Here is a 57,671-nt window from a genome sequence, read left to right on the forward strand (position 1 = left end):
GCCGTCTCCGGAGGTGAGCCGCACCGCGCTGGGCAACGTCGGCGTCACATCGCCGCGAGGGCAGCACTCCGAAGGGCTGACATGCGCATCACCGGGTACCGGCTCCTCACCACGGTCCAGGACTGGGGTCGACCGATCGGCGACGCCAACGGCGTGCACGCCGACGGCCGCGTCCGGGTGCCGATCGTCGTCGTCGAGACCGACGCCGGCCTCACCGGCGTCGGTCTCGGACCGCACGTGGAGGTCGAGAGCGTCTTCGCCGCCATCGAGGGCGAGGACCCGCGCTGCGTGACCGCGCTCTACGACCGGATGCTGCGCCGGACGTTCAAGGCGGGCCACGCGGGCCCGGTGTTCGGCACCATCGGCGCGCTGGACACCGCGCTGTGGGACATCAAGGCCCAGGCGGCCGGAGAACCGCTGTGGCGGCTGCTCGGCGGTCGCGACCGCCGGGTGCCCGCCTACGCCTCGGGCCTGGACATCGGGCTGGACGACGAGGAGTTCACCGCGGTCCACCTCGCCTACGCCGACCGGGGCCTGCGGGCGGCGAAGGTCAAGGGAGGCCTCGACGTCGACCGCGACCGCCACCGCCTCGCCCTGGTCCGCGACATCCTCACCGAGGCGGCCCGAGGTACCCGGCCGAGCCTGATGCTCGACGCCAACGAGACCTGGACGCGCAAGCAGGCGGTCCGCCACGTCGCGGAGATCGAGCGGACGCTCGACCTGACCTGGATCGAGGAACCGGTGCGGCGCTGGGACGTGGAGGGCCACGCGGCCACCGGTCGCGGCATCCGCGCCTCGGTCGCCACCGGCGAGAACCTCACCGGCCTCGAACAGCACCGCCCGCTCATCACGGCCGGAGCGGTCGACATCGTCCAGACGGCCGCGGTCTGGGGCGTCACCCACTTCCTCCGGGTCGCCACCCTCGCCCACGCCCACGACCTGCCCGTCAGCCCCGTCGGCAGCACCCCGGTCGGCCTGCTGCACGCCGCCACGTCGGTGCCCAACCACCTGGTCAGCGAACTCCAGGACATCGAGCCCGCGCTGGGCGTCTCGCTCGACCACCACGTCGAGGACGGGGCGTTCGTCCTCGGCGACCGTCCCGGCCTCGGCATCCGCGTCGACGAGGGGACGATCGCCGCGGCGGCCCACCTGCTCCCCCACCCGACGTCCGGCGGGGCGCACATCCGGCCCGAACGCGCGGGGCACCGCCTGCACGCGGCCGACGTCGACCGGGAAGCCGCGGGCGCCGTCCTCGGCGCGTGACCCGGCCGGTCCAGGAGGACGAAGCAGGTCCTCGTCGTCCGGTGGCCGTGCGGGCGAGGACGGTCAGCCCCTCCCCACCCCGTCGACGCACGGATCGCCCGCCGCGCCGCTGAGGAGGTCGGCGACGGTGTGGGCGCGGACCCCGGTGAGCGGGTCGGTGGTGAACCGGCCGACGATGGCCCGGACGTGGTCCTGGGCGGGTGCGGCGAGGCCGTCGTAGACGGCGGCGAACAGGTCGCGGGCGGCGTGGCGCGGCCAGTCCGGCGGGAGCAGCTCCAGGGGCAGCCGCGGGTCGAGGATGGGCAGGCGGCGGTAGGTGTCCATGACCTCGGTGCGGGCGCGGACCGCCTCCACCCCGCTGATCGAGGTCCGGACGTCGGGCAGCAGCGTGCTCCACCGCTGGATGAACGCCTCGTACTGCCGGGCGATGGCCGTGGTGTCCCAGGCGTCCAGCGGATCGCGGCCGGTGGAGGCGCCGAGGTCGACGTGCCGGGCGCGGAAGACGGTCACCGCGCCGAAGGTGAGGTCGGCCAGTTGCGCCTCGGCCTTCGCGGTGAGGTCCTGGGGCGAGACCCACAGGCCGTCGTAGAGCGGCGCGCAGCCGAGCCAGCGCAACCGGCTGCGGAGTTCCCGCCGCCGCGCGACCTCGTCCTGGGGCAGGGAGAACGCGACCAGGGTCCACGTCCGGTCCCACGCGCCGGTGTCGGTGGCGGCGGAGACGATGGCGCGCCCGCCGACGGCCAGGTTGAGGGCCGCGGCCGAGGTGAGCCGGTAGGAGCTGTTGCGCCCGTGCTTGCTGCCCTCCAGCACACCGCGGCGGGACAGGCGGCTGATGGTGGTGCGGGCTCCGGCGTGGCTGACGCCCGCCTCGGCGAGCAGGGCGACGATGGCCGCGGACGGGATCCAGGCGCGGGTGTACAGCGTGAAGTCGGCCAGCAGGGTCACGGCCAGGCCCTGCGGCGAGTTGCCCGACTGCCGCCGCGGGAGCCGAACCGGTCCGGAGTCGTCCGGGAAGATCTCGTCGATGTCGTACGGGCTCGTCACGGCGGCTCCGGCACGGGTCGCGGGCGGGTGCCACGACTGTAATCGGCTCCGAGTGGAGCACGCGCCCGTCGAAATGGTTGATTGACAGTCTTTCGGCCGGCAGGCAGGCTAAGTGTCACACGATGGTCTTCGACTCGACCAGCCGGAGTTCGTGCCTGCCGGGGCACCCCACCCGTGGACCTCCCGTTCGGCCGCACTGGGTTCCCAGGCGGACGTGCGCGGAACGAAGGACAAGCACATGAAGATCAAACTCAGTCTGCTGCTCCTCGCGGTGACCTCGCTGGCCGTCGGCGGTCTCGCCGTCACCGCACCCGCTCCCGCGTCCGCGGCGTCGTTGACCGAGGTCACCAGCTTCGGCGACAACCCCGGCGGGATGCGGATGCACGTCTACGCACCGGATTCCCGACCGGCCAACCCGGCGATCGTGGTGGCCATGCACGGCTGCGGCGGCTCCGGCCCCGGTTTCTACTCCGGCAGCGAGTTCGCCTCGCTGGCCGATCGGCACGGGTTCGTCGTCATCTACCCGAGCGCCCAGCAGGAAGCCGGGTTCGGCAAGTGCTTCGACACCTGGTCCGCCGCCTCGAAGCGCCGCGGCGGCGGCAGCGACCCGGTCTCGATCATCTCGATGGTGACCTACGTCCAGCAGCGCTACGGCGGCGACCCGAACCGGGTCTTCGCCACCGGGTCGTCCTCCGGCGGCATGATGACCAACCACATGCTCGCCGTGTACCCGGACGTCTTCAAGGCCGGGGCGGCGTTCATGGGCGTGCCCTTCGACTGCTTCGCCAACGCCGCCGACTACCCGCCCGGCAGCAGCCGGTGCACCGGTGGCGGGGGCGCGAACCGCACACCCCAGCAGTGGGGCAACTCGGTGCGGCAGGCCAACCCCGGCTACACCGGACCACGCCCGCGCGTGCAGCTGTGGCACGGCACCAACGACACCCTCGTGCCGTACTCGCTGCTCCAGGAAGCGATCGAGCAGTGGACCGACGTGTTCGGCCTGAGCCAGACGCCGACGTCCACCGACACCCCGCAGCCCGGCTGGAACCGGCGCCGCTACGCCAACACCTCCGGCACCACGCAGGTCGAGGCGTACAGCGTCCAGGGCGCCGGGCACAGCCTCCCGTCCACCGGCATGGCGGCGCAGGCCGTCGCCTTCTTCGGTCTCACCGGCTCCGGCGAGCCCACCACCACGACCACCACCACGACGACAACGACCACGACGACCACCACGCAGCCGGGCACCGGTTCGTGCAAGGTCACCAGCAAGGTCAACGCCTGGAACTCCGGCCTGACCGAGAGCATCACCATCGCCAACACCGGCGGCACCGCGATCAACGGCTGGTCGCTGGCGTTCGCCCTGCCCAGCGGGCAGTCCATCACCTCCGGCTGGAACGCGACCTTCTCGCCGACCACCGGGCAGATCACCGCGCGCAACGCCTCCTACAACGCCACGATCCCGGCGGGGGGCTCGGTCGACATCGGCTTCCAGGCGACCCACAACGGAACCACCGCCACGCCCTCCTCCTTCACGCTCAACGGCTCGGCCTGCTCCACGGCCTGATCGGGCGCGGGCCGGGTCTCACCCGAGACCCGGCCCGCGACGACTACCTGATCTGGTCGGCGGTGTAGTAGCCGGAGTCGATCAGGACCTCCTGGTAGTTGGCCTTGTCGACGGTGACCACGGGGAGGGTGAACGCGGGCACGACCTTCTGGCCGTTGTCGTAGTCGGTCGGGTTGTTGATCTCGGGCTTCTCGCCCTTGAGCACGGCGTCGGCCATCTTCGCCGCGACGTCGGCGAGCTGGCGCGTGTCCTTGTAGATGGTGGAGTACTGCTCACCGGACACGATCGACTTCACCGAGGCGACCTCGGCGTCCTGACCGGTCACGATCGGGTAGGGCCGATCACCGCTGCCGTAGCCGTTGCTCCTGAGCGCCGACAGGATGCCGATGGACAGGCCGTCGAACGGCGAGAGCACGCCCTGGACCAGCGCGCCGCCGCCGTAGCTGGAGGTGATGACGTCCTCCATGCGCCGCTGCGCCGTGGCCGGGTCCCAGCGCAGGATCGCGATCGTGGTGAAGTCCTTCTGGCCGCTCTTGACCACCAGCGTGCCGTTGTCGAGGTACGGCTGGAGCACGGACATGGCGCCGTTGAAGAAGAACGTCGCGTTGTTGTCGTCCGGCGACCCCGCGAACAGCTCGACGTTGAACGGCCCCCTGGCGTCGCCGTCCGAGCCGTCGGCCTTCTTCAGCCCCAAGCCGGTCAGCAGGGAAAGGGCTTGCTGGACACCGACCTTGAAGTTGTCGAAGGTGGCGTAGTAGTCGACGTCGGGGCTGTTGAGGATCAGCCGGTCGTAGGAGATCACCGGGATCCCCTTGTCCGCCGCCTGCTGGATCTGCGTGGTGAGCGCCTTGCCGTCGATCGAGGCCACGATGAGCACCTTGGCGCCCTTGGTGATCTGGTTCTCGATCTGGTTGGCCTGCGTCGGGATGTCGTCCTGGGCGTACTGGAGGTCGACCTGGTAGCCCTGCTCCTCCAGCGCCGCCTTGATGTTGTCGCCGTCGTGGATCCACCGCTCGGACGACTTGGTCGGCATGGTCACGCCGACCAGAGACCCGGAACCGGGCCCGGCCTCGACCGTCTGGTCGACCGTCTTGGTCGACGAGCCGCAGGCGCACAGCGCCGCGGTGAGCGCCAGAGCGCCACCCATCGCGGCGGCACGGGTGAACTCCATCGTTCCCTCCAGGGGTTCGGAACGTCCTGTCGTCGGCCTCCAGCACGTGCGCACCGCCGCGGAGCTTTCGAGGAGTCGACCGACGACGTCGCCGACTCGAACCGCGTGCGTGCCAGGGAATCGGTCGTCTTGACGTGACACCGTGGTCCGCACGGGTCGCCACCGCCGATGTTATCGCTAACATCCAGGTCGTCGGAAGGAGTCCGTCTCAACGGCGACCGAACCGGATCGCGCCTCGGGCGACGAGTCGCGCGCGGACCCCCGTGCCCGGTGGTCCGGGGTGGACGCTCCCCCGGAGACGGACCGGCGCTCGCCGGGTGTCCCGGCACCAGGTCGCCCGACAGCGGTTTGCGCCTCCCGTGAGCGGGGAATCCGGGCCTGTCCCGGTCGCGACGAGAGGTGTGGGCCGTGCCGCTGCCCGAGAACGGCGAGTTGCTCGCCGACCGGTACGAACTGGCCGAGGTGATCGGGGCGGGCGGCATGGCCGTGGTGCACCGGGCCTGGGACACCCGGCTGCGGCGACCCGTGGCCGTCAAGCTGTTCACGGCGACCGCCGACCTCGACAACGTCCGCCGGTTCGACAACGAGGTCCGCACCCTGGCGGGCCTGTCCCACCCCGGTCTGGTGTCCGTCTACGACGCAGGCGTGTGGGCGGGGACGTCGTTCGTCGTGCTGCGCCTGGTCGACGGACCCACGCTGCGCAACCGCATGGCCAACGGTCCGCTGCCCGTGGACGAGGTCAGGTCGACGGGGGCCGCCGTGGCCGACGCCCTCGCCCACGTGCACGCCCGCGGTGTGGTCCACCGCGACGTCAAGCCCTCCAACATCCTGCTCGACGACGACGGCACGCCGTACCTCGCCGACTTCGGGCTGGCCCACTCGGTCGGCAGCACGCGGCTCACCCGCACCGGCCTGATCGTCGGCACCGCCGCCTACCTGGCCCCGGAGCAGGTGCGCGGCGCCGAGGTCGACTCCGCCGCCGACGTCTACGCCCTCGGGCTGGTGCTGCTGGAGTGCCTGACCGGCCGGTGCGAGTACACCGGCAGCGACGTCGAGACCATCGTGTCCCGCCTGCACCGGTCCCCGGTGGTCCCGGAGCACCTGCCCGCCGACCTCGTGCGGCTGCTGACGCTGATGACGTCGCGGTCCCCCGACGACCGCCCCACCGCCCGGCACTGCGCGGAAGCCCTCCGCGCCGAACGGCCCACCGCCGTGTCGGCCGTCCCGCCGCTGCCGCGCGGGAGGGCGCTGATCGCGTCCGCCGCGGGTCTGCTGGGAGCCATCGGCGTCGGCTGCGCCCTCGCCTCCGGTCCGACCGCACCAGCGTCCGACTCCCCCGGTGCCGCCGTCGTCCAGCAGGTCCCGTCCACCGTGTCGACGCCTGCGGTGACGGACACCCCGGCACAACTCGTCGCGATCCCCAGCACGCCCCAGCCGACCCACGACGTGGTCGAACCCGCGCAGGCGCCCGCCCAGGCCCCCGCTCAGGCGCCCGTGCGGCAGCAGAGGCCCGAGCAGGCCGCGGGTCCGGGCCCCGGTCAGGGGAACGGACCGGGCAAGGGCGAGAAGCCCGCTCCTCCCGGCGCCGCGCACAAGGGCAAACCCTGACCGGGTCCTCGCCCGCCTACTGGTCGGACACGGCGCGAAGGGCGGGGCCGACACCCTCGCCGACGATCTTCCGCACGTCGGTGCCGGGCAGGTTCGGCCAGTAGGCCCAGTGCGTCACCACCTCGTCGGTCCCCCCGCCGGGCGGGCGGCGGAGCACCCGGTCGGAGTCGACGAAGCAGTTCAGGACGACCTCCCCCGTCTCCTCCACGGGATGGACGTCGCGGAAGTACATCGGGAGCACGATCCAGAACTCCGGACCCGTCACCGGGTCCGCGCCGGGTTCGGCGGGGTAGCGACCGGTGACGGCCGCGACGACGCCCGCGCCGTCGAAGGGCAGTCGCTCGTCCGCCGGGATCCAGTCGATCATCATCTCCACGTGAACCGCGCTCTCTCGTCGGGGGCGTTCGTCAGCGCCAACCGAACCCGATCCGACGGCCCTCCGCATCAGGGATCCCCCTCGGTTCACCCCCGTCTCGTCCGAACGGCGCGCCACGACTGCTCCCTTCGCCGCGGCGGTGACCACAAAACGTTGTTCAGCGCACCGGCGACGAACCTGAACACCCGCTCCGCCGCTTGACTCGGGAACCCCGTGTCGCGTCCACCGTCCTCGGCACGGGTTCCCCGACGACGAGGAGATCCCCGTGGCACGAAGAGCGGTCGCGCTGGTGCTGGCCTCCGCACTGGCGGGGGCGGCGGCCCCCGCGCACGCGGCTCCGGACAGGACCGCACCGGGCACGACGAGCACCGTGCGGGCGAGTGCTCCCAAGACCGTCACGCTCGTCACCGGCGACGAGGTCGTCCTCGACGGCGACCGGCTCGTCTCGGCCACCCCAGGCGCCCACCGGGACGGCATCTCGTTCCAGGTCACCCGGCACGCGGGCCGCGTGCGCGTCGTCCCCTCCGACGTGGCGGGGAAGCTGGCCGGGGGACGGGTGGACCAGCGGCTGTTCGACGTCACCGGGCTGGTCGAGGCCGGGTACGACGACGCGCGGCGCGACACGGTTCCGGTGATCGTCACCGGCGGCGGTCCGCCGTCGGGCGCGGTGGCGGCCGAGGCGCTGCCGACCGTGGACGCGGTGGCGGCCGAGGTGCCGAAGGCGACCGGGTGGCGGGAGCTGCCCGAGGGCACCGGCAAGGTGTGGCTGGACGGGGTCGCCCGCCCGCTGCTGGACCGCAGCACCGCCCAGGTCGGCGCTCCGGCGGCGTGGGCGGCGGGGCTGACGGGCGCGGGCGCGACGGTCGGGGTGGTCGACACCGGCGTGCAGGGAGATCACCCCGACCTGGTCGGGCGCGAGGTCGCCGAGCGCGACTTCACCCACGAGCAGGACGGGGTCGACCACTACGGCCACGGCACGCACGTCGCGGCCACGATCGCGAGCCACCGCGCGCCCTACCGGGGCGTCGCTCCGGACGCCCGGCTGCTCGACGCCAAGGTCTGCGACGCCGAGGGGTCGTGCCCGGAGTCGGTCATCATCGAGGGGATGCGGTGGGCCGCGGAGCAGGGCGCGGACGTGGTCAACGTCAGCCTCGGCCTGACCCCCACCGACGACGTCGACCCGGTCGAGGCGGCCGTGGACGCCCTGTCGGCGAGCCACGGCACGCTGTTCGTCGTCTCGGCGGGCAACTCGGGGCGAGGGGGCGCGGGCACCGTGATGTCCCCCGGCACCGCAGGCTCGGCGCTCACGGTCGGCGCGGTGGACCGCGACGACTCGCTCGCCGAGTTCTCCAGCCGTGGCCCGAGGGTGCCGGACGGCGCGGTCAAACCCGACATCACCGCGCCGGGTGTGGACGTCGTCGCGGCCAGGGCGAGCACCGGCTGGATACCCGGCCTGCCCGCCGACCAGGAGCACACCAGCCTGTCCGGCACGTCGATGTCCTCCCCGCACGTCGCGGGCGCCGCGGCGCTGCTGGCGCAGCGGCACCCGGACTGGAACGGCGCGCGGCTCAAGTCGGCGCTGACCGCCTCCGCGCGGCCGAACCGGGGCCTGGGCGTCTTCGAGCAGGGCTCCGGCAGGCTGGACGTCGCCGCCGCCCTGTCCACGACGATCACCAGCGAACCGGCGTCGGTCGCCCTCGGCCTCCAGGAGTGGCCTCACGACGACGACGTGCCCGTGGTGGCACCCCTGCTCTACCGCAACGACAGCGCCCAACCGGCCGCGCTGGACCTGTCGGTTCGGACGCGTGGTCCGGACGGCGCGGAACACCCGGTGTTCTCGGTGTCCCCGGCCAGGATCACCGTCCCTGCGGGCGGCACGGCCGAGGTCGCCGTGACCGGTGACGCGCGGCGGGGACCCGTGGACGGCGTGTACTCGGGGTCGGTGGTGGCCACCACGGGCGGCGCGGAGGTGCTGCGGACACCGGTCGGGATGAACCGCGAGGTGGAGAGCTACCCCGTCACCTTCGACTTCCCCGGCGCGCCCGGCGGTGGAACGTCCACGGTCGTGACGAACGTGGCCACCGGCGCGTCCACCTACCTGCGGGCCGGCTCCGCGCGGCTGCCGGGGGGCGACTACCTGGCGCAGGTGCTGCTGGGCCCGCAGGAGGGCCCGCACACCATCATCACCAGACCGGACCTGCGGGTGGCCGGACCGACGCACGTGGTCCTGGACGCGCGCTCGGCGGGGCCGCTGGAGGTGGTCGCGCCCGATCCGGCCGCGGTGGCCGGTCCGCACCGCCTGGTGGTCGCGCGCAGGCTCGGCGGGAGCAGCACGGACCTGACCGTCGTGTACCCCGGCCGCTTCCCTGGGGGAACGCGGGTCGGCCACGCCGGACCACCGCTGCCCGCAGGCGAACTGGACGTGTTCGTGACCGCGGAGCTCACCGGTCCGTCCGCGTCCTACGTCCTGGGGTGGACCGAGCAGGGCCGGGTGCCCGACGGGTTCGTGCGCAGGCCGCGCGGATCGGACCTGGCGGAGGTGCGCACCACGATCGCCCTGGAACCGCGGGGGCAGCAGCAGACCGTCATGGACGTCCTGGTGTCCCGGTCCGGGGCGCTCGGTCCCGTCCTCCTGACGGACGTGCCCCCCACCCGCACCGTGACGAGGTACGCGACACCGGGCACCGCCTGGCTCCCGTTGTTCTCCGGAGGAGGGACGTTCATGGTCGGGAAGCAGGAGCGGTACCGCGCGGGCCGGACCCACGAACGCTCCTTCGGCGCGCCCGTCGTCGGACCGGTGATGTACAACGACGGCTCCCCCAGCCTGACCCGCACCGGCGACGAGGTCGAGGTGTCGCTGTCGCCGTTCGGCGACCGCGAGGGCAACCAGGGCTACTCCCCCGTCACCTCCGCGCGGACGGCCCTGTACCGCGACGGGGTGCTGGTGGGTGAGAACGACAGCGCCGGGTTCGGGGTGTTCACCGTTCCACCGGGACCGGGTGTGCTCCGGGCACGCGCCGAGGCGACGCGGTCGACGGAGGTCTCGGACCTCAGCACGCACGTCGCGGTGGACTGGACGTTCCGCTCGACCACGACACCCGGTGAACGGCGGCTGCCGATGTCGGTGGTGCGGTTCACGCCGGTGCTGGACCGCACGGGCGGCGCACCGGCGAACCGTCCGCTGAGCGTGCCGCTCGTGGTGGACCAGCAGCCGGGCGTGGACAACCCGCCGTTGCACGACTTCCGCGTCGAGGTCTCCCACGACGACGGGGCGAGCTGGACGAGCGTCCCGGTCCTGGGGCGCACGGCGCTGGTGGGCAACCGGGCGGGCGCGGGGACGTTCGTCTCGCTGCGGGTGCGCGCGTCCGACGACCGGGGCGGCGAACTGGACCAGACCGTGATCCGGGCGTACCGGCTCGGCTGACGGCCCGCGAAGGGCGCCGGGCGGGGCGAAGGGGCTCCGCCCGGCGCCATGACGGGGACAGCGGTCGCCACGGCCACAACGGTCGCCACGGCCACAACGGTCATCACGGGCACAGCGGTCGTCGCGGCACGCCGGGGAAGTGCGCCTCCCAGTCGACGGCGGCCGGGTCGGCGCACACCTCGCGGATCACCGGGTCGACCTCCACCGCGAGCCGCCACAGCGCCCCGCCGCGCGTGGCCACCAGCAGCAGCTCACCGCTGCCGGGCTCGTGCCGCGCGTAGGCGAACTCCGCTCCCGGCACCCGCAGCGACAGCGGTTCCCGGCCGCCGTCGAGGTCCCACAGCCGCACCGAGTCGCGGTGCACGGCGGTGACGGTCCCGCCGTCGCGGGAGAACTCGACCACCGCCTGCTCCGGAACCCCGTCCGCCTCCACGAGGGTCCTGGGCCCGTCCGCGAGGTCGAGAACGGTGACGTGCCCGCTGTCGCGGTCGGACACGGCGAGCCTGCCCCCTGGCCCGGCTACCACGGCGAGCCGGGCCTCGCGGCTGAGGACCGGGGTCGTCCGCCCGTCCAGGGAACGCACCTCCACCTCGCGGCGGTCGCCGTCGCGGCGCACGACGACCACGCCGGTGCCGTCCTCCAACGGCACGGCGCTCTCCACGCCGCCACCCGGCAGGCGGACCCTGGTGGTGTCGCCGGGCCGCCAGCGCACCGCCGCGCCGTCCTCGACGGCGGCCATGAGGGTGCCCGCCCCGTCGACGCCCAGGGGCAGCGGCCAGCCCGTCATGGTGGCGGTCCGGCGCGGCGCGTCGGGGTCGCCGAGGTCCCAGACCTCGAACTCGTCGGCGCCGATCATCGTGAGCGCGGTGCGCCCGTCGGAGCTGAGCAGGTACAGGTACCCGTCGCGCGGCACCTCGATCCGGCCCGCCCGCCGCCGGTCCGCCCCCTCCCCGACCCAGAGGCGGTAGAAGGCCACCCTCGTGTACTCGGCGTCGGTCTCGTTGGTCACGGCGACCCTGTCGGGCACCCGCGTGTAGCCGTCGCCCAGGGTGGTCGCGGTCCCCGCCGCGCGGGCGAGCAGGAGCGCGTCGCGGGCGCGGGTGGTGGGTGCCACGCGGTACGCGGCCAGCGCGAGCGCGGCGGCCTCACGCGGGCGGGTCAGCTGTCCCAGCGCGGTGTCGGCGGCGCGCGACGACAACGCCTGGTTGCGCTCACGGGTGGCGGCGCGCTGGGCGGTGACCGCGTAGGTGGCGGTGACCGCGAGCAGCAGGACGAGCACGGCGAGGCAGGCGACGAGTCGCCGCAACCCGCGCACGCCCCGCCTGCGCAGCGCCTCCCGGTCGCGCTCGGCGGCCACGCCCGCGTCGACGAACTCGCGCTCGGCCGCGTTGAGCCGGGGTGCCAGGCGGCGCGCCTGGTCGAGGTGGACGCCCCGGTACAGGACGTCGGGATCGCGGTCGTGGGCCCGCCAGGCGTCGGCGGCGCCGGTCAGCACGCGGTGGGCGCGCAGGGCTTCGCGGTCCTCGTCGAGCCAGCCCGCCAGCCTGGGCCACGCCCGCAGCAGCGCCTCGTGGGTCAACTCGACGGTGTCGCGGTCGAGGGTCACCAACCGGGCCGCCGCGAGGCGGTCCAGGAGGGCGTCGTCCGCGTCGAGTTCGGCGCGGACGACGCGGCGACGGGTGTCCTCGGTGCCGTCACCGGGGGCGACCAGCCGCTGGAACACCTGCCGTGCCGCCTGCCTCTCCTGCTCGGACAACGCGTGGTAGACGTCGTCGGCGGTGCGCGCCAGGGCGTGCTCGACACCGCCCGCGTCCTCGTAGGCCGCGAGCGTCAGCACCGCGCCGCGCCGCCGCCGCCACGTCTCCACCAGCACGTGCGAGGCCAGCGGCAGCGCGCCCGGCCCGCCCGCGACGTCGGCGACCAGGCGTGCCACCAACGAGTTCTCCAGGGAGACCCCCCGCAGGGCGGCGGGTTCGACGACCGCGCGGCGGACCTGTTCGGCGCTCATCGGACCGACGAGCACCTGCGAGCGGTGCAGCGCCTCGACCAGCTCGGGGTGGCGCGCGCAGTGGCCGCAGAAGTCGGCGCGCACCCCGATGACGACGCGGGCGGCCCCGGCGCCGTGGGTCAGCGCCCGCACCAGCCACCGCCGGTCGGCCTCCCCGCAGAGCGTGAACACCTCCTCGAACTGGTCGACCACCAGCAGCGGACCGTCCCCGCTCTGCCGCAGCAGCACACGCAGGTGCTCGGGATCGGCGGCGAGTTCGGCGCGCACGTCGACCGCCGACCGACGACCCGCGAGCGCCACCGCCAGCTCGGTGATCGGGTCCGGACCGGGCGTGATCACCACGTGCTCGCCCCACCGCGCGGCCAGGCCCGCCCTCAGCAGGGACGACTTGCCCGCACCGGACGCGCCGAACAGCCCGACGAACGGTCGTTCGCGCACCAGCGCGAGCACCCTGCCCACGTCCGCCTCACGACCGAAGAAGCGTTCGGCGTCACCGACCTGGTAGGCAGCCAACCCCACGTAGGGGGCGTCCCCGTGGTCCGGCTCCTCGACCGCCAGTTCCCGCCACCGGGCCGTCCACCGCTCGACGTCTCCCCCGCACGCGCGGACGAACGCCCGCGTCACCGCCAGACTGGGAAGCCTGCGTCCGGCCACGGCCTCCGACAGCGCGGCGGGCGAGTAGTTGGCCAGACGCCCCAACTCCCGGTAGGACGGCAGCCCCGCGCCCCGCCGCAGCCGCCGCAGGTCCTCGGCGAACCGCAGGACCGGCGTGTCCTCCCCGACCAGCGGACGTTCCAGACGTGGCACCGCTCCTCCCTCCTCCACCTCGATCCTCCCGGAGGGGGATCACGCACGACGGCCGCCGTGCGGACCAGTCGAGCGCGGCACACGGCTCCACCGGCGCGCGGTGGAACGGCCCCTGGCGCACGACCCGCCGCGGCCCGCTACCGCGGCCCCAGCCGGACGGGGAGCGACGTGACGAGGGTGCCGATGTCGCGCTCGGCGAAGACGATCTCGTCCGGTCGCACGGTGAGCCGCAGTCCCGGCGCCCGGTCCAGCAGGGCGTCGAGGGCGACCGCCAGCAGGGCTCGGGCGAGACCGACGCCGGGGCAGTAGTGCCGTCCACCCCCGAACCCGATGTTCTTGCGGGCGGGCCGGTCCACCAGGAACAGGTCGGGATCGTCGTAGGCGGCCGGGTCGTGCAGTGCGGCGATCCACGCCAGCAGCACCGCCTGCCCCCTGGCGACCGTGCCCGAGGGCAGGCGGACCTCGGCGGTCGCCACCCGGAGGGCGGCCACGTTGCCCATGTGCACGTGGCGCAGCAGTTCGTCCACGGCCGCGGGCACGGCCTCCCTGTTCCCGACCAGCGCCGTCCAGTGCGCCGCGTCGTCGCTGAGCAGGGCGAGCACGGACCGGCCCAGCACACCGCTCGGCGCCTCGACCCCGGCGGACACCAGGAGCCGCACGATGCTGACCAGTTCGTCCCGGTCGAGCCGGGCGTCGGTGTCCGGCGGCGTCACGAGGTCGAGCAGCAGCGGAGCGTCGGGGCGCGGTGCGGCGACGACCTCGCGCAGGTACGCGGTGAACTCCGCCACCAGGTCGGCCCGCTGCTCGGGCGGCACCGGGGTGGCCAGGGTGTAGGCGCCCGACCAGCGCCGGACGCGATCCGCGTCGGCCTCGGGGATGCCCAGCAGCGAGCACATCGTGAGCAGCGGGAGCGTGGCGCAGTACTCCTCGACCAGGTCCGCGGTCGGCCCCATCGCGTCGAGCAGCGTGCGGGCCACCCGCTCGGCCACCGGGACGTACCTCGCGACGCGGGTGTTGTTCAGCGCCTGCGTCGCGATCCGGTGCACGCGGTCGTGCGCCTCGTCCGCCTGGTTGATCAGCAGCTCGGGGTCGTAGAGGAAGTTCGGCTCGGCGCTGTTCCTCGGCGCGTCGGGCAGGACGTGGTTGCGCGACAGCCTCGGCTCGGCCGCCGCAGCGGCGACGTCCTCGTGCCGGACCAGCAGGATCGCCTCGTCCCCGCTGGGCAGGGTGACCGTGCCGAACGGGCAGGTCTCCCGGCGCTCGGCGAACTCCGGGGCCGGGGCCAGCCGGTTGCCCGAGGGGAACGGGAAAGCGGGGGCGTTCACCGGGAACTCCTCTCTCGCACGGCGGCCAGGTGCGGCAGCGCGTGCAGGGTGGTGGTCGTGTCGACACCGAAGTCGATCAGGCAGGCGACCTCGTCGACACCGATCCCGGTGAGCCGGTCGAGGAAGGCCGCGCAGGTCGCGGGCCCGCCGAAGAGGCCAGCCCTGGTGAGGTAGCGCTCGAACGCCCGGTCGACCAGGAAGTCGACGTCGTCCTCGGAGAGGTCCCCGCCCACCACCCTGGCCGACAGGTCGAGCGAGCGCCGCAGGTACCGCCGCATCGGCTCGCGCACGACGTCGCGCACGGTGGCGTCGTCCGGGCCTGCGAACGCGTGCAGCATGAGGGTCACCCTGCCCCCGGCGCCGCGAACCGTCCGGTAGCGCTGGATCTTGGCCGCGAGGTCGTCCACCTCCTGGTTGAGCAGGTGCGTCAGCACGTTGGCCCCGAGCCCGCCCGCCAGCTCGAACGTGGCCGGGTCGCCCGCGCTGGTGATCCAGACGGGCGGGTCCGGTCGCACCGGGCGGGGGTAGGCGGCCAGGTCGACCTCGGCTCCGCGCCCGTCGACCCGGCGCACCGTCCCGCCCCGCCACAGCGTGCGCACCTCGTCGAGCAGCCGGACGAAGTCCCGCCGCCGGTGCTCGAACGCCCGCGGCGCCAGGGCGAAGTCGACCGCGTGCCAGCCCGAGGCGAACGCCAGCCCAACCCTGCCGCCGGAGAGCTGGTCCACCACGGCCCATTCCTCGGCCACGCGCAGCGGGTCGTGCAGGGGCAGCACGACGCTCCCCGCGCGAATCCCGATCCGCGTGGTCACCGCGGCGATGGCGGCACTCGTGACGGACGGGTTGGGGTACGGGCCGCCGAACGGGTGGAAGTGCCGCTCCGGTGTCCACACCGCGTCGAACCCGTTGTCGTCGGCGAACTTCGCGCCGTCGAGCAGCAGCCGGTAGGCGTCCGCCGTGGACCGTTCGCCCGCGTCGGCGGTGAAGTAGAACAGGCTCAGGTCCACGGGGGCTCCGCGGGGCTCAGGCCGATCGCGTCGCGCAGCACCTCGGTGAACTCCTCCACGGGTGCGCGGGTCCCGCGGGGGTGCAGCATCGTCACCACCGTCGTGGGACCGTCGACGACGGTCAGGTGCAGGAGGTTGCGGGCCACCCCGGCCGACGTCGTCCAGTCCACGCGCGAGTCCGCGAACGACGGGGGTTCGACCCGGCGCCGGTAGCTCATCGAGATCGCCGTGGGAGACAGCGAGGGCCGCGCACCCGCCGCGCTCAACGGCGTGCCGCGGAACGGGTAGAGCGCGCGCAGGTCCCGGCGCACCGCGCGGACCTGGTCGGTCACGGGCACGTCGTGCGGCACCGTGCACGGCAACGGGAGTTCGTTCACGAACAGTCCTACGTGGTCGGATTCGCCCGGTGTCCTGGTGGACAGGGCGATGGTGAGGTCACCGAGACCGCCCGCGACGAACCGGAACACCGAGAGCAGGAGTTCGAACCGCGTCACCCCCAGGTCCTCCGCCACCGCGTCCAGCCTCGCCGAGGCCTCGCGGGTCAGCACACCCGCCCACCCCTGCCCCGGCGCGGCGGAGAACCGCGCGGCGCGGTGCGGACGCGACCGCCAGAACTCCCGTGCGGCCGCGAGCGGCGGCCGTCGGGGCTCCGGGGCAGGCAGCGGGGCGGGCGGCGCCTTCCGGTAGAACGCGGCCAGGTCCCGCACGAGCACGTCCTTGGAGTGCCCGTCGAACACCGAGTGGTGGGCGGTGAACACGAGCAGCCGTTCAGCGGAGGCGACCGTGAACCGGCACAGCGGTCCGGTGTGGACGGTGAACCCCGCGGCCATCTCCTCCGCCACCGAGACGCGCTCGACGTGCCGCACCTCGGGCTGCTCCCGCGCGGGCACGAGCCACGGCAGTCCGTCGCGGTCCTCGATGGCGCCGCGCAGCACCGGGTGGCGGTCGAGCACCGCTCGACAGGCCGACAGGAGCGCGTCGACGTCGAGGGTGGGCCCGAACGAGACCGTGAGGCCCAGGGTGTAGGCGAGGCCCGCGACACCCGCCTGCTCCACGAACCAGACGCCCGCCTCCGCGGTGGTGGCGGGTCGCCCGATCACCTCCACCGCGCGTCCAGCGGGGAGAGGCGGTCGAGGATCAACCGGGCCTGCGCGGCCAGCACCGGCGTGGCGAAGAGGGCCGCGGCGGAGAGGTCGACGTCGAACTCCGCCGAGCAGAGCCTGGCCAGCCGCAGGGTGAGCAGCGAATCTCCACCCAGGGCGAGGAAGTCGTCGTCGGCGCGCACCTCGCGCAGGCCGAGGAGCGTGCTCCACACCAGTCCCAGGGCGCGTTCCACCGGCGATTCCAGCGGCAGCACCGCCTCCACGGCGAACAGGCCCACCAGGTCGCGCTTGACCACCTTGCCCGCGGTGTTGCGCGGCAGCAGGTCCACCCGCAGCAGCCGCGAAGGCACCTCCGCCGGGGACAGCCGCTCGGCCAGGAACACCCGCAGCCCCTCGACCACGTCCGCCGACGCGGTCACGACCGCGGCGGCGAGCACCGTGCCGGACCTCGGGTGGGGCAGTCCGAGCACCGCGGCGTCCAGCACACCGGGGTGCTCGTGCAGCGCCGCCTCGACCGCGAGCGTGGACACCCGGTGCCCGCCGACCTTCACCACGTCGGACTCGCGGTCGATCAGGTGCAGGTACCCGTCGTCGTCGATCCGCCCCAGGTCCCCGGTGCGGATCCAGCCGTCGACCGGGACGGGGGAACCGTCGTCGTGCAGCGGGGTTCGCGGCGCCACCGGGGCGCGCAACCACACCTCCTCCCCGACCACCCGCACGTCACCCGTGCCCAGCGCGGTCGGCCTGGTCGGGTCGAACGCCATCGCGACGTGGCCGGGAGCCGCCTCGGTGGAGCTGTAGTAGTTCACCAGCGCGGCGTCGGGCAGCGCACGAGCCAGTTCCAGCGCGACCGAGGGCGGCAACGCGGCCCCGGTGGACCCCACCAGCGCCAACGACGTGAGGTCGTACCGCGACCACGCCGCGGAGTTGACCAGCTCGACGGCGGTCGCGGGCACCAGGAACAGCGAGTCCGCGCGGTACCGCTCGACGGCGGCGCACAGCTCCTCCACGTCCGGGTGCCGCGCCACCAGCGCCGTCGCTTCGGCGGTCAGGGCGTTGAGCAGCATCGTCTGGCCCGCGTTCGTGCCGATCGGGAAGGCGTGGGCGAAGTACCGCGGGCGCCCCCGCAGCCGCCGCGGCGCGTAGCCGTGGGTGAGGTTGGCGTGGGTGGCCACCACGCCCTTGGGGCTCCCGTCGGTGCCGGAGGTGAACAGGACCTGGGCGGGCGCCTCGGGCGAGACGACGTCCAACCCCGCGACGGGCCCGTCGGTCGCCTCCGTCGTCGTGCCGCCCGCGAACGCCACCGCCGTCCTGCCGTGGACCAGCGTCCGCGCCTCGCAGCGGGCCAGCAGGTCGTTCCTCAGGGTGTCCGGGAGGCGCGTGGAGAGGGGGACCGCCGTCGCGCCCGCGATCAGCACGGCGCAGAACGCCACCGCGTGGTCGGTCCACTCGTCCTCGCCGAACAGCAGGCCCACCCGGTCCCCCGTGCCGACTCCCGAGGCCCGCAGCCTGCGGGCGAACCCGGTCGCCCTGGCGTGCCACGCGCCGAACGTCAGCGACGTGCCGTCGGTCTGCCGGATCGCCGGGCGTTCCGGCTCGCGGGCGCGCTCCTCCAGCACCTCGGGGACGGTCGCGCCGCTCACGTGGCCCGCGCCCGGTCGATCGCGTCGGCGATGGCGGCGACGGTGCCCCGTCCCAGCACGAGCTTCAGGTCCACCACCCCGCCGAACGCCGCGCGCGAGCGCGCCACGAGCTGGGTGGCGATCAGCGAGTGCCCGCCCAGGTCGAGGATGTGCTCGTGCACGCCGACGCCGTCCACGCCGAGTAGCCCTTCCAGGATCCGGGACACGGCCTGCTCGGTCGTGGTGCGGGCGACGTCGTCGGTCGCGGGAACGGGCAGGCGCGAGCGGTCGACCTTGCCGTTGGCCGTCAGGGGCAGCCGCGGCACGACGTGCACCTCGTCCGGCACCAGGTGGCGCGGGACCTCGCCGACCAGCGCGACCCGGATCGCGGTTCCGGTCACCGGCGGGCCGTCGTCGAGCACGACGTGCGCGACCAGCCGGGTCGTGCCCTCGTCCGTGGCGCGCCCGGACACCACCGCCTCGCGGACCGGGGGCAGCGCGGTCAGCGCGTGCTCCACGGCACCCGGTTCGACCCGGACACCCCGCACCTTGAGCTGGTCGTCACCGCGGCCGAGGAAGGTCAGCACGCCGTCGGGCGAGCGCCTGCCCAGATCCCCGGTCAGGTACAGCCTCCCCGCGCCGAACGGGTTGTCGACGAACCGCCGACCGGTCAGGTCCGGGTCACCGAGGTAGCCGCGGCCCACGTGCGGCCCTCCCAGCACGATCTCCCCCACCTCGCCGTCGACCACGGGTCGCAGGTGCTCGTCGACCACCAGCGCCGTGGTCCCGGCCACGGCACGACCGATGGGCACCTCGGGCGCGGCCGGGTCGGCGGCGGTCACGGTGTGCAGGGTCGCGCACACCGCGGTCTCGGTGGGCCCGTAGCCGTTGACGAAGGTCACCCGGTCCCGCCACCTCGCCGCCGTGGACGGCGAGCACACCTCCCCCACGCTGACGAGGGCCCGCAGGTCCGGGTAGTCCTGCTCGGGCAGCGTCCGGACCACCGCGGCGGGCAGCACGGCGTGGCTCACCCCGCGGTCGAGCAGCGTGGTCGCGAGGTCGTCCCCCGCCACGACCTCCCGCGGCGGCACGTCGAGCCGGGCGCCGTGCCCGAGCGCCATGACCAGGTCGAACACCGCGCCGTCGAACGCCGGGGAGGCGAACTGGAGCACGCGGGCGCCGGGCCCGAGGTCCGGGAAGTGCGCGCGCTGGACGTCGACCAGGTTCCGCACGCCCGCGTGCTCGACCAGGACGAGCTTCGGCTCGGCGGTCGTGCCCGAGGTCGGCATCACGTAGGCGAGGTCCTCCGGCGCGGATCGGGGCAGGTCCCCGGTGCCCGGCGTCGTGCCGAGGCGGGCGAGGTCCAGGTGGGGCGGTCCGGGCAGCCGCCTGACCGCGGTCCCCCCGAGCACCGCCGTGACGCCCGCCCGTTCGACGAGCGCCAACGACCAGGTCTCCGGGTACGAGGTGGAGAGCGGCAGGAACGCCGCTCCCGCCTTCCACACCGCCAGCACGGCTTCGACGTACTCCAGCCCCCGGTCGACCACGAGCGCGACGACGTGACCGGGCAGCACGCCTTCCGCCCGCAGCGCCGCCGCGAGGCCGTCGGTCCTGCGGTCCAACTCGCGGTAGGTCACCGTCGAGGCGGCGTCGGCCACCGCGACGTCATCCGGCGCGCGCCGAGCCAGGCCCGCCACGACGTCGCAGAGCGAACCGCGGGCGGGAAGTGCGTCCAGATCCACCGGTGCTCCTCTCCCCTCGGTTCGATCACCACACCCGGCAGGGACCTTCACCCACGGCCGTGCGAGCGAGCAAGTCCCCGTCTCAGCGGGTCGGCCACCGCCCACCCCGGATCCGCCATCGCGGCCCACCCCAGCCCCGGTGGGGGCGGTGGCGACCGGAGCACGTTCCGGTGCTGCCAGGGCGCGGGTGTCGAGACCAACACCGAGATCGCCGACTCCTCACCGGCACGACGCCTGGTCACCGGTTCGGGAGTTCCCCGGCGGGTCTACCGGCCTGGTCGCGCGAGACGGACGCGGATCGGACCCCGCCACGCCCCGTCCACGTCGAGCACCTCACCGCGCTGCGTGACCTCGACGGCGCCGCGGCGCGCGAGGTCCCTCGCGATCTCCCTGGTCCGCTCCATCAGGCCCCTCCAGTCCGCGCCACCGACCGCGCGCGCCGCGTCGGACGGGCACGTGGTGCGCGGAGCCCGGTGCTCGGCCAGGGCCAGCAAGGCGGCTTCGAGCCGCTCCCCGACGGGCGCGTCGGACAGCGCGACCTCCGCCGACGTCGATCCGATCGAGGTCAACTCGGCGCGCAACCGCCCGTCCGTCATCGTCCGAGCGTAGGTCCGTTCCGGACACCCCACAGCCGAACGCGGGAGCCGTCGGGAGCGGCACCGCGTGCACGGCTCGACGGGTCCCGGCCCCGACCCGGACCTGATCAAGGACCGTTCAACGGCGGCCGGGGACGCGGGCGGCGACCGCGGCGACGGTCGCCAGGTCCGCGCTGGAGAATCCGGTGCGGCTCAGCACCGCCAGGGACTTGTTCGTCGCCAGCGCGGACAACGCCAGTTCTGCCGCCTCCTGCTCCTCGGCCCCCGCCGCCCGCAACGCCCGCTCCAGCACCGCCCGCACGCGGTCGATCATGGCGCGGACCATCGCCTGGCCCTCCGCGTCGATGGCCGGGAACTGCGCTGCCGACATCGTGAGCAGGCAGCCGTCCGGGACCGCCGGGTCGGCGATGCGGTTCAGGGTGACCTCCAGGTAGGCGGCCACCACGGCGCTCGGGCTCGGGTGGGGGCCGGACAAGGCCTGCTCGTACAGCGGGTGGTAGGTCTGCGCGTACCGTTCGAGGCTCTTCCGGAAGAGGGCGCTCTTGTCGCCGAAGGTGCCGTAGAGCGAGCCCCGACCCAGGCCCGTGCCCTCGGTCAGGCGGTCGATCGAGGCCTCCGAATAGCCCCAGCGCCAGAAGACGTGCATCGCACGTCGCAGCGCCTCGTCCACGTCGAACTGCTTGCGACCCGCCATGGTTCGTCAGCCTACACATCTTGTACTGATCGTTCCAAGATGGGTAGGGTCGCCGCCATGACAACCTTGGGATCGCTGCCGCTGCCCGACGGGTTCACCGACGTCTTCACCAGCAGGCTCGTGGAACTGGACGGGCTGCGGCTGCACGCGGTCACCGGCGGGGACGGCCCGCCGCTGCTGCTGGTCGGCGGCTGGCCGCAGACCTGGTACGCCTGGCGGGAGGTGATGCCCGCGCTCGCCCGCGAGCACACCGTCGTCGCCGTCGACCCGCGCGGAGCCGGACTCTCGGACAAGCCCGACGACGGTTACGACGTGGGCACGCTGGCCGCCGACCTGGTCGCGCTGATGACCGCGCTCGGGCACGACCGGTTCGACGTGGTCGGCCACGACATCGGCATGTGGACCGGGTACGCCCTGGCCTCCGACCACCCCGAGCGGGTGGGCAGGCTCGCCGTCGTGGACGCGATCATCCCCGGCCTCACCCCGGCCCCGTCGGTCTTCAGTTCCGCCGCGGTCAACCAGCGGCTCTGGCACTTCGGCTTCAACCGGCTCACCGGCCTCAACGAGGAACTGGTCCGGGGGCGGGAGCGCCTCTACTTCGGCCACCAGTTCGCCACCAAGGGCGCCACGCCGACCGCGATCCCCGCGCACGCCGTCGACGTCTACGTCGACGCGATCGTCGCGGATCCCCGCGGACTGCGGGCGAGCTTCGCGTACTACCGGGCGCTGGACGAGACGATCGCGCAGAACGAGCAGCGCCGGAAGACCCGGCTGACCCTGCCGGTGCTCGCCGTCGGCGGCGCGCGGTACGGCGGCGCGCTCGTCGCCGAGACGATGCGGCTGGCCGCCGACGACGTCACCGAGGTGGTCGTCGAGGACTGCGGCCACTACGTGGCCGAGGAACAGCCCGCGCGGTTCACCGAATTCCTGGAGGACTTCCTCACCGATCCTCGGAACGGTTCTCCGATTCGACGGTGAGACCGACGTCGGCCGCGCCCCGGCGGTGCCCGCGACCACGTGTGGTGGTCCTGCGGTATTACGGCGGTGATACCGGAGGACCACCACCAGGGGCCACCGCGGGTGGATGGTAGGGCCATTCCGTCCCGATAGCGTCGAAACCATGGCCGACACCACCTCCACCTCCGCCACGGCGGATGGCGTCCGACCCGGCGGATTCCGCATCGCCTCCGCGTGGCTCGTGGCGGTCGCAGCGGTGTTCACCTCCGTCCTGCTCTACTTCGCCGTCCTGCTCGTGACCGCGCAGACGACCGAGAACGCGGTGCTGTCCTACGCCGTCGCCACGCTCGTCGCGCTCGCGTGCGCAACCGGCTTGGCGCGGTGGTCGGTTCGACTCCGAGAGGGCCGCGGACGGCTGACCGAGGGCGTCTGCCTCACGATGTCGCTCGTGCTGGCGGCCGGGCTGTCCTGGACCTGGTTCGGAGCGCCCGCAACCTACACACCGCTGCCCGACTCGTCCGCCGTTCAGCACTGGGACCTGCCGACCGGCTCCCGGATCGGCTACGTCCGCACCGCAGGGAAGGTCACGCACGCCGAACCGGTGCTGCTCGTCCACGGCGGCCCAGGAGCCCCGACCCACCCGAACGACGAGTTCGCCGGGCGCCTCGCGGCCGCCGGATTCGCCGTGTACACCTACCAGCAGGTCGGTGCGGGCCAGTCGAGCCGGCTCGATCCGAAGGACTACACGATCGACCGGCACGTCGCCGACCTCGACGCCATCCGACAGGAGTTGGCGGCTCCGAGGATGGTGCTGATCGGTTCGTCCTGGGGCGGGCAGCTCACCGCTCACTACATGGCCGCGCACCCGGACAAGGTCGCACAAGCTGTCGTGGCGAGCCCTGGAGCCATGTCCAGCGACTCCTTCGAGGACGGCAGCCTCACGCCGAACGCAGCCAACGACCAGACCGAGCAGTTCGCGAAGCACACCCGCTTCGCGGCCACGTACTTCCTGGCCCAGGTGGGCGGATTGCGCGCGGCCCGGACACTGATGTCCGCCGACACGGCGGACGGGCTCTACCAGCAATTCGTGCGAAGTCTCACCATGGGTTCCGGCTGCCCCGGTGCCGCCGGGGCCGAACGGCCCGTCGACGCCACCGCCGGGTACAGCCTCTGGGTCAACGTCGCCACCCTCGCCTCGGCGTCGAAGGCCGCCGACCCTCGCCCGGCGCTGCGCCAGAACCACACCCCCGTCCTGGTTCTGCGGGCGCGGTGCGACTACCTCCGCTGGGAGGTGACCCGCGAGTACCGCGACACGTTCCCCCGAGCGACGATGCTGACCATCGACGGCGCGGGCCATTCCGTCCTCGCCGACGAGCCTGCCGACACCGGCAGCGCCGTCACCGCCTTCCTCACCGGAGGGGCCCTGCCCGCCGAGCCGTACACCGCGACGGAAGCACCCTGGTGACGCCGAGCCGCCGGGCTGTCCGTGAACCCGGTCAACGCCCGGCCCGCTCCCCGCATCGCGACGCCACCGCGGGCGAGCCGTCCGCCAACGACCGCAGGACATCGCGCGTCCGAACGATCACGTCCCGGCGCTCCCGCGTCCGCTCGGTCGGCTCCCCCGGTCTGCGGCCCACCCACACGTGCGCCACGCCGCCGGCGAGCCGTCCGCCGTCCGCCGTGGCAGGTCCTCGCGCTCGACATCGGCTCGCACGCTGTTCTGCCGGTCTCCGGTGTGGCCGTCGAGCGGTTGGACGTTGATGCAGGTGCCGTTCTCGCCGGTGGCGCCACCGGCGCCGCACTGCTCGTCCGGACGACGCTCGACCACGCGACACCCTCACCGCCGGTGGGGCTCGGGGAACCGGCGGCGCGCCCGGTCGAGGACCCGGCTGATCGGCGCCTCGTCACGGCGGTCCCGACGCCAGGTCAGGTAGGTCACGATCGAGGGCTGGGGGTCCAGCAGGGGGAGCAGCAGGATCCGTTCGCCGTGGGGTGACGCGAAGTGGCTGTGGTCCTGCCAGCCCGCGGGCACGAAGGAGCAGTGCACCCCGTCGGACAGCAGCATCAGCAGACCGTCCTCGACGGCGGCGTTGATCCGGTCCACCAGCGGGACCATCTCCAGGTAGGGGTGGAGGACCTCGGGGAACGTCCAGGGGTCGATGTTGGTGGCCAGGCGCAGTCCGACGATGTCGGCCGGGCCGATCCGGTCGAGGCGGTGGAACCGCGGCGTGTCCGGAACCGCGATCACGAAGCGCTCCTCCAGCAGGGGGAGCTGGTCGAGTTCCCCGTCGTCGCGGAGTTCGCTCCACAGCAGGCCCAGCTCCAGGTCGCGGGAGCGCAGCAGGTCGAGCTGCTGGTGCGAGTCCAGCGGTCGCAGCGACAGCGACGACCTCCCGACGGCGGGCCGGACGATCCCCTCCACCAACGATGCGCGGAACTCCGCGGGCAGCGAGCGCACGCCCACGCGGACGGGGGGTGATGGCGGGGTGCGGAACATCGTCTCGACGAGGTCGAACTCGGCGACGATGGACCGCGCGCGCGGCAGCAGCGCCTCACCCGCCGCGGTCAGGGTCGCCGGGCGCGTGGTGCGGTCGAAGAGGCCGACACCCAGCTCGGACTCCAGTTCCCGAACGCGTTCGCTGATCCGGGACGGCGCGAGGCGCAGGTCGTGGGCCGCCGCGGTCACGCTGCCCGTCCGCGCCAGGGCGAGGAAGACCTGCATGTGGGCCAGTTGGGGCTTCACGCCGGGCTCCCCGACCGATCGGGGTGGTGCGCTGTCGACACAACTTTCGACAATACCGAAACTGTTGGCCCTGTACCGGCTCTACGGTCGATCTACCGGAAACGAGTCCGAACGAGCCGAGAGGGAACCACGGATGCTGACGAGACGTCCGCGCCGCATTCGCGCGGCGTGGGAAGCGGGAGCGGTCGCCTACGGGGTCGCGGTGCAGCTGCCCAGCCCCGACGTGGTGGAGGTCGCCGGGCAGGCCGGGGTGGACTACGCCTGGATCGACGCCGAGCACGGCTCGTTGTCGCTGGCGGAGGTCCGCGACCTGGTCCGCGGCGCGGACGCCGTCGGGATCGACGCGATCGTGCGCGTGCCCGACCACCACCCGTCGTTCATCCAGCGCGTCCTGGACCTGGGCGCGGCCGGGATCATGGCCGCGCACGTGCGCACGGTGGAGGAGGCGACCGCGCTCGTGGCAGCGGCCCGCTACGCCCCGGCGGGACGGCGCGGCGCGTGCCCGGCGGTGCGCTCGGTCGGGCACGTCACGACCGACTGGGCCGGTGACCGGCGGCGGGCCGACGAGGACGTCCTGGTCTTCGGGCTGATCGAGGACCCCGGAGGGGTGGAGGACGTGGAGGCCATCGCGTCGCGATCGGGCGTTCACGGGCTCGCCTTCGGCCCCTTCGACCTGAGCGTGGCCAGGGGTCTCGACGGCGACCTCGCCCACGCCGACGTCCGCGAGGCGCACGACCGCGTGGTCCGGGCCTGTCACGACGCCGGGATCGAGTACGTGGTCGCGAACGCGGCCTGGGAGCCGCCGGACGTGGTGTCGCGGACGGTCACGCTCGCCGGTGACCGGGGCGTGCTGTTCGACGGGCTGCACCGGTTGCTGGAGGCGCGGCGATGAGCGGGCGGGGCACGGACCTGACCGAGGACGAGGTGCTCGACCTGTTCACCTCGCTGTCCAACTGGGGCCGCTGGGGCGACGACGACCGCCTGGGCACGCTGAACACCATCACCGACGAGGTCCGCGCCGCGGCCGCCGCGTCGATCCGCACCGGGCGCGCCGTCTCGCTGTCCCGCGACGTCGACCCGCGCGACCCGGACCCGTTGGCGTCGGGCAACTCCGCGGTGCAGCGGTTCACCGGCACCCACGAGGTCGAGGAGCACTTCGGGCGGCCGTTGAGGTTCGACGCGGTGACCGAGTTCGTCGGCATCGCCGCGCACGGCTCGAACACCCACGTCGACGGGTTGGCCCACTACTCGTGGGACGGCCTCAACTACAACGGCTTCCCCGCCTCCGAGACCACGTCGCTCGGCGGCGCGCGCCGGCTGTCGGTGCACCACGCCGTCCACGGCTTCCTCACCAGGGGCGTGCTGCTGGACGTCGCGGCGCTGCACGGCGTCGACTGGCTGGAGCGCGGCCACCCGGTGACGCCCGACGAGCTCACCGCGGCGGAGCAGCGCCAGGGCGTGGTGGTGCGCCCCGGTGACGCGCTGCTGGTGCGCACCGGCAACGTGGCCAGGATCCTGCGCGAGGGCCCCGACGCCGTCGGACCGGCCGCCCGGCAGGCCGGGCTGCACGCGAGCTGCCTGCCGTTCCTGCGCGAGCGCGACGTCGCCGTGCTGGGCAACGACGGCGTCCAGGACGTGCAGCCCTCCGGCTACGGCCCGGACCTGACCAGACCCGTGCACGCCGTCGGTCTCGTGGCGCTCGGCCTCTGGCTGATCGACAACGTCGAGCTCACCGAACTCGCCGCCGTGTGCCGGGAGGAGGGCCGGTGGGAGTTCTTCTTCGCCGCGCTGCCGTGGCGGGTGGTCGGCGTGACCTCCAGCGCGAGCAACCCCGTTGCGATCTTCTGACCACCCAGCGGAAAGGACCTCACCCCGTGCCCAGCACAGCGGTTCTGATCGTCGACATGCAGAACGGGTTCCTGCACCCGGACGGATCACTCGCCCGAGCCGGGATGGGGCTCCCGGACGCCGAACCCGCCACCGGCGCGGCCGAGGCGCTGATCGCCTCCGCACGGGCGTCCGGGCTGCCGGTGGTCTACACCCGGCACGTCATCAGCGAGGGCGGGCCGGAGATGTCCCCGGCGTGGCGCGAGGCGGCGGCACCGGTCTTCGCCGTCGAGCCGCGGATGCTCTGCCACGGCAGTTGGGACGCCCAGGTCCTGGACCGGTTGGCGCCCGCGGCGGGCGACGTGGTCGTGGACAAGGACCGCTACGACGCGTTCCTGCACACCGCCCTGGAGGAAACCCTGCGCGGACTGGGGGTCGAGCGCCTGGTGGTCGCCGGGGTGCTGACGAACGTGTGCGTCGAGTCGACGGTGCGGTCGGCGCTGGAGCGCCGCTTCGACGTCGCGGTGGCCTCCGACGCCACCGCCGCCCACGAGCGGTACCAGGAGCCCTCGCTGGCCGCGATGAGCGCGGTGTTCGCGACCGTGGCTCCCTGGGCCGAACTCGTGCCCAGCCCTGGCGAGGAGCGGGTCGCGACCCGCTGGACACGGGTGTGGCACCGGCGGCTTCCTCCCGCCGAGCACACCGTCATCGATACCGGAAGGACAGTGTGATCGAGGACGAGGTCGTGGTCATCACCGGAGCCGGCGGCGGGATCGGGCGGGCGACCGCGGCCAGCCTCGCCGCGCGAGGGGCGGAGGTCGTGCTCGGCGGGCGCACCGCCGCGGCGCTCGACGAGGTGGTCGAGGAGATCCGGTCCGCCGGGGGGCGGGCCGTGGCCGTCGCGACGGACGTGAGCGGACGTGCCTGCCCTCGTCTCGGCGGCGGAAGCCGAGTTCGGGCGGGTGGACGAGGTCGTGAACAACGCGGACGTCGGGCCGATCTCCGCCCTCGACGAGGTGAAGGTCGAGGAGTGGGACCGGGTGGTCGACGTGAACCGCAAGGGGGTCCTGCACGGCATCGGTGCCGCGCCGCCGGTGTTCCGGCGCCGAGGTGGGGGCCAGTTCGTGGCGGTGGGGTCGGTGGCGGGCATGGTTCCGACGCCCACGATGGCCGTCCACGGTGCCACCAGGACCGCGGTCCGCGTGCTGTGCGACGGCCTCCGCGTGGAGTCGGGTCCGGACGTCCGGGTGACGTTGGCCAGTCCTGGTTTCGTGGCCACCGACCTCGTGACCGGCACTTCCGATCCGGACGTCCGTGCCGCGCTGGAGGCCCAGCGCGACGCGGTGGCCATCACGCCCGACGCCATCGCCAGGGCGATCGTGTTCGGCGTCGACCAGCCCGCCGACGTCGACGAGATCGCCGTGCGCCCCACCGCACAGGCCTGACACCGTGGATTCGCCCAGGCGCTCAGGCCACCTTGATGACCACCTTGCCCGAGGTGTGACCGTTCTCGACGGTCGCGAGGGCGGCCGGGGCGTCGGAGAGCGGGTGGACCGCGGTGATCACGGGTGCGAGGACCCCGTCCAGCGCCAGGCGGGCGGCCCGTTCCAGGTTCTCGCGGTCGAGGCGACGTTCGACGAAACGCCCACCGAGATCGGGCACCGACACGTCCCCCGCGGAGATGACGGTGCGGGGGTCGCGGGCCAGCGGTGCGACCGTCCGCAGCGAGGTCCCCCCGGCCAGGTCGACGATCCCGTCGACGCCGTCCGGAACCAGCTCCCGCACCGCGGCGACGACGTCCTCGGCGGTGTAGTCGACGAACCGCACCCCGACGGCTTCGGCGTGCTCGCGCTTGGCGGTGCTCCCGGTGCCGATCACCCGCAGCCCACGGCTGGCGGCCAGCCGGGCGACGGCCGCACCGACCCCGCCGCCGACCCCGTTGACCAGGATCGTGGCACCGGCCGGGAGGCCGAGCTGGTCGAGCGCGTCCACCGCGGTCGTCCCGGCCACCGGCAGCGTCGCCGCCGCGGTCGCCGACAGACCCGCCGGGATGCGCGCGGTGTTCGGCGCCGACAGCACGGTCGTCTCGGCGTAGGTGCCGCCACCGGTCAGCGCGAACCCGAAGACCGCGTCGCCCACCTCAAGCCCGTCGACGTCCTCACCCAGCGCGAGAACGGTTCCCGCCGCCTCCATGCCCAGCACGAGGGGAAACGGACGCCCGCCGTCAAGACCGGGAACCAGCCCCGAGCGCAGGAGGTGGTCGAGGGGGTTCACCCCGGCGACGTCGACCCGGATCAGCACCTCACCGCGACCGGGAACGAGGTCGGGACGATCGAAGAACTCCACCACCCCGGGCCCGCCGTACCTGCTGAATCCCCATGCCTGTCCCATTTCCGCCGCCTCCTGGCTGACCGACCCGGTGGCTCCGGGCGCTGTCGCCATCCTCACCCCTGACATCGATGTAAAGGGCAAGCGGCTGAGGCGCGGGTCACAGCATCAGGCCGACCGGGTCACCGGTTCCGCGGACAGCGCCGCCCGGTGCCTGCTGTTGGCCTTGATCAGCATGTCGAGCGCGTTCCTCGTGTCGACCAGGTGCGCGATGTCGGCGTCGATCCGGTCGCGCTCGCGCGTCATGGCCGCGAACGTCTCCTCGGCGACGTCCAGGTCATCGGGGATGTCCACGCACGGCAGCACGGTCGCGATCACCCGACTGGACATGCCCGCGTCGAACATCTGCCGGATGAGCGACACCCGCTGGACCTGGGCGTCGGAGTAGTGGCGCTGCCCCGCCTCGGAGCGCGAACTGGTCAGCAGACCCTGATCTTCGTAGTAACGCAGGGAACGCGCACTCACGCCCGTGCGCTTGGACAGCTCGCCGATCCGCATCCCTCAAGCGTACGTCCGCGTGCTCCGGGTCCACACCGTTGGACGTCCGAGCGGTTGTCGACACCGGTTGAACCAGCCGTCCTGTGGGCAACCCCAGACGAACTGGCCGTGACGGCGAACGACGGGACGTCGTCGCGAATCCGGAACCTGTTCACCGACATCAGGGAAGGCAATCATGTCCACCGATGCGATCGTTCTGCTCAAAGAGGACCACAAGACGGTCGAGAAGTTGTTCAAGCGGTTCGAACAGGCCGACGACGACGCTCTCCAGGAGAAGAGGGAGCTGGTCGACTCCATCATCGAGGAGCTGACCGTGCACGCCTACATCGAGGAGGAGATCTTCTACCCCACCGCCCGCGAGGCCGTGCCGGAGACCGAGGACCACGTCCTGGAAAGCGTCGAGGAGCACCACGTCGTGGCGTGGATGCTGTCCGAACTGCACGGCATGGATCCGAAGGCGGAGAACTTCGACGCGAAGGTCGCCGTGCTCACGGAGAACGTCCGCCACCACGTCGAGGAAGAGGAGCAGGAGTGGTTTCCCGAGGTCCGCAAGGCCTTGGGGCGCAAACGCCTGCAAGAACTGGGTGCGCGCATGATCACGGCGAAGGCCGACGCCCCGCGCGACCCGCTCGCGCTGCGCAGCGCCGCCTCGAAGTAGTGGAAGGCCCCCGCTCCGTCTCGTCCGGTCCGGACGAGACGGAGCGGGGGCCCGACGTCAACTCCTGGTCATCGCCGACGACGCGTGCTCGGGACCGCGGATGACCGCCGCCCCGAGCACCTGCCTGCCCCGACCGCCACCCGCGCGGATCGGCCTCCGGCCGACGACCGCACGCGACGGGTCCGAGCCGCCGCACCGGTCCTGACCGGCTGTCAGGCGATCGACGCGGGGAAGCGTTCCCACACGCGGTGAGCGCCGAGGAGCGCCGTCACCTCCGTGAGCACCGTCGACGGCTGGTCCCCCACCACGATCCCCGGCCCCGCGGCACAGCCCGCGGTCTCCAGTGCGACGCGCCCGTTGTTCCACGCGCCGATGGCCTTCGCGTGGCGGAAGCACTCCTGGATCATGAGGATCACCCGCGGGTCGACGGTGCCACCCGGCGCCCCCGCCTTGTCGTCCCTGGCGGGCAGGGCGTCGACACCGGGCGGCGGGCTGCCCGCGAGCAGCAGCGCGTCGAACTCGATCGACCGGGCGGTGAGGAACGTGCGCTGGGCGACCAGACCGCTGTCGGCGTCCAGGGGTCCGCCGGTCGGCGCGATCAGCAGCGGCACCATGTCCGCGGCCAGGATCGACTCCCGGACCGCGCGCACGCCGTCGAGGTCGGCGGGGTCGACCACGATGCCGATGATGCGCCCGTCGGTCGGCCAGGTCTGGCCGATCTGGGACAGCGCGGGGCTGGGGGTGACGTCCTTCGGTCGTTCCGCGGCCTTCGGCGCGGGCAGTCCCAACCCTGTGGCCACCTCCTGGCACAGCACGGGGTCCACGTTGGCCAGCACGGCGAGCTGGCGCTCCTTGATCGCTTGTTCGTAGCACTTGCCCAGTTCGAAGGTGAACGCCCGCACGACGTGCTCCTTCTCGACCGGCGAGAGGCTCTGCCAGAACAGCCTCGACTGCGTGTAGTGGTCGGCGAAGGAGGCCGGGGACTGCCGGACCTTCGAGGACTTCGGCAGTGGTTGTGCCACTTCGAGGAACGGCCGGTCTTCGACGCCCGCCTCGAACGGGTTGCCGCCGTCGAGGGTGTTCGGCTTGTACGGTGCGACGCCCGCGTGCACGGCGTGCTGGTGGAAGCCGTCCCGGAGCATGTCGTTGACCGGCACGTGCGGGCGGTTGATGGGGATCTGGTTGAAGTTGGGTCCGGCGAGCCTGGTGAGCTGGGTGTCGAGGTAGGAGAACAGCCGTGCCTGGAGCAGCGGGTCGTCGGTGACGTCGATGCCCGGCACGAGGTTGCCCAGGTGGAAGGCGACCTGTTCGGTTTCGGCGAAGTAGTTCATCGGGTTGCGGTTGAGCGTCAGCATCCCCACCGGCTGCACCGGCGCGAGCTCCTCCGGCACGATCTTCGTCGGGTCGAGCAGGTCGATGCCCTCGAACGTCTGCTCGGGATTGTCCGGGAAGACCTGCAAACCGAGTTCCCACTGCGGGTACGCGCCGGACTCGATGGCGTCGGCGAGGTCGCGGCGGTGGAAGTCCGGGTCGACACCGCTGATCATCTGCGCCTCCTCCCACACCAGGGAGTGCACGCCCAGTTTCGGCTTCCAGTGGAACTTCGCGAGCGCGGTGCCCCCCTCGGCGTTGACGAGGCGGAACGTGTGGACCCCGAAGCCCTCCATGGTCCGGTAGGACCGGGGGATGCCGCGGTCGGACATCTGCCACATCACGTGGTGGGTGGCCTCGGTGTGCAGGGACACGAAGTCCCAGAACGTGTCGTGCGCGCTCTGCGCCTGCGGGATCTCCCGATCCGGGTGCGGCTTCGCCGCGTGGATGATGTCGGGGAACTTGATGCCGTCCTGGATGAAGAACACCGGGATGTTGTTGCCGACCAGGTCGAAGTTGCCTTCCTGGGTGTAGAACTTCGTCGAGAAGCCCCTGGTGTCGCGCACGGTGTCCGCCGACCCGCGCGACCCGACGACCGTCGAGAACCGCACGAACACCGGCGTCTCGACGCCGTCACCCAGGAAGCCCGCCCGGCAGATGTTCTCGGCCGTGCCGTACCCGACGAACACGCCGTGCGCGCCGTAGCCACGGGCGTGGACGACCCGCTCCGGGATCCGCTCGTGGTCGAAGTGCGTGATCTTCTCTCGCAGGTGGTGGTCCTGCAACAGCGTCGGGCCCCGCTCCCCCGCCTTGAGCGAGTGGTCGGTGTCGCGGAGGCGCGCCCCGCCCGAGGTGGTGAGGTACTCGCCCTGCTGGCCCTTCGACAGCTTCGGAGCGCCGGTGGGAGCGCCGGTCGGCGTGACCGTCTCCGGCCCGGTCTGGTCGGGCTTGGGTTTGAGCGGGCCGCGCGGCTCGGTCGGTTCGACGAGGGCGGGCGGTTCGCTGTTGGGGGCGCCGGGAATGGGGGGGTTCACCAGCTCGGCGACCTTTTCAACGGCCTTGGAAAGGGCGGTCTTGACGAGCTTGCCCGGCTTGCTGGGGGCCACTTCGTCCTCCTCGTGGTGGTGGGCACGTCCCGGACGAGTACCCACGTTTTCGTGCCCCACTCCAGATGACCCGGATCAGATGACGAGCCGCGGTGAGCGGGTCCGGGGCACGACCGAACCCGCCTGCGAGCGGGCGTGGGGGCCACGTCGCCGCCACCGGGACCCGCAGGCACCGGCGTCGTCGGTTCTCCCGCGGGAAGGAGCGCACCGGCCGAGGCTCAGCGCCCGCACTCCCCCGGAGGGCGTGCGGCGATCGGGCGTCACGGTGAGGCGACCGAGAACCCGCCGTCCGCGCGCGTCGACTCCGGGACCTGGTTCCTCGTGGTTCCCCCTGGGCCATCAGGCCTCTGCAGCACGAGGGGCCCCGGCGCCGTAGCGCCGGGGCCCCGAGGGTTGTTGGATTCCACTTCCACCTAGTCGACCGTGAGATCGACATCCTCTGTCCGCAAAGCCCGCCCTAGAAGCGGACGCTGCGTGGATCGCGTGTGCGTAACCGAAGACCACCTTCCAATCCGATGGAACCGCGGTACCCGCCAGGCGGAGTTCACCCTGGAACGGGCGATCCGATGGTGTGCAACCCTTCCCTTCTCCTCTGACAACCAACTCGTGCACTCACGCGACGATCGGCCTCCGGACCTGATGCACGTGCCGGAATCACTTCGCCGATCATCCTTGGCCCACTGCCGAGGAGCCCCTTCACCGTCTGGCTCCAGCACGTCCGGCCGTCTCGCACCTAGCTCACGGGTAGTTCGTCATCTCCCGTGCCACTGACTTTCTCTCTTCCAACGAGGAGAAGACTACACACATCCACCAGCGAATGTCTACCCCCGCCACCACAGGTTTACTCGTTCGAGTGATTGAGGGATCCTCGCAGGGGGTCGACGCGAGCGGTGGGACCGGCCTCAACCGGCCCGTTCCTCGATCTCCACGACCGAGCGCGGTCCCCCGTCCCCTGCTCGGCCGGTCGTGCTCAACCAGTCGAGCAGGGTCTGGTGGACGGTCTCGTGGCGCACCAGGTCGAAGTGGGTGAGCCCGCCCAGCCACCGCCGGTCGGCGTTCCGCTCTGGATCGGCGGCGCTGGAGGTGCTCACCACCAGGTCACCGACGACACGGCTCAGCACGCTGTCCTCGGAGCGGGACACCGTCGCGACCACGTACAGCTGCCGCACGCCATCCGGCAGCACCGCGTCCGACGGCCCGCTGTCCTGGCCGCCCGCCCACTGGTGCTCGTGCAGCAGCCCCCCGGCCAGGTCCTTGATGCCGTCGCTGCGCAGCGCGAGCAGCCAGGACAGCGGCGCGGCAGGTCGGACGCGGGCGAGCAGCGCCGCGACGCGGGCGGCTGACCGTTCCAGAGGCGCTCCGGCGTGAGGAGTCCCCAGGCACACCAGCCTGCTCACCGACGAGACCCACCCAGCCGCTCGCGCGTTGCCCTGGTGCACGGCGCTGCGCGCCACCAACCCACCCATCGAATGCCCCACCAGCACGACGTCGGTGACCTCCACCGGCCACCCGTCGACCAACTCGTCGAGCAGGTGGTCCAGCTCACGGCCGTTGTCGGAGACGTGGCGGCCGGAGTTGTAACGCAGGTAGACCGGGGTGCACGCCAGAGCGGTGGCGAGCTTGCTGCCGAAGTCCGTGCCGGGACGTTCCCGTCCGAGTGGATCGGTGTGGAACCAGGAGCGCTCGGTGTCGACCAGGCCGTGCAGGAAGACCACCAGGCGTCCCGTCGCCGAGGGGAACGCCGCCGCGAGCGAGTCCCGGTCCAGGCGGAGCCCGCGGTGGTCGAGTCGAACGGACATCGCCGCGGGCGGGGCGTCACCGCGCGAGGCGGCGTGCTCGCCGAACGCGCCGTTGGCGAACCCGACCACTCGTTGCCCGGTCGTGGACTTGACCAGCGCTCCGGGGATCCGCGCCTTCGAGACGGCCAGGTCCGGCAGCGATCGGACCGTGTCCACCACGGTGTCGACCACCCGGGTCACCAGGTCGGTGCCGAGGCGGCGCCCGTCCGTCGGGACGGGTGTCGCTGGGCCGAGCGCCATGCGGGTGCACCTCGTCCTTCGGTGGGTCTCACCGCGGAGTCAGCGGCCCACGACGGATACCCCCGATCGACGTCGAACACCCGTGTCCCGGCGTGGCACCGGTCATAGGTCGTTCCGGGTCGGTGCGAGCGCTTGCGAACGGGTCCGACAGACGTTCAACCGCTTGTCCAGGCCGCCGAGCTCCAGCACGCGGAGCACCGCTCGTCCGCTCGCCACCACCCTCAGGCGGGTGCGACCCCCGGCCCTGCGGTGGGCGGCGACCAGTTCCGCCAGCCCCGCGCACGCGAGGAAGTTCACGGCGGACAGGTCCACGACCATCAGCGCGGGGCTGGGCACCGCGGCGGATTCGAGTGCGCGGCGCAGGATCGGCGCGGTGTTCAGGTCGATCTCGCCCTCCACCACGAGCACGATCGCCTGGTTGTCGGCCAGTGCCGTCACCGCCAGCGCGGGCGAACCGCCTCGGCCGACCACGACGGGCGGCGGTGGGCCGAGCGACGACCGGGGTGTCGGGACCGCGTTCAGCGGGGTCGAGTTCGCGGTTGGCGTCGCACGGTCGGCCCGAGCCGGAGAAGGACCGGTGTCGGAATTGGTGTTGGACTCAGCGAATGTCATGGCCGGCTCCCGGACGGCCCCCGATCGCCCGACACGCCGAAGCGCGATGCGCGAAAAGCCGCCTGCTCACGTGAGATCTCGTCGTGAGGGCGGGATCAAGGCACTCTCGGCGGAGGACGACGTCATCGTACCGCGCCCACGGCTGGCCGGCTGATCTTGACATAACCGCTGCCGATTTCCGGCCCGTACGAGGACGGGGCCCGCGCGAGTGGCCGGATCGACATCGCCGCCGACGTCCGGGTGACGACTGGTGGGACGACCTCGGCCCGCGGCTGGGCGGGGGTGCGTCCCCGCAGCCTCGTCGACGCCGTCCCGTGTGCGCCCGCACCACGCCCGTGGCGTGCGCGGCCACGTCCCCGCGTCGGTGGCCTCACCGCGCGGCAGCGGGCCGGGCACGTCGCGGTGGAGGTCCGGGCGGCCCCGGTCGTGCCACCCCGACCCGGAGCGGGCCCGAGAAGACCGCCGCGGCGCCGAGCGCGGGCGGAAACCGTTGCGGAGCAGGCCGGTCCGGCGATCATCGCGGGTCTCGGGGCCTCGCGGTCAGCACGAGTGCGGCCTGGTCGTCCTCCCCCTCGTGGCCGTCGGTGAACGCGGTCACCGCCGTGATGAGCGCTTCGAGCACGTCCTGGGCGCGGGGACGAGCAGCACGCCCCAGTGCGACGTCCATTCCCGAGTCGTCGAACTGGGAGCCGTCGGAGGCTCGTGCTTCGGTGATGCCGTCGGTGACCACCACCAGGCTCTCACCGGGGTTCAGGTCGACGCGGTGGGTGCGGAGGTGCGGGTCCGCGACGACGCCGAGGAGCATGCCAGGGGGCTCGACCGCCGTGACGGTGCCGTCGGCGAGCACGAGCCGGGGGGCGACGTGCCCGGCGCGGACGAGGTCGACCGTCAGGTGTCCGCCGTGGTCGTGCAGGTGGCCGTAGACGAGCGTGACGAATCCGGAGCCGTGGCTGCCTGCTCGGTCCAGCAGGGCGGTGTTGACGGCCTTGACGACGGCCTGCGGTTCGGGCAGCACGCGGGCGATGGCGCGGGCGGTGTGGCGGACCAGTGCGGTCGTGGTGGCGGCCCTGGCTCCGCGACCGCAGACGTCCCCGATCATGAAGGCCCACCGCCCGTCGGACAGCGGGAACACGTCGTAGAAGTCGCCGCCGATCTCCAACCCCTCGCCCGCGGGGTGGTGGTAGGTGGCCAACTCGGCACCGGGCAACCGCGGGAGGTCGGGCAGCAGGAGGCCCGCTTGCAGGTCGTGCGACAGCCGTGCCCGCTCGGTGTGCTGGCGGGCGTTGCGCGCCGACAGCGACGCCCGCGAGGCGAGTTCCTCGACGAGGTGGACGACGCGCCCGTCCAGCGGAGGCCCGTCCTCGGTGCTGAACAGGGTCAGGGTGCCGAACACGTCTCCCCGGTCGGTGAGCGGGACGCACAGGTGACCGGTGATGGCGAGGGCGTCCCACGGACCGGAGCCGGTGGGTGGCCTGCGAGCGATCTCGGTGGTCGCCGTGGCCAGCACCCTGGTCACGGCACCGGGTTCGGGGGTGTGCGCGGTCAGCAGGTCCGTCTGCGCGGCGGTGGGCGTCGCCGTGGCGATCCGCCTCACCCGACCCGCGTCGACGACGTCGATCGCGCACAGCGGGGCCAGCGCCGGGACGCACACGTCGGCCAGGCACTGCAAGGTCTGCGCGTACTCCGGGCAGCGGGCCAGCGCGGTTCCCGCCGCGAGCAGGAAGGCCAGGTCGTCGCGAGCAGCCTTCTCCTTGGCCTCGGCGGCGGCGTGCGCCCGTTCGGTGTGGTGGCGCTCGATGGCCAGCGCCGCGGTGTCGGTGAACACCCTGGCGAGGGCCAGGTCCGTTTCCTCGGGGTGCCGCGGGCTGCGGTGGTACATCGCGAAGGTGCCCAGCAGGCGGCCGTCGCGGGCCAGGATCGGAGTGGACCAGCACGCCGCCAGCGAGGCGGCGGCCGCCAGTTCCCCGAAGTCCGCCCAGAACGGGTCGTCCGCGATGTCGCTGACGACGACCGGGCTGCGGCGGTGGGCCGCCGTGCCGCAGGAGCCGATCCCCTCGCCGGTGGCGATCCCGTCGATGGCGTCGTTGTAGAAGTCCGGCAGGCTCGGTGCGGCGCCGTGCCTCAGGTGCTTGCCGTCCTCGTCGGCCAGCAGCACCGAGACCAGGGTGCCGGGGGTGAAGTGCTCGATCACCCGCACCATGCCGTCGAGCACCTCGCGCAGCGGCGCCTGCCGGGCGATCTGCTCCAGCAGCGCCCGGTGCTCGGCGATCAACCGCTGCGCGTGCCTGGTCCGCGTCGTCTCCACCGCCAGCACCACCACACCGATGACGTTGCCGCCCGCGTCGCGCCTCGGTTCGTGGGTGAAGTCGAAGTACGCCTCCCGCGCCGCTCCTGCCTCACCGAGCACGATCCTCGCGTCCCGCGCCGAACAGGGGGTGCCGGTGCGGTAGACGCCGTCGAGCAACGCGATGACGCCCTGTTCGGCCAACTCGGGAACCAGGTGGCCGATCGGCGTTCCGGTGCGCACGCGATCCCCGCCACCGATCGCCTCGACGAACGCGCGGTTGGCCGACTCCACCACGTGCGCGGGTCCCGACAAGGTGGCGAACGCCGCGCTGGACTGCCCGAAGAGGGACCGGATGTCCGCATCGTCCACCGAACGCGCGTCTGGTGACGGATCCGTTCCGCTGGTCGAGTCGTCGTCGTTCCGCATCGTCGTCCCCAACCCGGTAGCGCAGACCGTCCGGGTGGTCCCGCAACGTCCTCTGACCATCACCCTCTTTGCGCCCACGTCACCCGTGGTGCTCGGCGGGCGACCCCAGGGGCCTCCCGTCGCGACAGCGGCGTGAACACCTGCCGCGCCAACGCGAGGGAGCCCCGGCCGCCGTGCGGCGACCGGGGCTCCCTCGTGCAAGTGCGTCGTCAGGCGTGCGCGCGTCGACCGGTGACGAGGCGGTAGATGCCCAGCAGCACCAGCGAGCCGAGGATGGCCAGCAGCCACGTGCTCAGGTCGAAGAAGTTGTTGATGTCGCTGTTGAACAGCGCGCGGCCGATGAAGCCACCGAGGATCGCTCCGACGATGCCGATCAGCATCGTGACGATGATGCCGCCGGGGTCCTTGCCGGGCATGATCGCCTTCGCGATGGCACCCGCGATGAGGCCGAGAACGATCCAACCCAAGATACCCACTGCGCTTCTCCCTCGTCCGACACCCGCGGCTGACTCGACGCCGCTCTCGTCCTGCTCGATGGAGGAATTCCCCGTGAGCGCGAACCTCAAACACGCGCCGGGTCGAACCGTGAGCGGTGCCGCCGCCGGGGGCGCACCGCCGGGACCCGCGGTGGTCGTGGACGGCCTGGTGAGCGGATCCCGGAGCAGCGACGCCCGGTCGTGTCGACGCTGGTGCTCCGCTTCGGCGCTCCACCGTGGACACCGGGCGCGAGGATCGCGCGACCGGCCACGCGGGTACTCGCGACCACGTCGAACAGTCGGCGTCGGCACATCCGGGCGAGTTGCGGGGCGGTCACGACATGGACGCGGACTTCGACCACGAGGTGACGCGGAAGCTGCGCCTCCAGGCGCGGCAGATCAGTGAGGCGCTCGGCCAGCAGGGCGAGAGCTGGTGCGTGGAGGCGGTGCGGCCCGACGCGCTCTACCTCGCGGTGGAGGGTCGTCTCCCGAGCTTCCCCGACGACGACCTGGCGTTGACCTGGCGGGAGAAGCGCGGGTGGTTCGCGGTCGTGGAGCACCGTGGCGACAACCGCCTTCACGAGATCGCTCACTTCGGCGTGCGGGGGAAGCCGTCTCCCCGTGAGGTGGCCGAGTGGGTCGCGGGCCTGCTGCGGGACGATCCGCCGCGCCTGGCCGACACCGCTTGAGCGGGTCCCCCTCCGCCGCCGTCCTACTGGCGGTCGCGGAGGGTCACCTTCGCCGAGCAGGGGACCTCCGCCCACACGGTCTTGCCCTCCGCTCTCGAATCCACGCCCCAGGCTTCGGACACGTGCTCGACGATGACCAGTCCTCGACCGCGACCGTCACCCAGCCGCGACCGGCCGAGAACGGGTCCACCAGGTGACGCGTCATCGACCTCGACCCGGACGACGTGCGGTTCCGACGACCTGCGCAGCCGGATGCGGCGGGGGTCCTGGGCGTGGTCGAACGCGTTGCTCACCAACTCGTTCGCCACCAGCACGCAGTCGTCCCGGACGTCGTCGCCCAGATCGGTCAAGACCTCGTCGACCCAGCGACGCACCACCCTCAAGTTCTGGACCCGCGTGTCGAGGTCGAGGGTGAAGGCCGTCTGCTCCGGTTGCGCAGCATCTCCGCCGGTCATGTGCTCCGCACTCCTTCTGCTGGTGCCTGCTCGTGCGGTGCGTTCACCACTGCTCGTGGGACGAGGTCGATCACGGACCCGGAACCGGCGAAGCGGGGTGCCCCAGGAGCGCGCCCGCGTCGTGGAGGTGCCGCAGGACCTCGCCGCAGGAGGCTCGCACACCCGCCTCCGGCAAGCCCGCTTCCTCGAACTCACCGGTCAGGCACGCGAAATCGCCGCCCCGCGGAGGGACAGGAGCGCGAGCGGTGGAGCCGGGCGACGAGGTCATGGCGTGCCTTCCAGGCGATCGAGCCGTTCTCGGAGTGTTTCCGCCGGTACCCGCTTGAAACCCCGGAACGGACCTCGCACTCGGCACGGCCGCGGTCGGCGTCCCCGCACCACCACCGCCACCCGTCGGCGCGATGGGGCTGCGCATCGAACTGGCGGGCGCGGTGCGGCGGGACGAAGTACGGTTCACGCCAGTGGACGAGTGCCCCGTCCACCCCACCTGGCGAACGAGAACGGAAGACCATGCACCAGGACACGAGCTCGCCGACCGGGCTCGTGCGCGTGCGGGTGGCCGATGACCTCGCGGTCCTGACGCGGGACGGTCGATGGGCCGCGGGCGAGGCCCACTACCTCTACCACGAGATCTTCACCCACGACGACTACCTCAAGGACCTGCCGCGGCTGCCGCCGAACGCCGTCGTCGTGGACGCGGGCGCCAACATCGGCCTGTTCGCGCTGCGAATCGCCAGGGAGTGCCCGGAAGCGCTGGTCGTCGCGGTGGAACCCGTTCCCCCCACGTGCGCGCTGCTGCGCCTCAACCTCGCCGACGTCGCCGTTGACGAGGTGCGCGTCCTGGAGGTCGCGCTCGGGGAGTCGTCCGGGCGAACGGTGCTCACGGCCTACACGCACCTCTCGGCGAACTCGACGGGGCGTCCGCAGGAGAAGCCCGCCTCGTGGGTGGCGGCCATGCGCGGTGCCCAACCCGATCCGGCCGCGGCCGACGAGATGCTGAGCACCAGTTCGGTCGAGGTCGACGTCGTGCGCCTGTCGCAGGTGCTGCCGAGGGACCGGTCGCGGATCGATCTGGTCAAGGTGGACGTCGAGGGCGCGGAACTGGAGGTGCTGCGCGGCATCGACGACCACGACTGGCCGCGCATCGCCGCGGTCGTGATCGAGGTGCACGATGTCGACGGCCGTCTGGCGGAGGTCGAGCGCCTGCTCGCGCGCCGCGGGTTCTCCTGCACCGTGCGGGTGCCCGCCATGATGTCACCGGACCTGCGGCACCACATCGTGACCGCGAGGGCGAACGACACCGCCGATCACCTCGCCGCCGGGTGAGGACGAGGGACGACCGTCACCGCCACGAGGAGAAGAACCCCTCCAGCGTTCGGCCGCGCTCCTCCCTCGCGCCGAGGTCGATCCGGTGGACGCCGAAAGCCCGCCGCAGGACCTCGTGCCGCTCGAAGCGGTGCGCCCACCGACGTGCGCGGCCGACCGCGCGGGTGGACCACGCCACGGCCAGCAACTCCCCCTCCTGGACCAGGTCCACTCGACCGACGTCGGATCCGGTGATCGACTCCACCGCGCGGTGGACTGCGGACACGGGCAGCGGCCCGTGCACGGTGAGGTGGACCCGTGCTCGACGCGCCTGGTCCTCCGTCCACGGTGCCACTCGCACCACCCCCTCGTAGGTCTCCAGCAGGCGCTCGTCGTCGACCGGGAGCCGGATACCGAGGTCCCGGTGGTCTTGGCGCAGGAGCGAGTGCACCGTGCGCACCACGTGGTTGAAAGGCCCGTCGGCGCGCACGGTGGCCAGCACGTCGAACACCACCCCGGCCAACGGGGCACCGCGGGTCGCGGGCTCGGGTATCACGGCGGCCAGCCGTGCGCTCTGCGCGTCCAGGACGTCGGTGCTGTCCCCGCGCCCGCTCCAGTCCGGTCCGTCGTGCCACGCGACGGCCGTGCGCTCGTGCACGAGCACGGCACCCGCGTTCCACGCGCGGTAGGCGAAGTCCCAATCCTCCCCGCCGTAGCCCACGAACCGCTCGTCGAAACCGTCGAGGTCGAGGAACAGCTCCTTCCTGCACGCCATCACCGCTCCGATCACGAAGCGGAAGCTGCGGCCGTCGGCGTTCAGCAGGTTCTCCGTGGCGGCGTAGGCATCTCGCAGCCATGGTGGTTCGTCGAGGGCATCGGCGTCCCCCGGCTGCTCGTCATCGGCGAGCCGGGAGAACGACGTGTGCCTGCGGCGGCCCACGGCCAGCACGTCGGGGCAGAGACCGATGTGGTGCACCACGCGTTCCACGTACTCCGCTTCGGGCACGGTGTCGGCGTCCAGGAAGACCAGGACGTCACCCGTGCTGTGCCGGACCGCCAGGTTTCGGACGGCCGCGGCGCGGAACCCCTCGTCGGGCTGGCTCACCACGAGGGTCTCGACGCCCCGCACGGCGAAGGCGGGGGTGACGGCCGACCCGTCGTCGGCCAGCACCACCTGGGACGGCCGCAAGGTCTGGCGTTGCAGGGCGGACGCCATCCGGCCCAGCAGGTGGTGCTGTTCGAAGTGGGTCACGACGACGGTCACGGCGGGTTCCTGCCGCGGGTACCCCGTCACCGAGTCCCACCGGTTGTGGGGTACCAGGACGTCGGTCAGCACGGTGGCCCACCCGGTCGTGCTCGAAAACCGGCCAGTTCGGAGCGGTAGAGGGCGACGTGCTCGGCGCCGGTGTCCTGCCATCGCGGGCGGCGTGGCAGCCGTGTCGTCCCCGTGTCCTCCAGCGCGCGGGAGATGTGCTCGACCAGGTCGCGTTCGTCGTTCCCCAGCAGCAGGGTGCCCGGATGGCGGCGTTCGATCTCGGTGCTGTACGGACCGGCCCAGGTGATCGGTCGCCGCAGGCAGGACAGCCAGGACAGCAGGGAACCGCTGGCGCTGACGTCGCGGTTGAGCATCAAGGGGACCCCTGCCGTCGCGGCCACCGAGGAGAACCGCGCGTCGGTCAGGTGTCCGGTGATGACCAGCGGCACGCGTCTGCGCTCGGCGTGCCGTCGCAGACGGTCCTCCAGGTCGTGGTGCCCGGTGCTGGTGGCCCCCGCGGCGATCACCGCGGGGGCACCGCCCGCGCGGTCGCGGCCCACCTCCGCGGCCAGGTCGATCGCGTCGTCGTGCCCCTTGCCGGGGTAGAGGTAGCCGAGCAGGACCAAGGACGAGGACGTGCCCGCGGGGCTCTCGGCCCGAGCCGGTGCCGGTTCCGGCGGGAGCGGCAGATCGATGTGGTGCGGGGTCTCGCCGGTCAGCTCGGCGATCTTGCGCGCTTCGTGCTCCGCGGAGACGACGACGGCGTCGCTGGCCTCGACGACGGCCGCGTAGCCCGCGCAGCGCGCTCGGTCACGACGGCCCTGGCCGCGGGGATCGGGAACGTCGTGCACGGTGACCACCAGCGGACGGCGGGCTCCCTCGGCCCACCCGCGGTAGGTCCGAGCCGCTTCCCCGATCGTGGGGCCGAACAGGGCGTCGGTGAAGTGGGCGTGCGTGAGGTCCGGCGCCTGTTCGGTGTCGAGCACCCCGTGCCGCGCGCAGAGGCGGGCGACCGCTCGCGCGTGCCGGACGACTCCGTGTCCCGCGGGCCCGGGGGCGTAGGTGTGGACCCTCATCGAAGGACCGCGGTCGACGGGCGAACAGCGGACACCACCGCGCGGTAGACCTCGTTGTGAGCGCTGGTGATGGCGGACCGGGCGACCCCCCGCTCGTCGGGGTCGGCTCGCCATCGGGGCCGCTGGGAATGCGCGCGGCGCAGTGCGGCGTCCAGGCCGTCGAGGTCCAGTGCGGTCTCCGTGCGGTGGTAGAGCAGGCAGGGAGCCTGCTCCTGGTAGAACCCGCAGTCCGGGGCCAGCACCGTCGTCCCCAGGTCGTAGCAGGCTTCCAGCCAGCCCGAGTGGGTGCCGAACCGGTGCGGGAGGACGGACACGTCGAGGCCCTCCAGGTAGTCGTACAGCTCGGAGTCGGAGAACGGCGGCCCCACCGTGACGGCGACACCGCGCTGTTCCAGTTCGTCCGCGGCGCGGCGACCGTCCTCGTCGTCGTGGGCGTGGACCACCAGCCGCGAACCGGGCAGCGTGGACGTGGTGCGCGCGAGCTGCTCGGCCACGGCGACGGCGTCGCAGTTGGCGCGCATGCTCTTCGCGTGCACCCCGACCACGAACCGGTCGCGCTCACCACGCGCGGACGTCCGACGCGCTCGCTCCGGGTCGACCACGTGCGGGTGCGGGACGACCGTCGCGACGCGCCCCCAGGTGGAGGCGATCTGGTCGGCGGCCCCCCTGGTCAGGGTGATGACGGCGTCGGCTGAGGGGATGAGCACGTCGAGCGCCTCGCGGTGCGGGCCGGGGTCGACCTGGTGGGGGTTGCGCAGGTCGTGCACGGTGAGGACCAGGGGTTTGCCGAGGGCGCGCAGGGTTTCCACCACCGAGCGCAGGTCCCGCGCGGAGAGGTGCTCGTAGCCGAAGTGCAGGTGCAGCAGGTCGAACCGCGCGTGGTGGGTGCGCAGCCACCCGGGTTCCAGCGACTGGTGCGGCCACCAGCGACCGGGGGGCGCTCCCGGCACCGGCGGGTCGGGGAGGACGAGGAAGCCAGGGGTGGCGCTCACGTCCGAGATGTTGCGGATGTAGGGGTGCCCCGCCGGCACGGAGGCGACTCTCAGCTGCCGTTGCACAGGTCCCGGTTAGCCCTCGTCCCTCGTGACCAAACACGACGGCGACACACCTGTTCGGGTGAAGTGGAACGAGGTGTGCCGTGGCCGCGTTCAAACCTCGGAGCCGGTTTTTCACCGGATCACGTCCGGTCGCGGGGCGCACCGGCGCGAAACGGTCCACGATGGACCCGTGAACCACGACCACCGCTCGCCCCGCTCAGCCCCGTGCACGCGTTGACGTGCGTCCACGGTCACCGTCCGCTCGTTGTTTCCCCCGTTCCAGCGCGGGTATCTCCGTCACGGGGGACGACACCCGCTGAACCAGCGGGTCTGAACCGGTGGAGGCACATGGAAGCCGCACCCGCCGGGTCTCTTCGCTCCACGTGGGACGTTCACGCGCTCGGGTCGTGCCCACGGGCGAAGGTTCTCGCACCCACCGCCTGAACCGTGCTGGAACGAGGGACGGCCCTTCACCACCGGGTGGTGAGGACCGTCCCCCCTCGGTTCGCGGTCGGTGAACCGATCGACGAGCGCGCCCGGTAGAAGGAGCACATGCGGTGGCACGAACACCATCCGCCGTCGAACCAGGTGGTTCTCGGACGGCACTGCGCGGGGGTGGCCGCGCGGGGCCCGTCACGGGTCCACCTCGGCCGTCAGGTGACACCCTGACCGGCGCTCCGCTCTCCATCGGTCTGATCGCCTCGGCGCGCTACCCCATCCGCGAGCCCTTCGCCGGGGGGTTGGAGGCGCACACGTGGCAACTCGCCACCGGCCTGAGGGCGCGAGGACACGAGGTGACGATCTTCGGCGGCACGGGCTCGGACCCGGCGCTGCGGGTCAGGGCCATGCCGGTCCTCCCGCCCCTGTCGGCGCAAGCCCGACGCGACGTCAGCATGCCGCCCGACTACTTCATCGCGGAGCACCACGCCTACCTCGGCTTGATGATGGACCTCAGCTCCTCCGCGGGGTGCGACGTGGTGCACAACAACTCGCTGCACTACCTGCCCGTCGCCATGGCCTCGGCGCTCCGCGCGCCGGTGCTGACCACGTTGCACACACCACCCACCCCGTGGCTGGAGTCCGCGATCAGGCTGTGCTCCCCCGAGCACGCCTCCTTCGCCGCCGTCAGCGCTCACACCGCCCGGCAGTGGTCGTCCCTGGTGTCCGCGATCACCGTGGTGCGCAACGGGGTCGCACTCGACCGGTGGGTGCCCGGCGGCGGCGGAGGACCACCGGTCTGGTTCGGCAGGCTGGTACCCGAGAAGGGCGCCGAACTGGCCATCCGGGCCGCGCGCTCGGCTGGGACGGGGCTGCGGCTGGCCGGTCCCCGACCGGACGCCGAGTACTTCCGGCGGGAGATCGAGCCGCTCCTGGGTGGTGACGTCGTGTACGAGGGGCACCTGACCCACCACGACCTGGTGCGACTGGTCGGGTCCGCCACCGTCGCCGTGGTGTCACCGCGCTGGGAGGAACCGTACGGACTGGTGGTGGCCGAAGCGCTCGCCTGCGGCACCCCGGTCGCCGGTTTCGCCCGAGGGGCCCTGCCCGAGGTGCTCGACGAGCACAGCGGCGTCCTGGCCGCGCCCGACGACGTGGCCGGGCTCGCCGCGGCCATCACCCGCGCCGCCTCGTTGGACCGGGACGCGGCACGGCACCGCGCCGAGACCATGTGCTCGGTGGACCGCATGGTGGACGGGTACGTGCGGATGTACCGGGAGCTGCGGTCGTGATCGCCTACTACGTGCACCACCACGGGTCCGGCCACCTCCACCGCGCCACCTCCGTCGCCCGCCACCTGGGCGGGGACGTGCTCGGGATCTCCAGCCTCCCCGCGCCCGCCCGCTGGCCGGGCCGGTGGACGACGCTGCCCGGCGACGCCAGGGGTGTCGACGCGACGCACGACGACGTCACCGCGGGGGCCACGCTGCACTGGGCACCCCGGCACCACGAGGGCCTGCGTGAACGGATGGCCATGGTGAGCGCGGACCTGCGCGGCGGTTCGGTCCGCCTGCTGGTCGCGGACGTATCGGTCGAGATCGCCCTGCTGGCCCGGCTGCACGGCGTGCCGGTGGTGGTCGTCGCGCAGCCCGGACGTCGGACCGACCGGGCGCACCGCACGGCCTACGACCTGGCCGACGCGATCATCGCGCCGTGGCCGCGGCAACCCGCTCCGGACTGGCCGGAGGCGTGGCTGGCCAAGACCTCGCACGTCGGGGCGTTCTCGCGCTTCGACGACCGTCCCGCCTCACCGGCCACCGCGCGGCGGAACGTCCTGGTCCTGTGGGGGGCGGGCGGTCTGGCGGTGTCCGAGACCCAGCTCCACGCCGCGGCGGCGGCCACCCCGGAGTGGCACTGGCACATCGCGGGCCCACCCGCGTCCGGGAAGGCACTCGGCCCCCGCCCGCCCAACCTGCACCACCACGGCTGGGTCGACGACCCGTGGCCACTGCTGGACGCGGCGGGCGTCGTGATCACCCACGCCGGGCAGAACGCGCTCGCCGAGGTGGCGGCGGCCCGCAGGCCCGCGGTCGTCATCCCCCAGCCCCGGCCCTTCGACGAGCAGCACGCCACCGCCGCGGCCCTGGTCCGCTCCGACCTGGGCGTGGTGGTCCCGAGCTGGCCCGAACCACACCGGTGGTCGGCGGTGCTGACCAGCGCGCGGTCGCGCGGTGGCGACTGGTCACCGTGGTCGCGCGGTGACGGCGCCGCTCGGGCCGCGGCGGTGCTGCGCGACCTGGCGCGGCACCGGTGACGGGTCGAGCGCACCGGCCCCGGACGGCTGTCATCACCATCGCCGCCGGGCGTGAGGACCATCTCCACCGGCAACGCGAAGCCCTCAGCGCCGACGAGGTCGACCTGCACGTCGTCGTCGGCATGACGGGCGTCCCGCGGCTGCGACCCGTGCCCTCCGCCCCCGAGGTGACGCCGATCTCCGTGACCGCGGGACACCGGGGGCTTCCCCTGGCCGCGGCCCGCAACGCCGGGGCGCGAGCCGCGATCCGGTGCGGTGCCGAACTCCTGGTCTTCCTGGACGTCGACTGCATACCCGGCCCCCTGGCGCTGTCCCGCTACACCACCGCCGCCCTCGACGTCCCCCCGGCGACCCTGCTGTGCGGCCCCGTGGCGTACCTACCGCCTCCGGCGCACCGGGGATACCCGCCGCACGGCGAACTGGCGCGCCTGGCCGAGCCGCACCCCGGCAGGCCCGCTCCGGAGGCGGGACGGATCCTGCTGGACGACGAGCGGTTCGAGCTGTTCTGGTCGCTGTCCTTCGCGACCTCGCGCGACGACTGGGACCGCTTCGGCGGCTTCTGCGAGCAGTTCGCGGGGTACGGGGCCGAGGACACCGACTTCGCGCTCCGCGCGGCGGAACGCGGGGCTCGCCTGGCCTGGGTCGGCGGGGCCGTCGCCTACCACCAGCACCACCCTCCCAGCAGGTACGAGGAGCGCCACGTACGGGAGCTGGTGGTCAACGCCCGGCTCTTCCACCGGCGTCACGGCTTCTGGCCGATGGAGGACTGGCTGACCGACCTGGACCGCGCCGAGGTCGTCCGGTTCGACCGCGCGCACGACGTGCTCCGGCTGCTGCCGGGGTTCGGCGCGAAGCTCCGGGCGCACGGGCCGCGGTGACACCGGGCTGCCACGACGGGTCCGCGGTTCCCCCACCGGTGTCGCCGGGGTCGTCTCGCGGTGGGGCGATCACGGGGAAGGTGCTCGCCCGGTGCGGTGAGCGACCACGGTGGAGGTCACCGGTTCCACGACCTCTCGTAGACCTGCACACCGTTCGCGTCGCGCGCCACGGCGTGGACGACGAGGGGGCGGGGACGGGCATCGGGACCCGACGGGGCGAACGGCGGGACGAGGAACGCGAAGGTGCGGTCGGCCACCGTGACCGGCCGCGGTGGACCGTCACCGAGGCTGATCTCCATGGTCGAGACCTCCGGGCGGAGCTCACCCCCGAAGATCGTGCGGTCGCCCTCGACGACGGTCAGGACGTTCATCACGGCGGGCGCGCCGCTGTTGACGAGGAGCGTGCGGACGGCCTCGGTCCTCTCCTCGTCCGACCGGCACGTCACCAGGCTGTTCGCGCTGCGGCCGAGCACGAGCCTGCCACCGGGGTAGGTCACCAGCGCGCCCGGCCGGTAGGAGTCCGGATCCGGCAGGGGCCGCGACGACCGGGCCAGGCAGTCCCCCAGCGCGCTACCCGCGTCGGACGCGCGGTCCGGCGCAGGTCCGTCCGACCGGTCGCGGACCAGGACGGCGGGCGGCGCGGGCGCGGCGAGTTCCCGCACGGCCGTGGGGTCCTCCGAGTCGATCTCGTTGACGCTGATCCTCGTTCCGGCGAGGTTCACCCCCGTCCGTCCGACGAACAGGTGGTCGCCCGACTCGGCTTTGAGCAGGACGCTGCCGTGGGGGCCGGTGCCCTTGAGCGCGATCCGGCTCCACCCCACGTCGGTGACGCCCGCGACGACGCCCTCACGGCTGAACAGGACGGCGGCGGTCCCGGAGTCCGGCGCCGCGTTCGGGTCGGTCACCGTGACCGTGGTGGGTGTGGTCTGGCAGAACAGCGGCTTGCCGTCGGCACGGGCGGCGACCACGCCGATCTGGGAGTCGCCAGCGGTGAACGACGGTGTCCACAGGGAACGGTCGGGGAAGCGATCGGCCAGCCCCCGCTGCCGCACGGCCGCCCAGCAGCGGTCCAGCGCGACAGCGGCGGCCTCCCGGTCCAACGACCCGCCGACCGCCGCGACCGGGTGAGGCGCGTCGGGCACCTGCCTCAGCACGAGGACCGTCCCGGCGAGCAGCAGCACGACGGCGGCCACCGCGAGGAGCCTGCCGGGGACCGCACGCCGGGCCACCCCCCGCTCGACCTCGGCGCGCAACCGGCCCCGCACCGCGGGTGGGAGCGCGAGCGGCTCGTCGGCCGGAACGTCCTCCGCCAGACGGGCCAGGGCCAGGGCTAGGCGGGAGCGCGCGGTCTCCTCGGAGACCCGCAGGTGCACGGCGGCGTCGGCGACCGGGAGACCGCCGAGCAGGCACAGTTCGGCGACCTCGCGCTGCGCCCGCGGGAGTCGGCGCACCACGTCGATCACCTCGCGCAGCCGGGAGTCGTCGTCGACGCGGTGCACGACCGCGTCGGCGTGCTCGTCGACCGGCTGCGGGGTGGCCGACCCGCGGGACCGCCGGTGCCCGGCGCGCACGACGTCACCCGCCGTCGCGCACAGCAGCGGCAGGGCACTCGGCCCGACCGGCGTCACGTCGGCCCGCGACCGCCACGCGGTCACGAAGGTCGCCGACGTGACGTCGTACGCCCGCTCCCGCGACGCGGTCAGCCGGTAGGCGTGGTTCCACACCGCCTCGACGTGCCGCTCGAAGACCACGTCGAACGACTCCCGGTCGCCACCGCTCCACAGCACGGCGTCGTCCGGCGGCTCACCGCCGCCGGATGACGTGTCCGCGTTGTCCGGGGTGCTGTCACTCATCACGCCGACAGGATGGTCCACTCGGGCGCCTCGTGCCCAGCCTTCCCGCTCATCGCGACCCCACACGTCACCCCGGCGGAGATCCGCCGGGGTGACGTGTGGGTTGCGGGTTCACTGGACGAAGAAGGCCAACGCCTCTATCCGCCGATTCTGCCCCGTGGTTCCCGCGGCGTTGTAGTCGCCGTCGACCCCGCAGTACCAGCCCTGCCAGCCGACGTCCTGCACGTAGGCGTTCCCGCAGATCACCCCCGTCTGCACGCCGTAGGCCACCGCTTCCATCCGCAGGCTCTGCCCGGTGGTGCCGACCGTCGCGGTGGCCCCGGCGGCCTGGCAGTTCCAGTCCTGCCAACCGATCACCTCCACGTGTCCCATGACGCAGAAGTTGACCCCGAAGACCGTCAACGACAAGGCCTCCACCCGGAGTCCCTGTCCGGCCAGGCCGACCGTCACGACCTCGCCTGCCTGGACGCACCGTCCCTGCTGCCAACCGTGGTCCTGCATGTGCACCTGGGCGCAGACGCTCGTCGGCGCGGCGGGCAGGTCCTCACGGGGATCCGCGGCCACGCTTCCGGCCACGGGCCGGTCTTCCGGCACCGCAAGAGGAGATCCGGTGACCGTCGTGGTCGGGGGCGCGGGACTGGTCAGCCCCGGATCGGCGGACGCCGGAGTGATCAGGGTCGAGACCAACGCGACAGCCGCCGTGACGACGACCAGCGATCGGCTGAGTGCTGCGGTTCTGTGCACCATGAAGTGGCCACCTCGTCCGTGCTCGATGTTGGGAACAAACGGAGTTCGTCCACCCGCGAGAGGAACGCGATCGTGGAACGCTGGATTCGGGACACCACCAGACCACCGGCGACGGCTGTCATGCCTCCAGCAAACCGGCTATCGCCGCCGCGGAGAAGGCGGAACCGGGGAAAATGTTGTCTCATAAAGGTTTTTGCAGGTTGAACGGCAGCCGACCGTCTTGATAGGCCCGACCGGCCCGCTGCGCGTTTCCTCCGCGGCCCCTGGCCACGACCGCGCCGGTGGGTCCTGCCCGCCTTCGAGGCACGAGACCAGTTCCGGGGCCGACCCCCGCACCTCGCACGGGATTCCACCGGCGCGGGGGGACTCTGCGGCCCGCACCCCGGCCGCGACGGCCATGCGCGCGGCGTCGGGTGAGGTGCGCCTTCCCGCACGAACCCCGGGCACTCGTGGGCACCGCGGAGCACGGGTCCCCCTGGCCGCCCGGCTTCAGCTCACGGTGGTCCGCCGCCGGAGCACCCGCCGCACGCGCTGGTGACGGTGCCTCCCGCCGGGGTGGTGCCGAGGGCTTCGGCCTCGTGGCTCGGCGAGCCGATCGGCCCACCCACCCGAAGATCGCTGTCCACGACCGTGGCCAGGTGGACGGGTTTGGGCCTACCTTGCTGAAGCATGAAACTGGTGCCGTTGCAGTGGGCCTCCCTCGTGGTGATCTTCATCGATGCCGTCGTCGTCGTGTCCGGGTTCGTGACCGGCGGTCCGTTGCTGCCGCGGTCGGCGAACGTCGTGCTGACGGTGATCTCCCTGGCCCTGCTGGCGACAACGGTGGTGTTGACCAGGGGTGGGTACAACTTCGAGAAGCCGACGCTGCCGGTGTGGGCGGTCGTGGTGGCGGTGATCGCGTTCTTCGGCGGGGCGTTCCTCTTCGCGTTCCCGCTGCTGACCGACACCACCGCGGGGAGTTTCGAGCACAGCGACGGGAAGTACCGCGAATCGAAGGACGGCGTCGTCGTCCGCGAACTCGACGCCGAGCAGTACGAGGCCGCGATGGCCGCGAACCAGCGCGGGTGGGCGGGCCTCGCCGTCGCCTTCGCCGGGGGCACGCTCCTCTACGCCGGGATCCGCCACCGCAGGTGAGGAGTCGTCCGGCGACCGCGCTCACGCGCTCGGGAACTCGGCGTCATCGGGGTGGTGGGTCTCAGGACCCGGTGACGCGCCTGCGGGCCCGGTAGGCGGCCGCGTGGGTGCGGTTGCCGCACGCGGTCGAACTGCAGTAGCGGCGTGATCCGTTGCGGGAGAGGTCCACGAACACGGACGAGCAGCCTTCCGCGGAGCACTCGCGCATCCGGTCGTGTCCCCCGTTGGCGACGAGGGACAGCAGGGCCGCGGAGGTGGTGGCGGCGACCCGGTCGGCGATGCCGGCCCCCGGCGGCGCGTAGTGCCAGTGCCAGTGGCCGTCGTGGTCGGTGAGCTGGGGAAGTGCCCGCAGTTCGGCGAGCGTGCGGTTGAGGAGTTGGACCACCTCGGGCGCGGTGGCGCCGCCGAAGGCTCGGCGCAGGGTGTCGCGGTGGCCCAGCAGCCGCGTGAGGTCGGCCTCCGAGGGTGCCGTGGGCACGACCCAGCCCCGGTGCCTGAGCAGCTCCGCCGCCCGGTCGGCATCGCGCAGGTCATCGTGGCCGGAGTCGGCCCCGCCAGTGTTGACGAGGTCGACCGCCGTGAGGACGGCACGACCATCATAAGCACCTATGTTCACTTGACTCCTGACGCCGTGAACTCCTACCGTCATGACCATCGGTCATTTTACTACTGACGTGGAGGCGCGGATGAACTCCAACGCCACGGTGCCCCCGGCCCGGCTACCGGTGCGCTGCGACTGCGAGGTCCTGCCACCGCCTTCACTGGTCCAGGAGCTCGTGGCGGTCCGCGAGGTGGCGCTCGGCGAGCGGACCGGGTTGCGCGGCGGCACGCTGACCGTCGCGGACGACGTCACCGCCGGCATCGCCGTCCCGCTGGTGACCTCGGTGACGGTCGACGTCGTCGCGCCGGGCGAGCGCGACGTGCGCACGGACACGGTCCTCGACGCGGTGCCGCTGGCGGTGAAGGTCGACGGCGGTATCGGCGACGGCGTGACGCGGCTGGCCACCGGCGTGGTGCTCGTGGTGACCGGGGTGGACGCGGACGGAACGCAACTCGGCGAGGCGGGCAACTCCGCCGGGGTGCTGTCCGAGCGGATGTCGGACGCCGCCCCCGGAACCCCCGATCCCGGCGACTGGATCATCCGGATCGCGGTCACGATCGAGGCAGGGCGGCGGATGGAGCGGCCGGGACCCGCGGCGGCCCACCGGGCGGCGGACGTCGTCGCGGACCGCCTGCGACGCGCCCTGCTCGACGCCCCGCCCGCCGCCGTCACCGACCGCCGCACCCTGGAGGAGCCCTCGGGCGCGGGCCCGCGCGTCGCGCTGGTGAAGCTGGTCATGGGGCAGGGCGCCATGCACGAGAACCTGGTGTTCCCCGCGGAGCCGGGCGGTGTGCGCGGCTCCACCTCCCTGATCGACCTCGGAAACCTGCCGCAACAGCTCCGGGTGAACGAGGTGCGGGACGGCGCGCTGCACTCCCTGTGCTGCGTCGGACCGTCCAGCAAGGAAACCACGCTGCACTACTACCGCGACCCGCTCGTCACGGCTCTCGCCGAGGACACCGAGCTGCGGCTGACCGGCGTGATCGTGGTCGGCAGCCCGGCGCAGGAAGCGGACAAGCGCTTCGTCGCGCGGCGGGTCGGCGCGATGGTCGCCGCGGCGGGAGTGGACGGCGTGGTCGTGGCCACCGAGGGGTTCGGCAACAACCACATCGACTTCGCCGCCGAGATCGAGGAGATCGCGAAGTACGGGACGCCGACCGTCGGCGTGTGCTGGTCCGCCGCCCGCGGCCTGGTGTCCGGCAACGAGTACATGTACGCGCTGATCGAGGTGAACAAGGCCGTCACCGGTCAGGAGTCCGACGTCCTCGGCGAGAACACCGCCGACGCCCTGGACGCGGGCCGGGGGGTCGCCATGCTGAAGACGCTGCTGTTCGGCGCGGACACCCTGCCCGCACCCCGCTCGTGGGACCCGGAGGTGCCGCGCGACAACCAGAAGCTCGTCGAGACCGCGGCGGCCGGCAACGGCGGTCGACCGACGCTGACCGGGGGCATCCGCAGCGAGGTCCCCGTCTCCGCCACCGCCCCGACACCACTGGTCCCCTTGGGACAGCCGCTGTCCGGGACCGTGGTCGCGCTGGTGTCGTCCGCGGGCGCGCACACCACCGGTGACGCGCCGTTCCGCCCCTACGCCGACTACAGCCTCCGCGAGATCCCCGCGACGGCGACCGACGACGAACTCACCTTCGCCTCCGGCAGCTACGACAACAGCGACGTCAACACCGACCCCAACTGCCTGTTCCCCCTGGCCCGGCTCCGCGAACTGGCCGAGGACGGCGTGCTGGGCGGCGTGAGCCCGACCCACTTCGCCATGCAGGGCGGCGGCACGGAGATCGAGCTGGTGAGGACCCGCACGGGCCCGGACCTCGTACGGCGGCTGAAGGAGTCCGGCGCCGACGCCGTCGTGCTGGTCGGCGCGTGCGGCAGCTGCCACCGCTCCGCCGTCGTCCTGCAACGGCTGGTCGAGCAGGCGGGCATCCCGACGGTCATCATCGCGTCACTGCCCGCCGTGGCCGCACAGCTCGGCGCACCCAGGATCGCCGCGACCGACACCCCGATGGGCGCGGCGCTCGGCGCACCCCACGACACCGCACAGCAGCGACGAATCCTCACAGCGGCACTGGACCTGCTGGTGCACGCGGACGAAGCCGGGGCGATCGCGCGGATCCCGGAGCGCTACCGCAGCTGAGCCCGTCGGGGATCGCACCGGGAACTCGACCCGACCACTCCAGGACACCTGACCCGTAGCCCGGAGTGGTCGTGACGCGTCCAGCACGTGGCGCTCCCCTGAGTTTTGACAATTCATGTCACCGTGGGAAACCTGGGAGTCGAAAACTCTTGCGTCATGAGGTCACGCCATCTCACGGCCCGGTCGATCACCGAGAAGAACTACCAGGAGATCACCCCGGGCTCACGAATCCAGGTCGGCCACGTCCATGGTGATCGTGACCGGCGCGGCCGTGACGGCCACCGGTCCCTTGCCCGTGGCGGTGTTCTCCCGCGCGTACTGGCCGTCCACCAGGCGATGAGCGGTCAAGGCCGGCAGGTCGTCGGGCTGGTCGACCGTCCACAGGAACGGCACACCCGCCGCGGCGTGGCCGGCCATCTTGGTTTCCCGCTCGGCACGGGGGTTGCCCGGTGACCAGATCTGCACCGCCAGTGCGACGGTCTCCGCGGCGAAGCTGACTCCGACCGGTTCGCAGGTCGGCACGACCACGTCCGGGATGAGGGCCGTGCGCCACGCGGTGGAGATCCGCACGTTCACCGCGGGGACCACGTGCGGGTCGGCGCGGCCTGCGGCCCGCAGCGCGTCGTCGACCAGGCGGGTCAGGCGGTAGGCCGCGTACTGGTGTTCGCCCGAGGGCGCTGGGGACACGTGGAGGTGTCCGAAGATGAGTTCGAGACGCGAGCCGTCCACCGGGGGAGGCAACGCAAGCCAGTCGTCGACGGTGCACGGCCCGATCATCGGGTGCTGCACGGCTGCGTGCACCGGACCACAACTCCTATGACCAGTGCCGCGAATGGGCCCTACCAGTATCGCACCGATCGATCCGCGCCCGCGAGAGAACACCCTTGTCGAGTGGTTGCCGACGCGGCTCTCGTTCAGGTGGTGACGAACCCGGAGGAGAGCGCACCCAGCACGGCCGCGACGACCTTGCCGACCTCGGTCGAGCCCGTGAACGAGATCCGGGGAACGTCGGGGTGCCGGTTCACAGGGGCCATCGGAACTCCCGACGCACCCAGGTCGACCAGCCCACCGCGCGAGACCGCCTGCGAGAGCGTGCCACTCCTCGCACGATCATCGCCGCGATCGCGGGACCCCCATCGCGCGGTGGGCCTGGTCACCGAGTGGGACGGCGGTCAAGACCTCACGGTATGGCGGCGAGGGCGCAGGCCGCGGCCGCGATGCGGAACCACACACCGGTGGCGACCAGTGCCCCGGTGCACGCCACGATCGCCGTGGGCGATTGGACGGACCCGAGCACGCAGGCGGTCAGGCGAGCCCCGCCCACCGAGTACCCGGTGGAGGTGAGGTAGCCGACGCACTGGCTGGCGGTGAGGGGTTCCACGTGCGCGTCGACCTGCTGGACGTGCGCCGCGGCCACGTCCCGACGTGCCTCCGCCTGCGCGGGCGAGGCCGCGAGGGCGGTGATCATCGTGGCCACGAGGCCGACGAGAACGACGCTGACGAGTTTCCAGAAGCGCTGCACTTTACCTCCACGTGTTGTCATCCACCGGTGTTCGACCGGTCGCCGGAGATTCAGCGGTGATCAACCAGAACCCCGTCGTTCCGCGGACGCAGGCCGATCTCGACCGTCCACACCCGGAAACAACCGGACCGGGTCACACCGCTTCGCGCTTCGCAGTGTTCCCGGTGCCGTCGGGACCGTTCCCCGCACGACCGACCAGCGGCTTCATCCGCGATCACCTGGGGCATCCGCCCACGGGTCAGGACTCGGCGCCGTTCGGTCGCACGATGCCGCGCTCGATCGCGCCCGTGGCGAACGCGATCAGGTGGGCGGGCGTGATGCGGCTGGTCCGCGAACCCTGGAGCAGCAGGTCGTCGGCGAGGCCGATCAGCGAGTCCCACACCCAGTGCGGCAGGGCCGGGTCGTCGACCAGGGTCTGACCGGAGGCCCGTGCCGTCTCCGCCAGCGTCCGGGCCAGGGCGTCGATCGTCTTGCGGTAGACCTTCACCGAGCCGGTGGCCTCCTTGCCGCGCCTGCCCCCGGCGAGCACCTTGGCCTCCCACTGCGCGGCGGAGCGGCCGAAACGCCGCCACAGCTCGGTGACCTGCGGTTCGACCTCCCGGAGCACGCCTGCGATGCCCAGCCCGCGGTCCACCCCCGCGAGGGTTGCCCGGAGGTCGTCCAGCCGTCGGGCCATGAGCGCGGCGAACACGGCCTCCTTGCCGTCGAAGTACTGGTAGACGGTTCCGGAGCTGACCCCTGCACCGACGGCGATCGCGCGCATCGTCAAACCCGCGTACCCGTGCTGGTCGAGGATCTCCTCGGCGGAGGACAGGATGTCGCGTCGCCTGCCCGCCGCGTCGCCCCACGCGGTGGCCTGCTGCTCGGTCTCGGCACTCACCGGTGCAGCCTATGTTGAACAACGTTCGGATTCATATTGAACGTTGTCCAGTTTCGTGGGACCGTGCTTGGCATGACGCTCGACCACCTCGCCCGGCTGGAGGCCGACAGCATCGACATCGTCCGCGAGGCCGTCGCGGAGAGCGCGCGACCCGTGCTGCTGTACTCGATCGGCAAGGACAGCTCGGTGCTGCTCCACTTGGCGCGCAAGGCTTTCCACCCGTCACGGCCGCCGTTCCCGCTGCTGCACGTCGACACCACGTGGAAGTTCCGGGAGATGATCGAGTTCCGGGACAAGACGGTCGCGACGCTCGGACTGGACCTGATCGTGCACCGCAACCCGGAGTGCGTGGCGCTGGGCGTCAACCCGTTCGACCACGGCTCCGCGCGGCACACCGACCTCTGGAAGACCAGGGGCCTGCGCCAAGCGCTCGACGAGCACCGGTTCGACCTGGCCTTCGGCGGCGCGCGCCGCGACGAGGAGGCGTCCCGCGCCAAGGAGAGGGTGTTCTCCTTCCGCTCCGCGCAGCACCGCTGGGACCCGAAGAACCAGCGCCCGGAGCTGTGGCGGCTCTACAACGCCCGCGTCGCGCCCGGCGAGAG

At 72.8% G+C, this 57,671-nt stretch carries 47 protein-coding genes and 1 pseudogene (1 of these 48 only partly in view); 19 read left to right on the forward strand and 29 right to left on the reverse strand.

Annotated elements, in window-relative coordinates:
* Positions 1 to 81 precede the first annotated feature (81 nt).
* Positions 82 to 1,263, forward strand: coding sequence for a mandelate racemase/muconate lactonizing enzyme family protein (locus AC156L_RS06415; protein WP_330876348.1), 1,182 nt, complete (start codon positions 82 to 84; stop codon positions 1,261 to 1,263).
* A gap of 63 nt (positions 1,264 to 1,326) precedes the next feature.
* Here AC156L_RS06415 and AC156L_RS06420 read toward each other — a convergent pair whose 3' ends face one another.
* Positions 1,327 to 2,307: a PaaX family transcriptional regulator gene (locus AC156L_RS06420; protein WP_330876349.1), complete on the reverse strand. Its 981-nt coding sequence runs from the start codon at positions 2,305 to 2,307 to the stop codon at positions 1,327 to 1,329.
* Positions 2,308 to 2,545: 238 nt separating this feature from the next.
* Here AC156L_RS06420 and AC156L_RS06425 point away from each other — a divergent pair, with 238 nt between their 5' ends.
* A complete protein-coding gene (locus AC156L_RS06425; protein WP_330876350.1) occupies positions 2,546 to 3,871 on the forward strand; it encodes an extracellular catalytic domain type 1 short-chain-length polyhydroxyalkanoate depolymerase in 1,326 nt (441 codons plus the stop codon).
* Positions 3,872 to 3,914: 43 nt separating this feature from the next.
* Here AC156L_RS06425 and chvE read toward each other — a convergent pair whose 3' ends face one another.
* The gene (gene chvE / locus AC156L_RS06430) at positions 3,915 to 5,042 is read right to left on the reverse strand and encodes a multiple monosaccharide ABC transporter substrate-binding protein (RefSeq protein WP_484406676.1); all 1,128 of its coding nucleotides are present in this window, start codon (positions 5,040 to 5,042) and stop codon (positions 3,915 to 3,917) included.
* Between the two features lie 408 nt (positions 5,043 to 5,450).
* On the opposite strand from chvE, the gene AC156L_RS06435 reads away from it, so the two are divergent.
* Positions 5,451 to 6,650, forward strand: coding sequence for a serine/threonine-protein kinase (locus AC156L_RS06435; protein ID WP_330876352.1), 1,200 nt, complete (start codon positions 5,451 to 5,453; stop codon positions 6,648 to 6,650).
* Positions 6,651 to 6,666: 16 nt separating this feature from the next.
* Here AC156L_RS06435 and AC156L_RS06440 read toward each other — a convergent pair whose 3' ends face one another.
* A complete protein-coding gene (locus AC156L_RS06440) occupies positions 6,667 to 7,017 on the reverse strand; it encodes an AQJ64_40280 family protein (protein ID WP_330876353.1) in 351 nt (116 codons plus the stop codon).
* A gap of 274 nt (positions 7,018 to 7,291) precedes the next feature.
* Here AC156L_RS06440 and AC156L_RS06445 point away from each other — a divergent pair, with 274 nt between their 5' ends.
* Positions 7,292 to 10,450: a S8 family peptidase gene (locus tag AC156L_RS06445; RefSeq protein ID WP_330876354.1), complete on the forward strand. Its 3,159-nt coding sequence runs from the start codon at positions 7,292 to 7,294 to the stop codon at positions 10,448 to 10,450.
* Positions 10,451 to 10,553: 103 nt separating this feature from the next.
* Here AC156L_RS06445 and AC156L_RS06450 read toward each other — a convergent pair whose 3' ends face one another.
* The 8 genes from AC156L_RS06450 to AC156L_RS06485 form a co-directional block, all read right to left on the reverse strand.
* Positions 10,554 to 13,265 carry an nSTAND1 domain-containing NTPase gene (locus AC156L_RS06450; RefSeq protein ID WP_330876355.1) on the reverse strand — a complete coding sequence of 904 codons (2,712 nt, stop codon included), beginning with the start codon at positions 13,263 to 13,265 and terminating at the stop codon, positions 10,554 to 10,556.
* Between the two features lie 137 nt (positions 13,266 to 13,402).
* On the reverse strand, positions 13,403 to 14,590 hold the full coding sequence (locus AC156L_RS06455; protein ID WP_330876356.1) for a cytochrome P450: 1,188 nt from the start codon (positions 14,588 to 14,590) through the stop codon (positions 13,403 to 13,405).
* Positions 14,587 to 15,594, reverse strand: coding sequence for a MupA/Atu3671 family FMN-dependent luciferase-like monooxygenase (locus tag AC156L_RS06460; protein ID WP_330876357.1), 1,008 nt, complete (start codon positions 15,592 to 15,594; stop codon positions 14,587 to 14,589). The genes AC156L_RS06455 and AC156L_RS06460 overlap by 4 nt, the downstream gene beginning before the upstream one ends.
* A complete protein-coding gene (locus AC156L_RS06465; RefSeq protein WP_330876358.1) occupies positions 15,585 to 16,694 on the reverse strand; it encodes a condensation domain-containing protein in 1,110 nt (369 codons plus the stop codon). Before AC156L_RS06465 ends, AC156L_RS06460 begins: the two co-directional genes overlap by 10 nt.
* On the reverse strand, positions 16,691 to 18,340 hold the full coding sequence (locus AC156L_RS06470; protein WP_330876359.1) for an AMP-binding protein: 1,650 nt from the start codon (positions 18,338 to 18,340) through the stop codon (positions 16,691 to 16,693). Before AC156L_RS06470 ends, AC156L_RS06465 begins: the two co-directional genes overlap by 4 nt.
* The gene (locus AC156L_RS06475; RefSeq protein WP_330876360.1) at positions 18,337 to 20,061 is read right to left on the reverse strand and encodes a non-ribosomal peptide synthetase; all 1,725 of its coding nucleotides are present in this window, start codon (positions 20,059 to 20,061) and stop codon (positions 18,337 to 18,339) included. The genes AC156L_RS06470 and AC156L_RS06475 overlap by 4 nt, the downstream gene beginning before the upstream one ends.
* A 266-nt stretch (positions 20,062 to 20,327) precedes the next feature.
* Complete coding sequence (locus AC156L_RS06480; RefSeq protein WP_330876361.1) at positions 20,328 to 20,657, reverse strand: DUF3253 domain-containing protein; 330 nt, start codon at positions 20,655 to 20,657, stop codon at positions 20,328 to 20,330.
* Positions 20,658 to 20,775: 118 nt separating this feature from the next.
* Positions 20,776 to 21,351, reverse strand: coding sequence for a TetR/AcrR family transcriptional regulator (locus tag AC156L_RS06485; RefSeq protein WP_330876362.1), 576 nt, complete (start codon positions 21,349 to 21,351; stop codon positions 20,776 to 20,778).
* A 57-nt stretch (positions 21,352 to 21,408) separates the two neighbouring features.
* Between AC156L_RS06485 and AC156L_RS06490 the strand changes: the two genes are divergently transcribed.
* Both AC156L_RS06490 and AC156L_RS06495 read left to right on the forward strand, forming a co-directional pair.
* Positions 21,409 to 22,329, forward strand: coding sequence for an alpha/beta fold hydrolase (locus tag AC156L_RS06490; RefSeq protein ID WP_330876363.1), 921 nt, complete (start codon positions 21,409 to 21,411; stop codon positions 22,327 to 22,329).
* A 142-nt stretch (positions 22,330 to 22,471) separates the two neighbouring features.
* A complete protein-coding gene (locus AC156L_RS06495; protein WP_330876364.1) occupies positions 22,472 to 23,773 on the forward strand; it encodes an alpha/beta fold hydrolase in 1,302 nt (433 codons plus the stop codon).
* A 372-nt stretch (positions 23,774 to 24,145) separates the two neighbouring features.
* On the opposite strand, the gene AC156L_RS06500 is transcribed toward AC156L_RS06495, so the two are convergent.
* The gene (locus AC156L_RS06500) at positions 24,146 to 25,051 is read right to left on the reverse strand and encodes a LysR family transcriptional regulator (RefSeq protein WP_330876365.1); all 906 of its coding nucleotides are present in this window, start codon (positions 25,049 to 25,051) and stop codon (positions 24,146 to 24,148) included.
* 133 nt (positions 25,052 to 25,184) lie between these two features.
* Here AC156L_RS06500 and AC156L_RS06505 point away from each other — a divergent pair, with 133 nt between their 5' ends.
* The 4 genes and pseudogenes from AC156L_RS06505 (at position 25,185) to AC156L_RS06520 (ending at position 28,323) form a co-directional block, all read left to right on the forward strand.
* Entirely contained in the window at positions 25,185 to 25,943 is a 759-nt protein-coding gene (locus AC156L_RS06505; RefSeq protein ID WP_330876366.1) for an HpcH/HpaI aldolase family protein, read from the forward strand.
* A complete protein-coding gene (locus tag AC156L_RS06510) occupies positions 25,940 to 26,899 on the forward strand; it encodes a cyclase family protein (protein ID WP_330876367.1) in 960 nt (319 codons plus the stop codon). The genes AC156L_RS06505 and AC156L_RS06510 overlap by 4 nt, the downstream gene beginning before the upstream one ends.
* 26 nt (positions 26,900 to 26,925) lie before the next feature.
* On the forward strand, positions 26,926 to 27,609 hold the full coding sequence (locus AC156L_RS06515) for a cysteine hydrolase family protein (RefSeq protein WP_330876368.1): 684 nt from the start codon (positions 26,926 to 26,928) through the stop codon (positions 27,607 to 27,609).
* Between the two features lie 14 nt (positions 27,610 to 27,623).
* Positions 27,624 to 28,323 (forward strand): annotated as a pseudogene (locus tag AC156L_RS06520) (SDR family oxidoreductase).
* Between the two features lie 22 nt (positions 28,324 to 28,345).
* Here AC156L_RS06520 and AC156L_RS06525 read toward each other — a convergent pair.
* Both AC156L_RS06525 and AC156L_RS06530 read right to left on the reverse strand, forming a co-directional pair.
* Positions 28,346 to 29,269 (reverse strand): NADP-dependent oxidoreductase, encoded by a 924-nt coding sequence (locus tag AC156L_RS06525; RefSeq protein ID WP_330876369.1) that lies wholly within the window; start codon positions 29,267 to 29,269, stop codon positions 28,346 to 28,348.
* Between the two features lie 105 nt (positions 29,270 to 29,374).
* A complete protein-coding gene (locus tag AC156L_RS06530) occupies positions 29,375 to 29,764 on the reverse strand; it encodes a MerR family transcriptional regulator (RefSeq protein WP_330876370.1) in 390 nt (129 codons plus the stop codon).
* A gap of 175 nt (positions 29,765 to 29,939) precedes the next feature.
* On the opposite strand from AC156L_RS06530, the gene AC156L_RS06535 reads away from it, so the two are divergent.
* Positions 29,940 to 30,422 carry a hemerythrin domain-containing protein gene (locus AC156L_RS06535; RefSeq protein WP_330876371.1) on the forward strand — a complete coding sequence of 161 codons (483 nt, stop codon included), beginning with the start codon at positions 29,940 to 29,942 and terminating at the stop codon, positions 30,420 to 30,422.
* A 212-nt stretch (positions 30,423 to 30,634) separates the two neighbouring features.
* Here AC156L_RS06535 and AC156L_RS06540 read toward each other — a convergent pair whose 3' ends face one another.
* The 5 genes from AC156L_RS06540 to AC156L_RS06560 form a co-directional block, all read right to left on the reverse strand.
* Entirely contained in the window at positions 30,635 to 32,899 is a 2,265-nt protein-coding gene (locus AC156L_RS06540) for a catalase (RefSeq protein ID WP_330876372.1), read from the reverse strand.
* Positions 32,900 to 33,801: 902 nt separating this feature from the next.
* Positions 33,802 to 34,938: an esterase/lipase family protein gene (locus tag AC156L_RS06545; RefSeq protein ID WP_330876373.1), complete on the reverse strand. Its 1,137-nt coding sequence runs from the start codon at positions 34,936 to 34,938 to the stop codon at positions 33,802 to 33,804.
* A 102-nt stretch (positions 34,939 to 35,040) separates the two neighbouring features.
* A complete protein-coding gene (locus AC156L_RS06550; protein ID WP_330876374.1) occupies positions 35,041 to 35,550 on the reverse strand; it encodes an STAS domain-containing protein in 510 nt (169 codons plus the stop codon).
* 514 nt (positions 35,551 to 36,064) lie between these two features.
* Positions 36,065 to 38,206 (reverse strand): GAF domain-containing SpoIIE family protein phosphatase, encoded by a 2,142-nt coding sequence (locus tag AC156L_RS06555; protein ID WP_484406679.1) that lies wholly within the window; start codon positions 38,204 to 38,206, stop codon positions 36,065 to 36,067.
* A 266-nt stretch (positions 38,207 to 38,472) separates the two neighbouring features.
* On the reverse strand, positions 38,473 to 38,739 hold the full coding sequence (locus AC156L_RS06560; RefSeq protein ID WP_259628091.1) for a GlsB/YeaQ/YmgE family stress response membrane protein: 267 nt from the start codon (positions 38,737 to 38,739) through the stop codon (positions 38,473 to 38,475).
* A 341-nt stretch (positions 38,740 to 39,080) separates the two neighbouring features.
* On the opposite strand from AC156L_RS06560, the gene AC156L_RS06565 reads away from it, so the two are divergent.
* Positions 39,081 to 39,428, forward strand: a complete 348-nt coding sequence (locus AC156L_RS06565) for a DUF6292 family protein (RefSeq protein ID WP_330876376.1) — start codon at positions 39,081 to 39,083, stop codon at positions 39,426 to 39,428.
* 23 nt (positions 39,429 to 39,451) lie between these two features.
* On the opposite strand, the gene AC156L_RS06570 is transcribed toward AC156L_RS06565, so the two are convergent.
* Positions 39,452 to 39,883: an ATP-binding protein gene (locus AC156L_RS06570; RefSeq protein WP_330876377.1), complete on the reverse strand. Its 432-nt coding sequence runs from the start codon at positions 39,881 to 39,883 to the stop codon at positions 39,452 to 39,454.
* A gap of 510 nt (positions 39,884 to 40,393) precedes the next feature.
* Between AC156L_RS06570 and AC156L_RS06575 the strand changes: the two genes are divergently transcribed.
* Positions 40,394 to 41,209 (forward strand): FkbM family methyltransferase, encoded by an 816-nt coding sequence (locus AC156L_RS06575; protein WP_330876378.1) that lies wholly within the window; start codon positions 40,394 to 40,396, stop codon positions 41,207 to 41,209.
* Between the two features lie 16 nt (positions 41,210 to 41,225).
* Here the strand turns inward: AC156L_RS06575 and AC156L_RS06580 are convergent, their stop codons facing one another.
* Genes AC156L_RS06580 through AC156L_RS06590 form a run of 3 tightly spaced genes read right to left on the reverse strand, consistent with a single transcriptional unit; the run spans position 41,226 to position 44,511 of the window.
* Positions 41,226 to 42,524 (reverse strand): glycosyltransferase, encoded by a 1,299-nt coding sequence (locus AC156L_RS06580; protein WP_330876379.1) that lies wholly within the window; start codon positions 42,522 to 42,524, stop codon positions 41,226 to 41,228.
* Positions 42,518 to 43,519 carry a glycosyltransferase family protein gene (locus tag AC156L_RS06585; protein ID WP_330876380.1) on the reverse strand — a complete coding sequence of 334 codons (1,002 nt, stop codon included), beginning with the start codon at positions 43,517 to 43,519 and terminating at the stop codon, positions 42,518 to 42,520. The genes AC156L_RS06580 and AC156L_RS06585 overlap by 7 nt, the downstream gene beginning before the upstream one ends.
* Entirely contained in the window at positions 43,516 to 44,511 is a 996-nt protein-coding gene (locus tag AC156L_RS06590; protein ID WP_330876381.1) for a glycosyltransferase, read from the reverse strand. Before AC156L_RS06590 ends, AC156L_RS06585 begins: the two co-directional genes overlap by 4 nt.
* A 761-nt stretch (positions 44,512 to 45,272) precedes the next feature.
* Here AC156L_RS06590 and AC156L_RS06595 point away from each other — a divergent pair.
* The 3 genes from AC156L_RS06595 to AC156L_RS06605 are packed head-to-tail and all read left to right on the forward strand — an operon-like array spanning position 45,273 to position 48,186.
* The gene (locus AC156L_RS06595; RefSeq protein ID WP_330876540.1) at positions 45,273 to 46,286 is read left to right on the forward strand and encodes a glycosyltransferase; all 1,014 of its coding nucleotides are present in this window, start codon (positions 45,273 to 45,275) and stop codon (positions 46,284 to 46,286) included.
* Positions 46,283 to 47,308 (forward strand): glycosyltransferase, encoded by a 1,026-nt coding sequence (locus tag AC156L_RS06600; RefSeq protein ID WP_330876382.1) that lies wholly within the window; start codon positions 46,283 to 46,285, stop codon positions 47,306 to 47,308. Before AC156L_RS06595 ends, AC156L_RS06600 begins: the two co-directional genes overlap by 4 nt.
* A complete protein-coding gene (locus tag AC156L_RS06605) occupies positions 47,305 to 48,186 on the forward strand; it encodes a glycosyltransferase family 2 protein (RefSeq protein ID WP_330876383.1) in 882 nt (293 codons plus the stop codon). Before AC156L_RS06600 ends, AC156L_RS06605 begins: the two co-directional genes overlap by 4 nt.
* A 116-nt stretch (positions 48,187 to 48,302) precedes the next feature.
* Here AC156L_RS06605 and AC156L_RS06610 read toward each other — a convergent pair whose 3' ends face one another.
* A complete protein-coding gene (locus AC156L_RS06610) occupies positions 48,303 to 50,039 on the reverse strand; it encodes an RNA polymerase sigma factor (RefSeq protein WP_330876384.1) in 1,737 nt (578 codons plus the stop codon).
* Between the two features lie 111 nt (positions 50,040 to 50,150).
* The gene (locus tag AC156L_RS06615; protein ID WP_330876385.1) at positions 50,151 to 50,786 is read right to left on the reverse strand and encodes a hypothetical protein; all 636 of its coding nucleotides are present in this window, start codon (positions 50,784 to 50,786) and stop codon (positions 50,151 to 50,153) included.
* 669 nt (positions 50,787 to 51,455) lie between these two features.
* Here AC156L_RS06615 and AC156L_RS06620 point away from each other — a divergent pair.
* Positions 51,456 to 51,920, forward strand: a complete 465-nt coding sequence (locus AC156L_RS06620) for a hypothetical protein (protein WP_330876386.1) — start codon at positions 51,456 to 51,458, stop codon at positions 51,918 to 51,920.
* A gap of 61 nt (positions 51,921 to 51,981) precedes the next feature.
* On the opposite strand, the gene AC156L_RS06625 is transcribed toward AC156L_RS06620, so the two are convergent.
* Entirely contained in the window at positions 51,982 to 52,536 is a 555-nt protein-coding gene (locus AC156L_RS06625; RefSeq protein WP_330876387.1) for a CGNR zinc finger domain-containing protein, read from the reverse strand.
* A 31-nt stretch (positions 52,537 to 52,567) separates the two neighbouring features.
* Between AC156L_RS06625 and AC156L_RS06630 the strand changes: the two genes are divergently transcribed.
* Positions 52,568 to 54,667, forward strand: coding sequence for a glycine/sarcosine/betaine reductase component B subunit (locus AC156L_RS06630; protein ID WP_484406681.1), 2,100 nt, complete (start codon positions 52,568 to 52,570; stop codon positions 54,665 to 54,667).
* Positions 54,668 to 54,889: 222 nt separating this feature from the next.
* Here AC156L_RS06630 and AC156L_RS06635 read toward each other — a convergent pair whose 3' ends face one another.
* The 3 genes from AC156L_RS06635 to AC156L_RS06645 form a co-directional block, all read right to left on the reverse strand.
* Positions 54,890 to 55,468 (reverse strand): Uma2 family endonuclease, encoded by a 579-nt coding sequence (locus AC156L_RS06635; RefSeq protein ID WP_330876389.1) that lies wholly within the window; start codon positions 55,466 to 55,468, stop codon positions 54,890 to 54,892.
* 379 nt (positions 55,469 to 55,847) lie between these two features.
* Positions 55,848 to 56,189: a hypothetical protein gene (locus AC156L_RS06640; protein ID WP_330876390.1), complete on the reverse strand. Its 342-nt coding sequence runs from the start codon at positions 56,187 to 56,189 to the stop codon at positions 55,848 to 55,850.
* Between the two features lie 238 nt (positions 56,190 to 56,427).
* Entirely contained in the window at positions 56,428 to 57,069 is a 642-nt protein-coding gene (locus tag AC156L_RS06645) for a TetR/AcrR family transcriptional regulator (RefSeq protein WP_330876391.1), read from the reverse strand.
* 72 nt (positions 57,070 to 57,141) lie between these two features.
* Between AC156L_RS06645 and cysD the strand changes: the two genes are divergently transcribed.
* A protein-coding gene (gene cysD / locus AC156L_RS06650; RefSeq protein ID WP_330876392.1) for a sulfate adenylyltransferase subunit CysD crosses the window boundary here: on the forward strand, positions 57,142 to 57,671 show its 5' portion. It continues 370 nt past the right edge of the window; only the first 530 of its 900 coding nucleotides appear in the window; its start codon is at positions 57,142 to 57,144; its stop codon lies beyond the right edge, outside the window.

The organism is Umezawaea sp. (assembly GCF_057122925.1).

What these genes read in the sequence shown, in the direction of transcription:
- AC156L_RS06630 (WP_484406681.1), top strand. Translation starts at nt 52,568, where the DNA reads ATGACCATCGGTCATTTTACTACTGACGTGGAGGCGCGGATGAACTCC.
- AC156L_RS06510 (WP_330876367.1), top strand. Translation starts at nt 25,940, where the DNA reads ATGAGCGGGCGGGGCACGGACCTGACCGAGGACGAGGTGCTCGACCTG.
- AC156L_RS06440 (WP_330876353.1), bottom strand. Translation starts at nt 7,017, where the DNA reads ATGATCGACTGGATCCCGGCGGACGAGCGACTGCCCTTCGACGGCGCG.
- AC156L_RS06550 (WP_330876374.1), bottom strand. Translation starts at nt 35,550, where the DNA reads ATGACATTCGCTGAGTCCAACACCAATTCCGACACCGGTCCTTCTCCG.
- AC156L_RS06565 (WP_330876376.1), top strand. Translation starts at nt 39,081, where the DNA reads ATGGACGCGGACTTCGACCACGAGGTGACGCGGAAGCTGCGCCTCCAG.
- AC156L_RS06585 (WP_330876380.1), bottom strand. Translation starts at nt 43,519, where the DNA reads ATGAGGGTCCACACCTACGCCCCCGGGCCCGCGGGACACGGAGTCGTC.
- AC156L_RS06415 (WP_330876348.1), top strand. Translation starts at nt 82, where the DNA reads ATGCGCATCACCGGGTACCGGCTCCTCACCACGGTCCAGGACTGGGGT.
- AC156L_RS06530 (WP_330876370.1), bottom strand. Translation starts at nt 29,764, where the DNA reads ATGCGGATCGGCGAGCTGTCCAAGCGCACGGGCGTGAGTGCGCGTTCC.
- AC156L_RS06495 (WP_330876364.1), top strand. Translation starts at nt 22,472, where the DNA reads ATGGCCGACACCACCTCCACCTCCGCCACGGCGGATGGCGTCCGACCC.
- AC156L_RS06490 (WP_330876363.1), top strand. Translation starts at nt 21,409, where the DNA reads ATGACAACCTTGGGATCGCTGCCGCTGCCCGACGGGTTCACCGACGTC.
- AC156L_RS06505 (WP_330876366.1), top strand. Translation starts at nt 25,185, where the DNA reads ATGCTGACGAGACGTCCGCGCCGCATTCGCGCGGCGTGGGAAGCGGGA.
- AC156L_RS06535 (WP_330876371.1), top strand. Translation starts at nt 29,940, where the DNA reads ATGTCCACCGATGCGATCGTTCTGCTCAAAGAGGACCACAAGACGGTC.
- AC156L_RS06570 (WP_330876377.1), bottom strand. Translation starts at nt 39,883, where the DNA reads ATGACCGGCGGAGATGCTGCGCAACCGGAGCAGACGGCCTTCACCCTC.
- AC156L_RS06545 (WP_330876373.1), bottom strand. Translation starts at nt 34,938, where the DNA reads ATGGCGCTCGGCCCAGCGACACCCGTCCCGACGGACGGGCGCCGCCTC.
- AC156L_RS06615 (WP_330876385.1), bottom strand. Translation starts at nt 50,786, where the DNA reads ATGGTGCACAGAACCGCAGCACTCAGCCGATCGCTGGTCGTCGTCACG.
- AC156L_RS06610 (WP_330876384.1), bottom strand. Translation starts at nt 50,039, where the DNA reads ATGAGTGACAGCACCCCGGACAACGCGGACACGTCATCCGGCGGCGGT.
- AC156L_RS06620 (WP_330876386.1), top strand. Translation starts at nt 51,456, where the DNA reads ATGAAACTGGTGCCGTTGCAGTGGGCCTCCCTCGTGGTGATCTTCATC.
- AC156L_RS06485 (WP_330876362.1), bottom strand. Translation starts at nt 21,351, where the DNA reads ATGGCGGGTCGCAAGCAGTTCGACGTGGACGAGGCGCTGCGACGTGCG.
- chvE (WP_484406676.1), bottom strand. Translation starts at nt 5,042, where the DNA reads ATGGAGTTCACCCGTGCCGCCGCGATGGGTGGCGCTCTGGCGCTCACC.
- AC156L_RS06425 (WP_330876350.1), top strand. Translation starts at nt 2,546, where the DNA reads ATGAAGATCAAACTCAGTCTGCTGCTCCTCGCGGTGACCTCGCTGGCC.
- AC156L_RS06575 (WP_330876378.1), top strand. Translation starts at nt 40,394, where the DNA reads ATGCACCAGGACACGAGCTCGCCGACCGGGCTCGTGCGCGTGCGGGTG.
- AC156L_RS06525 (WP_330876369.1), bottom strand. Translation starts at nt 29,269, where the DNA reads ATGGGACAGGCATGGGGATTCAGCAGGTACGGCGGGCCCGGGGTGGTG.
- AC156L_RS06480 (WP_330876361.1), bottom strand. Translation starts at nt 20,657, where the DNA reads ATGACGGACGGGCGGTTGCGCGCCGAGTTGACCTCGATCGGATCGACG.